The organism is Streptomyces sp. NPDC001604, assembly GCF_042893475.1.
GTDB lineage: Bacteria > Actinomycetota > Actinomycetes > Streptomycetales > Streptomycetaceae > Streptomyces.
In genome coordinates this window covers 1-57,438 of the sequence record NZ_JBIAUY010000031.1, presented here as the reverse complement: position 1 = coordinate 57,438, position 57,438 = coordinate 1, and the positions used below count along the sequence as shown (strand labels likewise).

The 57,438-nt window shown below is 70.8% G+C and carries 43 protein-coding genes, 4 pseudogenes and 1 riboswitch (1 of these 48 only partly in view); of the genes and pseudogenes, 15 read left to right on the top strand and 32 right to left on the bottom strand.

The genetic code is table 11. From position 1 onward, the window contains the following. Nucleotides 1–464 carry the 3' end of a mechanosensitive ion channel family protein gene (locus tag ACFY1E_RS46190; protein ID WP_389088153.1) on the top strand. It extends 643 nt beyond the left edge of the window, so 464 of the gene's 1,107 nt are visible here — the last part of the coding sequence; the start codon falls outside the window, past its left edge; the stop codon is at nt 462–464. 20 nt (nt 465–484) lie between these two features. Here the strand turns inward: ACFY1E_RS46190 and ACFY1E_RS46185 are convergent, their stop codons facing one another. Next, nucleotides 485–2,044 carry a M1 family metallopeptidase gene (locus ACFY1E_RS46185; protein ID WP_389088150.1) on the bottom strand — a complete coding sequence of 520 codons (1,560 nt, stop codon included), beginning with the start codon at nt 2,042–2,044 and terminating at the stop codon, nt 485–487. A gap of 220 nt (nt 2,045–2,264) precedes the next feature. Here ACFY1E_RS46185 and ACFY1E_RS46180 point away from each other — a divergent pair, with 220 nt between their 5' ends. Continuing rightward, complete coding sequence (locus tag ACFY1E_RS46180) at nt 2,265–4,484, top strand: NADP-dependent isocitrate dehydrogenase (protein ID WP_389088147.1); 2,220 nt, start codon at nt 2,265–2,267, stop codon at nt 4,482–4,484. 157 nt (nt 4,485–4,641) lie between these two features. Beyond that, a complete protein-coding gene (locus tag ACFY1E_RS46175) occupies nt 4,642–4,941 on the top strand; it encodes a hypothetical protein (RefSeq protein ID WP_389088145.1) in 300 nt (99 codons plus the stop codon). Between the two features lie 397 nt (nt 4,942–5,338). On the opposite strand, the pseudogene ACFY1E_RS46170 reads toward ACFY1E_RS46175, so the two are convergent. Continuing rightward, nucleotides 5,339–5,515, bottom strand: a pseudogene (locus ACFY1E_RS46170) (DUF5713 family protein); the annotation flags it as partial. Between the two features lie 112 nt (nt 5,516–5,627). On the opposite strand from ACFY1E_RS46170, the gene ACFY1E_RS46165 reads away from it, so the two are divergent. From ACFY1E_RS46165 to ACFY1E_RS46155, 3 genes are all read left to right on the top strand, one after another. Next, nucleotides 5,628–6,176, top strand: a complete 549-nt coding sequence (locus tag ACFY1E_RS46165) for a YciI family protein (RefSeq protein WP_389088142.1) — start codon at nt 5,628–5,630, stop codon at nt 6,174–6,176. Beyond that, nucleotides 6,176–6,979, top strand: coding sequence for an N-formylglutamate amidohydrolase (locus ACFY1E_RS46160; RefSeq protein ID WP_389088140.1), 804 nt, complete (start codon nt 6,176–6,178; stop codon nt 6,977–6,979). Before ACFY1E_RS46165 ends, ACFY1E_RS46160 begins: the two co-directional genes overlap by 1 nt. Before the next feature lie 73 nt (nt 6,980–7,052). Then, nucleotides 7,053–8,273: a cytochrome P450 gene (locus ACFY1E_RS46155; protein WP_389088137.1), complete on the top strand. Its 1,221-nt coding sequence runs from the start codon at nt 7,053–7,055 to the stop codon at nt 8,271–8,273. A 15-nt stretch (nt 8,274–8,288) separates the two neighbouring features. Here the strand turns inward: ACFY1E_RS46155 and ACFY1E_RS46150 are convergent, their stop codons facing one another. The 3 genes from ACFY1E_RS46150 to ACFY1E_RS46140 are packed head-to-tail and all read right to left on the bottom strand — an operon-like array spanning nt 8,289 to nt 10,878. Continuing rightward, entirely contained in the window at nt 8,289–8,801 is a 513-nt protein-coding gene (locus tag ACFY1E_RS46150) for a hypothetical protein (protein ID WP_389088197.1), read from the bottom strand. 5 nt (nt 8,802–8,806) lie between these two features. Beyond that, nucleotides 8,807–9,382: an RNA polymerase sigma factor gene (locus ACFY1E_RS46145; protein WP_389088134.1), complete on the bottom strand. Its 576-nt coding sequence runs from the start codon at nt 9,380–9,382 to the stop codon at nt 8,807–8,809. Between the two features lie 59 nt (nt 9,383–9,441). Further along, nucleotides 9,442–10,878: a S8/S53 family peptidase gene (locus ACFY1E_RS46140; protein WP_389088132.1), complete on the bottom strand. Its 1,437-nt coding sequence runs from the start codon at nt 10,876–10,878 to the stop codon at nt 9,442–9,444. 149 nt (nt 10,879–11,027) lie between these two features. Here ACFY1E_RS46140 and ACFY1E_RS46135 point away from each other — a divergent pair, with 149 nt between their 5' ends. After that, nucleotides 11,028–13,592, top strand: coding sequence for a CHAT domain-containing protein (locus ACFY1E_RS46135; protein ID WP_389088194.1), 2,565 nt, complete (start codon nt 11,028–11,030; stop codon nt 13,590–13,592). Nucleotides 13,593–13,730: 138 nt separating this feature from the next. Further along, nucleotides 13,731–14,122: pseudogene (locus tag ACFY1E_RS46130) on the top strand (hypothetical protein); the annotation flags it as partial. A 72-nt stretch (nt 14,123–14,194) separates the two neighbouring features. Here ACFY1E_RS46130 and ACFY1E_RS46125 read toward each other — a convergent pair. After that, nucleotides 14,195–16,099 carry a LuxR C-terminal-related transcriptional regulator gene (locus tag ACFY1E_RS46125; RefSeq protein WP_389088129.1) on the bottom strand — a complete coding sequence of 635 codons (1,905 nt, stop codon included), beginning with the start codon at nt 16,097–16,099 and terminating at the stop codon, nt 14,195–14,197. A gap of 95 nt (nt 16,100–16,194) precedes the next feature. Here ACFY1E_RS46125 and ACFY1E_RS46120 point away from each other — a divergent pair, with 95 nt between their 5' ends. Continuing rightward, the gene (locus ACFY1E_RS46120; RefSeq protein ID WP_389088127.1) at nt 16,195–17,280 is read left to right on the top strand and encodes a M12 family metallopeptidase; all 1,086 of its coding nucleotides are present in this window, start codon (nt 16,195–16,197) and stop codon (nt 17,278–17,280) included. Between the two features lie 461 nt (nt 17,281–17,741). Here ACFY1E_RS46120 and ACFY1E_RS46115 read toward each other — a convergent pair whose 3' ends face one another. Then, entirely contained in the window at nt 17,742–18,350 is a 609-nt protein-coding gene (locus ACFY1E_RS46115) for a TetR/AcrR family transcriptional regulator (RefSeq protein ID WP_389088124.1), read from the bottom strand. A gap of 154 nt (nt 18,351–18,504) precedes the next feature. On the opposite strand from ACFY1E_RS46115, the gene ACFY1E_RS46110 reads away from it, so the two are divergent. The 3 genes from ACFY1E_RS46110 (at nt 18,505) to ACFY1E_RS46100 (ending at nt 21,690) form a co-directional block, all read left to right on the top strand. After that, nucleotides 18,505–19,440 (top strand): NAD(P)-dependent oxidoreductase, encoded by a 936-nt coding sequence (locus ACFY1E_RS46110; RefSeq protein ID WP_389088122.1) that lies wholly within the window; start codon nt 18,505–18,507, stop codon nt 19,438–19,440. Nucleotides 19,441–19,549: 109 nt separating this feature from the next. Then, on the top strand, nt 19,550–21,067 hold the full coding sequence (locus ACFY1E_RS46105; RefSeq protein ID WP_389088119.1) for an APC family permease: 1,518 nt from the start codon (nt 19,550–19,552) through the stop codon (nt 21,065–21,067). A 122-nt stretch (nt 21,068–21,189) separates the two neighbouring features. Continuing rightward, nucleotides 21,190–21,690 (top strand): AAA family ATPase, encoded by a 501-nt coding sequence (locus tag ACFY1E_RS46100; protein WP_389088117.1) that lies wholly within the window; start codon nt 21,190–21,192, stop codon nt 21,688–21,690. Here ACFY1E_RS46100 and ACFY1E_RS46095 read toward each other — a convergent pair. Together ACFY1E_RS46095 and ACFY1E_RS46090 are read right to left on the bottom strand one after the other, a co-directional pair. Continuing rightward, nucleotides 21,680–22,957, bottom strand: coding sequence for an MFS transporter (locus tag ACFY1E_RS46095; protein WP_389088114.1), 1,278 nt, complete (start codon nt 22,955–22,957; stop codon nt 21,680–21,682). The two genes, ACFY1E_RS46100 and ACFY1E_RS46095, sit on opposite strands and share 11 nt — an antisense overlap. A 75-nt stretch (nt 22,958–23,032) precedes the next feature. Further along, nucleotides 23,033–23,998: a cytochrome c oxidase assembly protein gene (locus tag ACFY1E_RS46090; RefSeq protein WP_389088112.1), complete on the bottom strand. Its 966-nt coding sequence runs from the start codon at nt 23,996–23,998 to the stop codon at nt 23,033–23,035. A 201-nt stretch (nt 23,999–24,199) separates the two neighbouring features. Here ACFY1E_RS46090 and ACFY1E_RS46085 point away from each other — a divergent pair, with 201 nt between their 5' ends. Next, nucleotides 24,200–24,715, top strand: a complete 516-nt coding sequence (locus ACFY1E_RS46085; RefSeq protein ID WP_389088109.1) for a hypothetical protein — start codon at nt 24,200–24,202, stop codon at nt 24,713–24,715. A 3-nt stretch (nt 24,716–24,718) separates the two neighbouring features. Here the strand turns inward: ACFY1E_RS46085 and ACFY1E_RS46080 are convergent, their stop codons facing one another. From ACFY1E_RS46080 to ACFY1E_RS46020, 13 genes are all read right to left on the bottom strand, one after another. Then, nucleotides 24,719–25,843, bottom strand: coding sequence for an LLM class flavin-dependent oxidoreductase (locus ACFY1E_RS46080; protein ID WP_389088107.1), 1,125 nt, complete (start codon nt 25,841–25,843; stop codon nt 24,719–24,721). After that, nucleotides 25,836–26,927 carry an LLM class flavin-dependent oxidoreductase gene (locus tag ACFY1E_RS46075; RefSeq protein ID WP_389088104.1) on the bottom strand — a complete coding sequence of 364 codons (1,092 nt, stop codon included), beginning with the start codon at nt 26,925–26,927 and terminating at the stop codon, nt 25,836–25,838. The genes ACFY1E_RS46080 and ACFY1E_RS46075 overlap by 8 nt, the downstream gene beginning before the upstream one ends. After that, a complete protein-coding gene (locus tag ACFY1E_RS46070) occupies nt 26,924–28,297 on the bottom strand; it encodes an NtaA/DmoA family FMN-dependent monooxygenase (RefSeq protein WP_389088102.1) in 1,374 nt (457 codons plus the stop codon). The genes ACFY1E_RS46075 and ACFY1E_RS46070 overlap by 4 nt, the downstream gene beginning before the upstream one ends. Before the next feature lie 20 nt (nt 28,298–28,317). Further along, entirely contained in the window at nt 28,318–29,532 is a 1,215-nt protein-coding gene (locus ACFY1E_RS46065) for an LLM class flavin-dependent oxidoreductase (RefSeq protein WP_389088099.1), read from the bottom strand. 115 nt (nt 29,533–29,647) lie between these two features. Continuing rightward, a complete protein-coding gene (locus tag ACFY1E_RS46060) occupies nt 29,648–29,758 on the bottom strand; it encodes a putative leader peptide (protein WP_389088097.1) in 111 nt (36 codons plus the stop codon). Between the two features lie 59 nt (nt 29,759–29,817). Continuing rightward, nucleotides 29,818–30,552, bottom strand: a complete 735-nt coding sequence (locus tag ACFY1E_RS46055; RefSeq protein ID WP_389088094.1) for a GNAT family N-acetyltransferase — start codon at nt 30,550–30,552, stop codon at nt 29,818–29,820. Between the two features lie 76 nt (nt 30,553–30,628). After that, nucleotides 30,629–31,651, bottom strand: a complete 1,023-nt coding sequence (locus ACFY1E_RS46050) for an ABC transporter substrate-binding protein (RefSeq protein WP_389088092.1) — start codon at nt 31,649–31,651, stop codon at nt 30,629–30,631. Nucleotides 31,652–31,729: 78 nt separating this feature from the next. Further along, on the bottom strand, nt 31,730–32,527 hold the full coding sequence (locus ACFY1E_RS46045; protein ID WP_389088089.1) for an amino acid ABC transporter ATP-binding protein: 798 nt from the start codon (nt 32,525–32,527) through the stop codon (nt 31,730–31,732). Beyond that, nucleotides 32,524–33,504 carry an amino acid ABC transporter permease gene (locus ACFY1E_RS46040; RefSeq protein ID WP_389088087.1) on the bottom strand — a complete coding sequence of 327 codons (981 nt, stop codon included), beginning with the start codon at nt 33,502–33,504 and terminating at the stop codon, nt 32,524–32,526. Before ACFY1E_RS46040 ends, ACFY1E_RS46045 begins: the two co-directional genes overlap by 4 nt. 350 nt (nt 33,505–33,854) lie before the next feature. Continuing rightward, nucleotides 33,855–33,964, bottom strand: a riboswitch (SAM riboswitch). Between the two features lie 66 nt (nt 33,965–34,030). Beyond that, entirely contained in the window at nt 34,031–34,927 is an 897-nt protein-coding gene (locus tag ACFY1E_RS46035) for a glutathione S-transferase C-terminal domain-containing protein (RefSeq protein WP_389088084.1), read from the bottom strand. Between the two features lie 57 nt (nt 34,928–34,984). Continuing rightward, the gene (locus tag ACFY1E_RS46030; protein ID WP_389088082.1) at nt 34,985–35,095 is read right to left on the bottom strand and encodes a putative leader peptide; all 111 of its coding nucleotides are present in this window, start codon (nt 35,093–35,095) and stop codon (nt 34,985–34,987) included. Nucleotides 35,096–35,223: 128 nt separating this feature from the next. Next, nucleotides 35,224–36,780 (bottom strand): oxidoreductase, encoded by a 1,557-nt coding sequence (locus ACFY1E_RS46025; RefSeq protein WP_389088192.1) that lies wholly within the window; start codon nt 36,778–36,780, stop codon nt 35,224–35,226. A gap of 56 nt (nt 36,781–36,836) precedes the next feature. Further along, entirely contained in the window at nt 36,837–37,808 is a 972-nt protein-coding gene (locus ACFY1E_RS46020) for a TauD/TfdA dioxygenase family protein (protein WP_389088080.1), read from the bottom strand. A gap of 293 nt (nt 37,809–38,101) precedes the next feature. Here ACFY1E_RS46020 and ACFY1E_RS46015 point away from each other — a divergent pair, with 293 nt between their 5' ends. Then, nucleotides 38,102–39,334, top strand: a complete 1,233-nt coding sequence (locus tag ACFY1E_RS46015; protein ID WP_389088077.1) for an ROK family protein — start codon at nt 38,102–38,104, stop codon at nt 39,332–39,334. 171 nt (nt 39,335–39,505) lie between these two features. Here the strand turns inward: ACFY1E_RS46015 and ACFY1E_RS46010 are convergent, their stop codons facing one another. The 9 genes and pseudogenes from ACFY1E_RS46010 to ACFY1E_RS45970 all read right to left on the bottom strand — a co-directional run bounded on the left by ACFY1E_RS46010 (nt 39,506) and on the right by ACFY1E_RS45970 (nt 55,509). Further along, nucleotides 39,506–41,380, bottom strand: a complete 1,875-nt coding sequence (locus tag ACFY1E_RS46010) for an ABC transporter ATP-binding protein (protein WP_389088074.1) — start codon at nt 41,378–41,380, stop codon at nt 39,506–39,508. Between the two features lie 198 nt (nt 41,381–41,578). After that, complete coding sequence (locus ACFY1E_RS46005) at nt 41,579–42,874, bottom strand: RICIN domain-containing protein (protein WP_389088189.1); 1,296 nt, start codon at nt 42,872–42,874, stop codon at nt 41,579–41,581. A gap of 45 nt (nt 42,875–42,919) precedes the next feature. Beyond that, nucleotides 42,920–44,908, bottom strand: coding sequence for an alpha-L-fucosidase (locus tag ACFY1E_RS46000; RefSeq protein WP_389088072.1), 1,989 nt, complete (start codon nt 44,906–44,908; stop codon nt 42,920–42,922). Between the two features lie 96 nt (nt 44,909–45,004). Further along, nucleotides 45,005–46,420 (bottom strand): arabinofuranosidase catalytic domain-containing protein, encoded by a 1,416-nt coding sequence (locus tag ACFY1E_RS45995; RefSeq protein WP_389088187.1) that lies wholly within the window; start codon nt 46,418–46,420, stop codon nt 45,005–45,007. A gap of 136 nt (nt 46,421–46,556) precedes the next feature. Continuing rightward, nucleotides 46,557–48,206, bottom strand: coding sequence for a glycoside hydrolase family 27 protein (locus ACFY1E_RS45990; RefSeq protein WP_389088069.1), 1,650 nt, complete (start codon nt 48,204–48,206; stop codon nt 46,557–46,559). A gap of 43 nt (nt 48,207–48,249) precedes the next feature. Then, nucleotides 48,250–49,677 (bottom strand): arabinofuranosidase catalytic domain-containing protein, encoded by a 1,428-nt coding sequence (locus ACFY1E_RS45985; RefSeq protein WP_389088067.1) that lies wholly within the window; start codon nt 49,675–49,677, stop codon nt 48,250–48,252. 266 nt (nt 49,678–49,943) lie between these two features. After that, a pseudogene (locus ACFY1E_RS45980) lies at nt 49,944–51,395 on the bottom strand (endo-1,4-beta-xylanase); the annotation flags it as partial. A 55-nt stretch (nt 51,396–51,450) separates the two neighbouring features. Then, entirely contained in the window at nt 51,451–53,901 is a 2,451-nt protein-coding gene (locus tag ACFY1E_RS45975; RefSeq protein ID WP_389088064.1) for an RICIN domain-containing protein, read from the bottom strand. Between the two features lie 72 nt (nt 53,902–53,973). Next, on the bottom strand, nt 53,974–55,509 hold the full coding sequence (locus ACFY1E_RS45970) for an arabinofuranosidase catalytic domain-containing protein (RefSeq protein WP_389088062.1): 1,536 nt from the start codon (nt 55,507–55,509) through the stop codon (nt 53,974–53,976). Nucleotides 55,510–55,926: 417 nt separating this feature from the next. On the opposite strand from ACFY1E_RS45970, the pseudogene ACFY1E_RS45965 reads away from it, so the two are divergent. Beyond that, nucleotides 55,927–56,367 (top strand): annotated as a pseudogene (locus ACFY1E_RS45965) (hypothetical protein); the annotation flags it as partial. 87 nt (nt 56,368–56,454) lie between these two features. Here the strand turns inward: ACFY1E_RS45965 and ACFY1E_RS45960 are convergent. Next, nucleotides 56,455–57,288: a helix-turn-helix transcriptional regulator gene (locus tag ACFY1E_RS45960; protein ID WP_389088059.1), complete on the bottom strand. Its 834-nt coding sequence runs from the start codon at nt 57,286–57,288 to the stop codon at nt 56,455–56,457. Nucleotides 57,289–57,438 lie beyond the last annotated feature (150 nt).

The following is a 57,438-nucleotide window of genomic DNA, read 5'->3' as shown; positions in this document are numbered from 1 at the left end:
CCAACAACCTGGTCGTCATCCCCAACGGGGAGCTGGCGAAGGCGAACATGACCAACTTCATGCGCCCCGAGCAGAAGTTGACGATCCTCGTCCAGGTCGGTGTCGCCTACGACAGCGACCTGGAGCATGTGGAGCGCGTGACCATGGACGTCATCGCCGAGGTGATGACCGGGGTCGACGGAGCGGTCCCGGACCACGAGCCGGCGATCCGCTTCCACACCTTCGGTGACTCCCGGATCGGCTTCACCGTCATCCTGGGTGTCGGCGAGTTCAGCGACCAGTTCCGGATCAAGCACGAGTTCATCAAGGCGCTGCACAAGCGCTACCGCGAGGAGGGCATCCGCATCCCGGCGCCCGCGCGGACGGTGGCGCTGCAGCAGGGTTCGGTCAGCATCCCGCAGCAGCGCGGCCCGCAGGGGACGGTCGCCGAGGCGGGCGACGTGTCCGCCGCCCGCCTCGACTGAGACCAGAAGGGGCAACAGCGTCAGAGTGTCGCGGAGTTCTCGTGGTAATGCCCGCCCCGGCGGCTGTGCGGCGAGGCGAGCGCCGAACTCACCGGCTTGACCGTCCAGTCCGGATGGCCGGGCATCCGAGGCGTCTTCGTACCGTAGAGCCAGTCCCTGAGGAAGCCGGACTGGTCCTGGCCGGAGACCTCCGAGGCGACGGCGATGTAGTCGTCCGTCGTCGCCGAGGAGTTGCGGTACCGGTCCAGGAAGCACCGCTCGATGGCGTGGAAGACGTCCTCGCCGACCACCTGGCGCAGCGCGTACAGGACCAGGACGCCGCCGGTGTAGCGCTGGCTGTCGAAGAGGTTCACCGCGTTCGGGGCCGCGACCGGCCCCGAGTCGTGGCGCCACTGGTCGCCGACACCGTAGGTGTACTTCATGCGGTCCTCGAACGTGCTGTAGCCGAGCGAGTCGGTCCAGCCGCGCTCGTAGCGGTACAGCAGTCCGTAGTAGTCCGCGTGGCCCTCGTTCAGCCACAGATCGGCCCAGTTGGCGGGGCTGACGAGATTGCCGAACCAGGAGTGGACCAGCTCGTGCATCATGTGCGAGCCGATCTTCTTCTCCTCCTGGAGCAGGAAGTTCGGCTTGTACAGCGTGAGGGTCTGGGTCTCCAGGCCGGTGAAGTCGAAGGCGTTCGGGTTGTCGGAGTTGCAGGGCAGCAGCCCGTACGTCTCGAAGGGGAACGCCCCGAGCCGCTGCTCCAGCCAGTCGACCAGCCCGGGGGTGAGCGCCAGCGCAGGTTCCAGGGCGGCGGCCCTGGCGGTCGGCACGACGTCCCGCAGGGGCAGCCCGTGCGGGCCCTGCCGGTCCTTGACGACGTAGTCGCCGACGGTGATCTGCACCAGCTCGGTGGCCATGGGCTCGCGGGAGCGGTACGAGTACGCGGTGCGGCCGTCGGCGAGGGTCTCGGTGGCGGTGAGCAGGCCGTTCGCGACGCCGTGCAGACCGGCTGGGACGGTGACGCGGAAGGTGAAGTCCGCCTTGTCCGACGGGTGGTCGTTGCAGGGGAAGACGGTGTGCGCCGAGTTCGGCTGCGGGCAGATCGCGAAGCCGTCCGGCGTGACGACCCAGGCGGTGTGCGCGAGGCTGCGGCTCGGGTCCGCACCGTACTCGATGCACACGGTCGTCCGGGCCTTCTCGGGCAGCGGCCGGGCGGGCGTGATCCGGAGCTTCTCGTCCGCCTGCTCGAAGGCGGCGGTGCGGCCGCCGACGCGGACGGAGCGTATGTCCAGGCCGAGGGCGTCCAGGGAGAAGCGGGTGAGCGCCTGGGTGGTGCTGATCCTCAGGGTGGCGGTGGCGTCGACGAGCTTGGTCGCCGGGTCGTAGGAGAGGTCGAGGTGGTAGGCCCGGACGCGGTAGCCGTCGTTGCCCAGGGTCGGGAAGACGGAGTCGCCGAGGGTCTCGGGGCCGGGCGTGCCGTCGTCCTTCGGCGTGCGCCTGCCCTTCGGTGCGGCGGACGCCGTACCCCCCACGGTCAGTGCCGCGGCCGTGCCGATCAGGGCGGCCGCGGGGGCCGTCACTCTGCTGCGATATCTCATGGTCAGCTTTCGCTCTGGCGGCCGGGAGGTCAGCTCCGGCCGTCGACGAACAGATGCACGATCTCCTTCCAGGACCCAAGATCGGCCGCTTTGGTTGCACTGCGGGAGCGCGGATCGGGTTCCGGAGTGTGGGACGTGTGGCCGGACCCCTGTCGAGCCGACCTCGATCAGGAGATATCTTGATGTCGAGCAATGTTGCAGACGTGGAGCGGAGCACCCGGTGACTGACTCGACCATCATCTATACGCACACTGACGAGGCCCCGGCCCTGGCGACGTATTCCTTCCTGCCGGTGGTCCAGGCGTACGCCTCGCAGGCGGGTGTCGCTGTGGAGACCCGTGACATCTCGCTGGCCGGGCGCATCATCGCCCTGTTCCCGGAGTACCTGACCGAGGACCAGCGGATCCCGGACGCCCTCCACGAGCTGGGCGAGCTGGCCAAGACGCCCGAGGCCAACATCATCAAGCTGCCGAACATCTCGGCCTCGATCCCGCAGCTCAAGGCCGCGATCGCCGAGCTGCAGGGCCAGGGCTACGCGCTGCCGAACTACCCGGACGACCCCAAGACCGACGAGGAGCGGGAGATCCAGGCCCGCTACGACAAGGTCAAGGGTTCCGCCGTGAACCCGGTGCTGCGTGAGGGCAACTCCGACCGCCGCGCCCCCGCCTCGGTCAAGAACTACGCCAAGACCCACCCGCACCGCATGGGCGCCTGGACCCCGGAGTCCAAGACCAACGTCGCGACCATGGGCGAGAACGACTTCCGCTCCACCGAGAAGTCCACGGTGATCTCCGAGGCCGGTGCGCTGCGCATCGAGCTGCTCGGTGAGGACGGCACCACCACGGTGCTGCGCGAGTCCGTACCGGTGCTCGCGGGCGAGGTCGTCGACGCCTCCGTGATGCGCGCCGCCGCGCTCAACGAGTTCCTCGCCGCGCAGGTCGCCCGCGCCAAGGCCGAGGGCGTGCTGTTCTCCGTGCACCTCAAGGCCACGATGATGAAGGTCTCCGACCCGATCGTCTTCGGCCACGTGGTGCGCGCCTTCTTCCCGAAGACGTTCGCCAAGTACGGCGAGACCCTTGCCGCCGCCGGCCTGTCCCCGAACGACGGCCTGGGCGGCATCTACAAGGGCCTGGAGTCCCTGCCGGAGGGCGCCGAGATCAAGGCCTCCTTCGACGCCGAGCTCGCCGACGGCCCGGCCCTCGCGATGGTCGACTCCGACAAGGGCATCACCAACCTGCACGTGCCGTCCGACGTGATCGTCGACGCCTCGATGCCGGCCATGATCCGCACCTCCGGCCACATGTGGGGCCCGGACGGCCAGGAGGCCGACACCCTCGCGGTGCTGCCGGACTCCTCCTACTCCGGCGTCTACCAGGCCGTCATCGACGACTGCCGCGCCAACGGCGCCTACGACCCCGCCACCATGGGCTCGGTGCCGAACGTCGGCCTGATGGCGCAGAAGGCCGAGGAGTACGGCTCCCACGACAAGACCTTCGAGATCAAGAAGGCCGGCACGGTCCGTCTGGTCGACCAGGCCGGCAATGTCGTCCTGGAGCAGCCGGTCGCGGTCGGCGACATCTTCCGCGCCTGCCAGACCAAGGACGCGCCGATCCGCGACTGGGTGAAGCTGGCCGTCACCCGCGCCCGCGCCACCGGCGACCCGGCGGTGTTCTGGCTGGACGAGACCCGCGGCCACGACGCCGTGATCATCGAGAAGGTCAAGCAGTACCTGCCGGAGCACGACACCGAGGGCCTGGACATCAAGATCCTCTCCCCGGTCGAGGCGACCAAGCTGTCCATCGAGCGCATCCGCCGCGGCGAGAACACCATCTCGGTGACCGGCAACGTGCTGCGTGACTACCTCACCGACCTCTTCCCCATCCTGGAGCTGGGCACCAGCGCCAAGATGCTGTCGGTCGTCCCGCTGATGGCGGGCGGCGGCCTGTTCGAGACGGGCGCCGGCGGCTCCGCGCCCAAGCACGTCCAGCAGCTGGTCAAGGAGAACTATCTGCGCTGGGACTCGCTGGGCGAGTTCTTCGCGCTGGTGCCGTCCCTTGAGCAGTACGCCACGACCACCGGCAACACCCGTGCCAAGGTGCTGGCCGACACCCTCGACCGCGCCACGGCGACCTTCCTCAACGAGGACAAGTCCCCGACCCGTCGCGTCGGCGGCATCGACAACCGCGGCAGCCACTTCTACCTGTCCCTGTACTGGGCGCAGGAGCTGGCCGCCCAGACCGAGGACGCGGACCTGGCGAAGGTGTTCGCCCCGCTCGCCGAGACGCTCACCTCCAACGAGCAGAAGATCGTCGACGAGCTGCTCGCCGTCCAGGGGCAGCCGGCCGACATCGGCGGCTACTACCAGCCCGACCCGGCCAAGGCCGCCGCGGTCATGCGCCCCTCGGCCACCTGGAACGAGGCGCTGGCGTCCCTGAGCTGACGCACCGGGCCCTGACGGCCCGTTCCTGACTCCGCCCCGGTCGGCACACTGCCCGGCCGGGGCGGAGCCGTGTCACGAACGGCGTACCACGGCAGGTGACCGGTGGCCCCGCTCGATGTACTGAGCAGGGGGAAACCGGACAGAGGAGGCAAGTCATATGGCTGTTGTGATGTCCTTGACCTGGCCAGGGGTCTCGCCCCAGCAGTACGACACCGTGCGGCAACTGGTCGACTGGGAGCAGGACCAACCGGAGGGCGCCGTCCTGCACGTGGCCTGGTTCGACGGGGACGCCCTGCATGTCACCGACGTGTGGAACGCCCAGTCCGACTTCGAGCGGTTCTTCGCCGACCGGCTGGCACCCGCCGTGAAGGAGGCCGGCATCACCGGCGAGCCGGAGTCCACGTTCTCACCGCTGCACCGGCGTTTCGTGGCGTCGGGGGTCAGCGGCGGCGGCTGACGGCAGGCCGGCCGCCCGGCAGTCACGGGCCGGAACAGCACCAGCTCCAGCTCGAGCCGGCGGGCCAGGTCCTCGATCTCCGCCGCCATGGCCGGGGTGAACGGGACGTCCTCGTGGACGGCGCCGACCCTGTACGGGAAGGCGCTGGCCCTTCGGCGCCGAGCCGGTCGCGGATGTCCCGGCGGCAGGCGTCGTCGGCCGCCACCCACCGCGCAACGACGAGGGCGTGCCCCGCTCCGGCCATGCGGCCGTCTCCGCGCGGTGTTGGGCGCCCCGGCGGCCGCCGGGGCGATCTGCAGCAGGGTCAGCCCGTCCGGTCGTACGGCGTCCAGGAGCCGTGATCCGACGGTAGGCGACGGCACTGACAACGGACCGGAGCTGCGTCACTGCCGACGGCTCACCACTCCCGGGTGGCGATCAGCTTCTCGGCGTCCGCGTCCTCGAAGCCGTAGGCCTGGGCGATGAACCAGAAGTCGCCGCCGATCTCCTCCCGCGCCACGGTCTCGATCTCGCTGCCCGCCGCGTCGAACGCGGCCTCCAGGACGTTGAACTCCTCCGTGGCCGCCTTAGTCAGGGGGCTGCTCCCCCGCCGGTGCTCGTCGAACGAAGGTGAGCCACACCGTAAGCCCTCGGGGGCGTACGGAAATCACGCGGCGACTCCTGGCGGGTGCTGGCAGGCTGTGACCATGGAGTTCTTCTGTTACCACCGTGATCGGTCCGGATCCCTCGGCCTGCGTGGGGAGTTGGGGGAGGAGCACTGGTCCTACATGGACCGGTACGCGGCGGAGCTGATCGCCCGCGGCCCGACCTTCGCCGACGACGGTGGGACACCTTCCGGGAGTGTGCACATCGTCGACCTGCCCGATGCGGCGGCCGCCCGGGCGTTCGCCTTCGACGAGCCCAACTACCAGGCCGGGGTGTATCGAGACGTGCTGCTGCGGCGGTGGAGGAATCTGCTGGGGCGCACCATGTGGGAGTTTCCCGGTGGCGCGAGGGGCGGCAACCGGTACCTCGTGCTCGGCCTCGGTTCCGGCCCGGCGGCCGACCTCGAGGTGCCCGCCGGGCGGGACGAGTTGATCGCCTACGGGCCGCTGTTGTCCGACGACGGAGTCACCTGGCTCGGGACGGCTGCGCTGCTGCGCGCTCCCGACCCGGACAAGGCCCGTGCCGTCCTCACCGCGGAGCGCTACGCGGACGTCGAGGTCCACGCCTGGGAATTCGGCGGGCGACGCTGATGAACTCCTCCGTACCGTCACCGTCGTACGCGCTGCTGCCCGGCGCGGCCGACTCCCCCGTCATCCTGCATGTGCCGCACTCGGCGCGGGAGATACCGACCGAGGTGCGGGCGGGCATCGTGCTGGACGACAGGGCGCTGGAGCGGGAGTTGGACCACATCACCGACTCGCACACCGCGGAGATCGCCGCGGCGGCGGCCGGGCTGGCGGAGGTTGCTCCCTGGCGGTTCGTGAACCGGCTGTCGCGGCTGGTGGTCGATCCGGAGCGGTTTCCCGACGAGCGGGAGGAGATGCTCGCCGTCGGGATGGGCGCCGTGTACACACGGACCACGCACCGGGAGGCCCTGCGGGGCGAGGACACCGACCCGGCGCCGCTGATCGAGCAGTATTACCGGCCGTATGCGCAGGCGATGACGGAGGCGGTGGCCGACCGGCTGACCGCGACCGGGCGGGCCGTGATCGTCGACGTCCACTCCTACCCGAGCGCGCCGCTGCCCTACGAGCTGCACGGCGAGGGCCCGCGGCCGCCCGTCTGTCTGGGCACCGACTCCTTCCACACACCGCCCAAGCTGCCGGCCGCGGCGCGGGAGGCGTTCGCGGTGTGCGGGGAGACGGGGCTGGACAGCCCGTTCAGCGGGACGTATGTGCCGTTGGAGTTCTACGGGAAGGACCCGCGGGTGAGCGCCCTGATGGTGGAGATCCGCCGGGACACGTACATGACCGAGCCGGGCGGGCCCGCCGGATCCGGGCTGACCCGGCTGGCGCAGGCGCTGGCCGCGCTCGTCGACGCCGTGACCGGCTGAGGCGCGGGCTGCCGCCCTCCGGCTGGAGCACTCCCGCGCGACAGGCGCCCGGGCCGCAGTGAGGGTGGAGGGCATGACTGAGGAGACCACCACGCTGACGGAGCAGGTCCCGCCCCCGGTACGGGAGTGGCCCGCGCACGACCTGACCGGGACGGAGTTCGACCCGGTGCTCGCGGACCTCATGCGCGAGGGCCCGCTCACCCGCATCCGGCTGCCGCACGGCGAGGGCTGGGCGTGGCTGGCCACCCGCTACGAGGACGTGAAGCTGATCACCAACGATCCGCGGTTCAGCCGCACGGAGGTCACCCGCCGTCAGGTGACCCGGCTCGCCCCCAACTTCGCCCCCCGGCCGGGCTCGCTCGCCTGGGCCGACCAGCCCGACCACAACCGGCTGCGCAAGCCGGTCGCCGGTGCTTTCACCGTGGGAGCGATGAAGCGGCTGCGGCCCCGCGCGCAGCAGATCCTCGACGAGCTGCTGGACGGGGTCCTGCGCGACGGACCGCCGGCCGATCTCGTCGAGCGGGTCCTCGAACCCTTCCCGATCACCGTGGTCAGCGAGGTGATGGGGGTGCCCGCCGAGGACCGGGAGCAGGTGCACGCCTGGACCCGGCAGATCATCTCCACCTCCGGCGGCTCCGAGGCCGCCGACCGCGCCAAGAACGGCATGTACGGGTGGATCAACGACACCATCCGGGCCCGGGCGCACAGCACGGACGAGGACGTGTACGCGCTGCTCGGCGCCGCCGTCGGCCGCGGCGAGATCAGCGAGGAGGAGGCCGTGGGCCTGGCCGGGCCGCTGCAGATCGGCGGCGAGGCGGTCACCCACAACTGCGGGCAGATGCTGTTCCTGCTGCTCACCCGCCCGGAGTTGAGGGAGCGCATGCGGGAGCCGCAGGCGCGCGGGCGGGTGCTGGACGAGCTGCTGCGCTACATCCCGCACCGCACCTCGGTCGGCCTGGCCCGCATCGCCCTGGAGGACGTCGAACTGCACGGCCACCGCATCAGCGCCGGCGACCCGGTGTACGTCTCCTACCTGGCCGCCAACCGCGACCCGGACGTCTTCCCCGACCCGGACCGGATCGACCCCGACCGCGACCCCAACCCGCATGTGGCGTTCGGCAACGGCCCGCACTACTGCACCGGCGCCGTGCTCGCCCGTCTGCAGACGGAACTGCTCGTCGACTCGGTGCTGGAGCGGCTGCCGGGCCTGCGCCTCGCGGTCCCCGCCGACCAGGTCGTCTGGCGCCGCAAAACGATGATCCGCGGGCCGCAGACCCTGCCCGTCACCTGGTGAGGGCAGGGCCCCGCGTCAGGCCGTCACCCAGTCCGTGACGAGCACTCCCTCGCCGGTCCGCAGCCGTAGCGCGAAGGGGCCGGCGGGGGGCTCGTCGTAGGTGAAGCGCCCCATGTCGTCGGTTGTCAGCGGCGCACCGGCCTGTGGGCCGCTGAGCACCTCGATGCCTGCCGTCTGCGGCGGCAGCACCTGTCCCATCAGGCCCTGTGCGGTCAGTTCTACGTCGACGGTCACCCCGCCCGCGTGGAAGGTGAGCATCCGCGGCACGTCCGTCGCTCCCCTGACGGGGATGGCGTCCACCACCGAGTCGAAGGTCAGCTCGGCGATGCGGGCGTCGAGGTCGTGCAGCGCGAAGGCCTCGACGGCTATCTGCCGCAGCTGGGCCGGTACCGGATCCAGGATGGCCGCGGCCCTGCGGAGTTCCTCCTCCACCAGGTCGTACGCCACCTCGTCGATGCCGGTGACGTCGTCCAGGTCGTTGATGTCGGCGATGTCGTCGTGGTCGGCGTTGCTGTTGCCGTTGTTCATGTCGGTCACACCGCTCCCCGTGCTTCCAGTCGTGCCCGCAGGCGCCGCAGACAGCGCTGGCGGAGCGGCCCGATGCTGCCCACCGCGATGCCCAGCGCCGCGGACACCTCCTGGTAGCTGGGCGGCGGCGAGGCCATCAGGACGCGCAGCAACTGCCTGCAGCGATCGCCGAGTTCCTCGAACTCCTGCCACAGGTGCCGGATGCGCTCGGTCTCGGCGGCCGCCTCCTCCAGGTCGAGGAACGACTGCTCGGGTGTACGGTCCTCACTGACCCGGTCGAGCAGCTGCGGATCGTCCGTCGGGGTCAGCCGCCTTAAGCTCTTGAGGACCTTCAGGGACTCGTGGCGCGCGGTACTGGCCAGCCACGACCCGGCCTTGCCGGGTTCGCGGATGCGCCCCAGGTGCTGGGCGAAGCGGAACCACACCGTCTGGTACACCTCGTGCGCGTCGGCGTCGGAGAGCCGGTGCGCGCGCACCACGGACCACACCAGTGGGCTCAGCCCCTCCACGAGCGCCTTCCAGGCCGCCGCGTCGCCGTCGACGGCAGACTGGACCAACGCGCCGACATCTGCTCGGTCCACGGCCCCACCCCTCGTGTACGGCAAGTCATCGTACGCCGTGGAGGTGACCGTTCCGGACCTCATGCCGGAGGTGCCAGCTGCGTGACGGGCGTGGGGTGCCAAGTCGGCGGACGCAGCGCCGGCACATGCGCCCCGCGCACCTCCGCGTACGCCCCGGTCTCCGCGAGGAGCTTCTTGCGGGCGGCACGCGCATCACCCAGCTTGTTGGCGGTCATGTAGGCGACGACCATGCCCGCGGCGACGGGGGTGGCGAACGAGGTGCCGCTCCAGTGGGCGTAGCCCTCGAACATCACCTGGTCCGCCTTGCCGCCGGTGGGGGTCCCCGCCGTGCTCAGCACGCCGGTGTGCCGCGGGTACTGGCAGGTGCACGCGTAGGTGAAGTGGTACCGGCACTCGTCGTAGGTGGAGTGCTGGTAGACGTAGGGCACGGGTGCGTCGAACCCGGTCAGTGTGCTGGTGAGCCGCTCTCCGGGGGCGTAGGCCTTCACCCAGGAGCCGTAGTTGGAGAAGCAGGCGCCGAACTCGCCGTCGCTGCGCAGCGCTCCGACCGACAGCACGGCGTCCTCGTAGTCGGGCAGATCGGCGTAGGCGGCGGGCCAGAACTTCGACGCGCTGGAGTTGTTGCCTGCCGCCGCGACCAGCAGGGTGCGCTGCCCGCGCAGTTCCTCCATGAAGCTCTGCACGCCGAGCAGGCCGTCGTCGCGGCCGTTGGCGGTGCCGGCGGAAAGGCTGATGACATCCGGCCAGCCGTGCTCGTCGACGGCGTCGAAGAGCCGCTGCCCGAACTGGTCCTCCAGGATGGCGCCGGCGTCGTTGAGGGTGTTGCGCACGGTGATGTTCGTGTTGGGTGCGACGGCCGCGAGGAGGCCCGCGATGAACGTGCCGTGGCCGAGGTACTGCAGCAGGTTGCCCTGGGCGTCGGTCTCCGCGCCGTGCAGGTCGCCCTGGACGTGGGCGAGCAGCGGCACCATGCCGTGGTCGTGGGTGAGGCCGTTGTCGATGACCAGGACGCCGACAGCGGTGTCCGCGTCGTAACCGGCCTCGGCCGCGGCCGGGTTGGTGCCCTGGGTGAGCGGGGCGGGCACGGGCTCGTCGCCGGGACAGGAGTTGACCGCGACGGACACCACGTGGTTGCGGCTGACCAGCCGGCGCCGGGCGCGTGCCTCGTGCTCGCGCATGGCCCGCAGGGCGTGCGCGACCGCACGGTCGCCGCGCCGGTCGCCGTGGCCGGGGTCGCCGACCTGGATACGGGTGGTGCCCGAGCGGTTGGTCTCCGGGCCGACCCGCCGCACATGGTCGGCGGTCAGTCCGGTCGCCTCGGTGAAGTGGCCGCGCACGGTGTCCTCGACGAGCCGCGCCTCCTCGCCGTCGCGGGCCAGGACCACGCCCTTCTCGTAGATGAACTCCGCCGCGTCGTCGGGCCCCATCGCCAGGGAGACGTCCGGCATCGAACGTTGGATCTGGTCGAACTGTTCGTGGAATCGCTGAGGTGCCATGGCGTGTCCTCCCCCTTGAGGCGACTGTCGTCAGACAGAGTCGCGGAGCCGTCGATTGATACAGCGCCAAACCGGTGTGGGGCGCAACCACGGCCACTACCATCCTTTGAGTGACAGCGGGAAGCGACTCGGTTCTCGAACTGCTGCCGATGGTGTTCGCCGACCCGGGTGAGGCCCGGGCGCGGGCGCAGGGCGTGCTGGACTCCGATCCCACGCCCTGGCGCGCCTCCGTCGCGCACCAGGTGATCGGCATCTGGCAGCGGGACTGGGGCGACATGCGGATCGCGCTGCACCATCTGCGCCGCGCCCGCGATCTGGCCGCGCGCGCCCAGGCACCCGACCGGGAGGGCGACATCCTGGCCACCCTCGGCGTGGCGCTGGTGCACTCCGGCCGCACCCGGCAGGGGCTGGAGGCGCTGGAGCGGGGGGTCGCGGTCAGCAGCGGGCACACCCGCGCGCGGGTCCTGTTCCGGCGGGGGTACGCCTCCTGGGTGCTGGGCCGACATCGGGAGGCGCTGGAGGACGTACGCCGGGCGATTCCCGTGCTGCGGCAGGCGGACGACGTCATCTGGACGGCGCGGGCGCTGACCCTGCGGGCCACGGTGCATCTGGCGCTCGGCGCGGTGGACCGGGCGGAGGCGGACTTCACCGCCGCGCACGCGCAGTGGGACACCACGGGCCAGGAGCACGACAAGGCGGACGTGGTGGAGAGCCGGGGGCTGGCCGCGTTCCGTTCCGGTGACATCCCCCTCGCGCTACGGCTGCTGGACGAGGCCGAGGAGCGCTACGCAAAGCTCGGCACGCCGTCGTTCATGCTCTACATCCGGCGCTGCGAGGTGCTGATGGCCGCCGGGCTCGCCCCGGAGGCGCTCGCCGAGGCGGACACGGCCATCGGTGCGCTCGACGGCATCGGCGGGCAGTCCACCCGCAAGGCGGAGCTGCTGCTGGTCGCGGCCCGCGCGGCGCGTCTGGCGGGCGATCCGCACACCGCGATCGCGCGCGCGGCACTTGCTGTGCGGCTGTTCGCCGGGCAGCGGCGCAGCTGGTGGGAGGCGCATGCCCGGCTGGTGCTGATCGAGGCGCGGGTGGCCGCGGGGCGCCGCTCGGGACGACTGGTCGCGGACGCGGCGGCGGTGGCCGAACGGCTCGCCTCGTTCGGTGCGCCGGCCGCCCCGGAGGCCTCGCTGCTGGCGGGCCGGATCGCGCTCTCGCTGGGCTGGACGGCGGACGCGGAGCGGCATCTGGCCGTCGCCGCCCGCAGCCGGCACAGCGGGCCACCGCTGGCGCGGATGACCGGCTGGGCCGCGCAGGCGCTGCGCGCGCGGGCCGCCGGGTCCGGCCGGGGTGTCCTGGAGGCGTGCCGGCGCGGCCTCGACGTACTCGACGACCACCGGATGACGCTGGGCGCCTCCGAGCTGCGGGCCCGCGCCACCGAACAGGGCGCGGAGCTGGCCGCGTTGGCCCAGCAGGTCAGCCTCGACTCGGGCAGCCCGCGCCGGCTGCTGATGTGGAGCGAACGCTGGCGGGCCACCGTCCTGTCCACCCCACCCACCCGGCCGCCCGCGGACCCGGCCCTGCTCGGCAGTCTGACCGCGTTCCGGGAGATCGCCGCCCGCGCGGAGGAGGCCCGCAGCGACGGCCGACCGATCCCCGCCCTGGAGCGTGAACAGCGGCGTCTGGAGCGGGAGATCCGCTCCCGGACCCTGCACATGCGCGGCGACGCGCCCGGCGGCGGGGACCGCTTCGAGCCCGGCCGACTGCTCGAACGGCTGGGCGAGGTGCGGCTGGTGGAGCTCGCCGTGCTCGACGGGCGGGTCCAGGTACTGCTGTGCGGGCAGGGGCGGGTGCGGCGGTTCGAGGCGGGGCTGCTCGCCGACGCCGAGACCGAGGCCGAACATGTGCAGGCCGGGCTGCGCAGGCTGGCCCACCCGGGCGCGGAGGCGCGGCTTCCGGTGGTCGAGGCCATGGGCCGCCGGCTGGAGGAGCTGCTGCTCGGCCCGGCCGCCGCGCAGCTGGGCAGCGGTCCGGTCGTGGTCGTACCGCCCAGCCGGCTGCACCGTGTGCCGTGGGCGCTGCTGCCGTCGCTGCGGGAGCGGGTGCTGAGCGTGTCGCCGTCGGCGAGCAGCTGGCTGCGCGCCCACGAGACCGAGCCGCCTCCCGGCGGCCGCCACGTCCTGGTGCGCGGGCCGGGGCTCGCCACCGGCGGCGCGGAAGTGCCCGAACTCGCCGACCGCTACGGCAGGCCGACCCTCCTGGAACACGAGGACGCGCGCGTGCCGCGCGTCCTGGAGGAACTCGACGGCGCCGCGCTGGCGCACATCGCCGCGCACGGCACCTTCCGGGCCGACAGCCCCCTGTTCTCCGCGCTGCGGATGGCCGACGGCCCGCTCATCGTCCATGACTTCGAACGCCTGGACCGCAGCCCGTACCGGATCATCCTGTCCAGCTGCGACACCGCCCGCCTCGCCTCGGTCGGCGCGGACGAACTCCTCGGCCTGGTCACCGCCCTGCTGCCGCTGGGCACGGCGGGAGTGCTGGCCAGCAGCGCACCCGTCAACGACCACGCCGTGGTGCCCCTGATGCTCGCCCTGCACAAGGGCCTGAGCGCGGGCCTGTCCCTGGCCGAGGCCCTGCGCGACGCACGCGCCTCGCTGCCGGGCGATGCACTCCACCAGGCCACGGGGTGGGCGTTCACGGCGTTCGGAGCGGCCTGAAGTCGCGAGGCGGGCAGCTCGGGCCCGTCACTGGCCGGGGCTCTGCGTGACGCACGCTCCTTGCCGCCGGAGCATGCACTGCACCAGGCCACGGGGTGGGCGTTCACGGCGTTCGGGGCGGCCTGAACTCGCCCGGCGGGCAGCTCAGGCCTGCTCGTCGCGGGCGAGCTCATCGCTTTCCCCGCCAACAGCGGCAAGCAGCCCGTCGAGGCCAAGGTCAAGCCCGCGACGACCGTCACGGCGACGGTGACGGCCACGCCCGAGCCCGGCCCGACGGTCACCGAAACCGTCAAGGCCAAGGCAAAGCCCGGCCCCACGGTCACCGTCACCAGAACCGCCGCCGCCAGGCCGCCGACAGCGGCAGCCAGGACAGCGTGGGCACCTGCTCGATCACGTCCAACTCGGGCAACTGCTACTCGGCGGGGCAGTTCTGCCGCAACAGCGACCACGGGGCCACCACGACCACCGCGGACGGCACGCCGATCAAGTGCACATACAGCTCTGGCCGGTGGCGCTGGGCCCACGCCTGACGGGAGACGCGGGCGGCGGCCTGACCCCTCCCCCGAATACTGGGGGTCAGACCGCCGGTTCTTGGGCGCGGCTCAGGCCGGCTGCGCGTTCGGCAGCTCCACGAGCCACGGCAGGGCACCCCGGTCGCTCGCGCCCAGCCGGGCGTAGGCGCTGTAGAGGTGGTTGCCCACGGTGCGGATGGACAGCGTCAGTTGTTCCGCGATCTGCCGGTTGCTCAGGCCCGCGGCCGCCAGGGTGACGATCTGCCGCTGGCGGGCGGTCAGTTCGCCGAGGACCAGCCCGGACAGGGCCGGGGTGCGGGCGCCCTGACAGCGGCGGGCCAGGGCGACGGCACGCGTGCGTGAGGTGCGTGCGGCGCGCGGGTCGCGGTGCGCGCGTACCGCCTGCGCGTGCGCCTCGGCCGCGAACAGCAGGAACCCGCGCGCCTCCAGCGCCTCCGCGGCCCGGTCCAGCGCGGGGCCGTCCCCACGGGCCAGCGCCTCGGCATGTTCGGCGAACACGCCGTCGGGCGGGAGTCGTTCGGCGACCTTCTCGGGGGCTCCGAGGCGTACCGCGTCGTAGAGGGCGAACGCGCTGTCGGAACCGGCAGCCATACGGTCGCTGCCGTCGCCGTACCTCTGCACCATGCCGTCGGTGGCGTCGCCGATCGCCGCGAGCGCCCCGTCCACGTCCCCGCGGGCCGCGATCAGCCAGGCGGACGGCTCCTCCAGCTCCGGGCAGCCCGCCACGGCCTCCCCGGCGGTCGCCGCATCCCCCGACTGCGCGGCGGCCAGGGCGAGTTCGGTGCGGCAGGACGCATCCCCCGACGCGTCCCGCAGCCCCTCCCGCGCCCAGGCCGCCGCCTCCCGCAGCTCCCCCCGGAGCCGCGAGAACCTCGCCCGTACCGCCGCGTACCCGGCAGGCACCCGTGCGCCCTCCTGCGCGAGCCACTCCCCCACGGGCGTCGGCAGCGGCCGTACGTCCGCCTGCTCGATCCGGCGGGTCAGCGCGGCCGACTCGGCGGCGAGGGCTGCGGCGCACTGGGCCGGTGTACGGGCCAGCCGCCTCGCCCGGAGCCTGCCGGCCGCGGCGCGCAGCACCGGGCCGTGCAGAGGGTGGGCGAGGCGGACGGTGCCCTGGTCGCCCTGGTCGTCAATGCGGATCAGGCCGTCGGCCTCCAGGATTTCCAGGACTCGCAGGTCGAGGTCGTCCATGTGCAGGGGCAGGGGCTCTGCGAAGGCCAGGCGTTCGAGGGTGTCCCGCTCGGCGGGGCCGGGGCGTTCGAGGAGCTGGGCGGTGCGCCCGCGGACGGTCGCCGTCACCGGCACCGGGCCCCGCCACGCCCATTCCCCGATGTCCGGCAGGAGGCGGGTCAGCAGTCCGTGCTCTCGCACCGCGTCCACCAGTTCGCGCAGCAGCCTCAGATCGCCCTGGCACAGGTGGTGGAGGCGGTTCAGGGTGAGCGGTTCCAGGCTGCCGCCGACGCCCGCCGCGAGCAGCTGTTCGGTGTCCTCGCGGGGCAGCGACTCCAGGGCGAGCCGTGGCAGCAGCTCGCCGGTCCACAGCCGGGAGATCGCCCCGGGGCACGGTCCGCCGTCGGCGGCGACGACGATCAGCCGCGTGCGGCCGTGCACGGCCAGCTGGTGCACGAGGGCGGCCGAGGCGTCGTCGAGCAGATGCGCGTCGTCGACCACCAGCAGCCGTACCCCGGACAGGAGTTGGACCGCCCGGTGCAGGGAGACCGACTCGGGCAGCAGATGGGCGAACGCGGCGAAGGGGAGGTGCCGGGTCTCGGGTGTCCCGGCCGCACGGGTGCGGTCGCTGCCCCGTACGGCCTCGGTGACCAGCCGGGTCTTGCCGCTGCCGGCCGGCCCGGTCACCACGATGCCGTGCCGGCCTGCGGTCAGGGAGCGGCGGATCAGCTCGAGCTCGTCCTCACGTCCGGTGAACTGCCAGGGCAGTTCAAGGGCCTTCGCGTCGCGTTCGAAAGTCGTCACGGGAGTATGAGCGCGAGTACTCAACCCTGATACAGGGTGACTTGAGTAGCCCTCGACTCAGGCGCCTGTGACGCTGCCCACGGCAACCTGTGCGCATGACCGGACGCTACTGCTCCCTCGTGCAGCAGTCGGCCCCCGCTTTCACACCGGGGCTGACCGCCGAGCGGCTCAGTGCGCTCATCGGCGGACGGTCGATGTGGGTCAACGGCACCGTGCTGCACTACTGGTTCTTCGACGGCGACACCGACGGGTCGGTGATTCCCGTACCCGGAACCGGGCAGTCCCGCCGGGTGTCGTGGGTCGGTGCCAAGGAGCAGCGGGACGTGGTGCGCGAGTGCTTCCACGAGTGGCAGGGCCTCGGCATCGGCGTGTCCTTCGTCGAGGTCGGCGACCGCTCGGAGGCCGAGCTGCGCATCGGGTTCCAGCTCGGTGACGGCTCCTGGTCGATGGTGGGCAAGGACTGTCTGCAGGCCGGGCAGAACGAACGGACCATGAACTTCGGCTGGGACCTGACCGCGCCCGGGGAGCGCGGGACGGCCCTGCACGAGATCGGGCACGCGCTCGGCATGCTGCACGAGCACCAGAGCCCGTTCGCCGGCATCCACTGGGACGACGAGGCCGTCTACGCCGAGCTGGCGGGCCCGCCGAACTTCTGGAGCCGGGACAGGACGTACTTCAACATCCTGCGCAAGCTCGACCCGGACGAGGTCAACGGCTCCGTCTGGGACCCGCAGTCGATCATGGAGTATCCGTTCTCGGACGGGCTGATCCTGGAGCCGGAGCAGTTCCGCGGCGGCCTGCACCCGCCCGGCACGCTCTCGCCGGCCGACAAGGAGTTCGTGCTGCGCTGGTACCCGCCGGCCGACGTGCCGCGGCCGCCCGCGCTGGTGCCGTTCCGCTCGGCGCCGCTGGGCCTCGGCCCGGGCGAGCAGGCCGACTTCACCGTCGACCCGCCGGAGACCCGCGAGTACACCGTCGGCACCTTCGGCGCGAGCGACTGCGTCCTCGTGGTCTTCGAGGAGCGGGACGGGGAGCCCCGCTACCTCGCCGGCCGGGACGACGGCAGAGCACCGCACAACGCCACCATCAAGGCCCGGCTCGTCAAGGGCCGTCGCTACTTCGTCCGAGTACGTCTGTACTCCGCGTGGGGACCGGGGGAAACAGCGGTCATGTGCTGGTGACAGCACAGATCCGCGCCCACGCGGCCAGCCGGCCCACAGTCCGGCGCCGGGGGAGCGGTCGGGGAACGGTACCTTCGGGGGAGGGAACCGTTCCCCGACCCATGTCCGGGGTCGCCGCCGTGAGCTGCCGTCCGGGGCGATGTCAGCGGCGGCAACGTGACCCGGCTCGACGTCTCGGCAAGCGCGAGCACCGCGCAGCCCGGGCTGTGGACGCTCGTCGAGTGGGAGACCGACAGCGACGACGTGAGCGGCCTCGCGCAGGCACTCGCCGAGGCACTGGAGCCGGAGAACGGCTGGTACGCGGACTTCACCGCGGGGGACGAGCGCGTGGTCGTCTTCGCCCAGAAGGTGTTCCGGTATCGGCGCGGCGATGTGCCGGGCCGCGCCGAAGCGATCGCGTACGGGCGGTCGGTGGGGACCCCGAGCATCAGCTCGACTGGAAGGATTGAGCCGGGCAGGGGTCAGGCGCCGTCCTTGACCACCGCCGCGTCGAGGAGCGGGCCCAGTTCCCGGGCGACGCTCGTCAGGGCGCGGACGTTCTGCTCGGCGCGGGCGATGAGGATCGCCCCCTCCAGAGCGCCGATCATGAGCGTGGCGAGCGCCCCGGACCGGTCTTCGGGTACGCCCATGTCCGTCAGGGCCCGGGCGACCGAGCCGGTCCAGGTGCCGAACGCGGCGGCCGCCGCCTCCCGCGTCGAGGCGGTGGACTCGGCGCAGTCGACCGTTGCGGCGGCCACCGGGCAGCCGCCCGCGAATCCGGCGGTCTCGTACTCGTCGGTCCACTGGCGGACCATCTCGGCGAACAGCCCGCCGGGCGTCGGCGTGGGCAGCGCGGCGAGGAAGCGGTCGATGCGGTTGCCGGCATATCTCCCGGCCCAGCCCACCGCCTCGTTGACCAGCTGCTCCTTGCCGCCGGGGAAGTAGTGCTGGAGCGAACCGCGTGGCGCCTGCGCGTACTCGGCGACCTCCCGCATCCCCGTGGAGGCGACCCCCTCGCGCCGGATGAGCTGGGCCGCACCGAAGACCATCCGCTCCCGCGGACCACGGCGCGGCGCCTGTGCCGCCGTCATCCTCGCTCTCCTCCCACCGCTCGAAGCATCGACGACTCCCTGCACTCTATGACCACCGTCATAGCGGGGGCTACTATGACCGCTGTCATAGTCCGGTGGGCGCAGTCGGCCTCGGCGCCGGCCGGATCGGTATCAGCCAGGACGGTGGTACATCGTGTACGTGGGTTTCGTCGGCCTCGGGGTCATGGGGCAGCCCATGGCGCTCAACCTCGTCCGCGCCGGGACACCTCTGGTCGTCTTCAACCGCACCCCGGCCCGGTGCGAGCCGCTGCGGGCCGCCGGAGCCGAGATCGCGGCCGGTCCCGCCGAGGTCTTCGGCCGGGCCGAGACCGTGATGCTGATGCTGGCCGACGAGAGCGCCGTCGACGCGGTTCTGGGGCGCGGCACGCCGGATTTCGCCGCGCGGGTCGCCGCACACACCGTGGTCCACATGGGCACGACCTCGCCGGAGTACTCGGCCGGCCTGCGGGAGGCCGTCCACGGCGCGGGCGGGCGTTACGTGGAGGCCCCGGTCTCCGGGTCCCGAGTCCCGGCGGAGCAGGGGCAGTTGGTGGCGATGCTGGCGGGGGACGACGACGCCGTTGCGGCCGTTCGGCCCCTGCTCGCCCCCATGTGCCGCGAGACGTTCGGTTGCGGCCCCGTGCCGGGCGCGCTGCTGATGAAGTTCTCGGTCAACCTGTTCCTGATCACCCTGGTCACCGGGCTGGCCGAGGCGTTCCACTTCGCCGACCGGCACGGACTCGACCCGCGGCTGCTGCGGGACGTCCTGGACGCGGGACCGATGGCCAGCGCCGTCTCCCGGATGAAGGCGCCCAAACTGCTGGACCGTGACTTCGCCGTCCAGGCGGCGGCCGCGGACGTCCTCAAGAACAACCGGCTGATCGCGGAGGCCGCCCGCAAGGCGGGCCTGGCCTCCCCGCTGCTCGACGTCTGCCACGCCCTGTTCGGCGAAACGGTGGCGCAGGGCCATGGAGGCGAGGACATGGTGGCCGTACTGCGGGCACTGGAGGCCCGCTCCGACGGCGCTGCCGAATCCACCAGCCCTGCGCCTGCCGGGTCAGATGTTTCGGCTGGGTTTCCGGTGCCGTAAGGCGCCCAGGCGATGGTCAAGACTTGTACAGAAACGCTTGTGCGGTTGTGCGGTGGCGTCGATCATTGGCCGAATCGCACCCATACCCCGCGCGCACGCAGGAGCCCCCGTGACCGTTGGCGAGATCGCGTCCGAGCCGGCAACGGCCCAGACGGAGCGGCAGAAGCTGCGCAAGCACTTCGGCCGCTTCGACATTCTCTTCTTCCTCCTGTGCACCATCGTCGGCGTGGACACCATCGGTACGGTCGCCTCGTCCGGTGCCGAGGCGTTCACCTGGCTGATCGTGCTGGCTCTCGTGTTCTTCGTGCCCTCCGCGCTGCTGACCGCGGAGCTCGGGGCCGCGTTCCCCGACGAGGGCGGTCCCTACATCTGGACCAGCCGGGCGTTCGGGCGCCTCGCGGGCGCCGTCAACAACTTCCTCTACTGGATCACCAACCCGGTGTGGCTGGGCGGCACGCTCTCCGTCTCCGCCGTCACGGCCTTCACCACCTTCTTCAACGACGGCAAGGACCTGAGCACGCCGGCCTTCTACGTCTTCACCCTGCTGTTCGTCTGGGTGGGCGTCCTCGCCGCGATCCTCTCCTTCGACGTCGGCAAGTGGATCCCCACCCTCGGCGCCTGGAGCCGTTTCGTCCTCCTCGGCCTGTTCACCGTCACCGTCGTGATCTACGGGATCAAGCACGGCCTGCACGGCTTCGGGGCCGGTGACTTCTCGCCGACGTACGCGGGCTTCGTCGCTCTGGTGCCGGTCCTGATGTTCAACTACGTCGGCTTCGAACTGCCCAGCACCGCAGGCGACGAGATGACCGACGCCCAGAAGGACGTTCCCTTCGCCATCTTCCGCAGCGCGGCCCTCGCCGTGGCGCTGTACGCACTGCCGATCCTCGGCATCCTGCTGGTCCTGCCGGTCAAGGCCGTCACCGGTCTCGGCGGGTTCCTCGACGCGATCCGGCAGGTCTTCACCGTCTACGGCGGCCACGTCGCCTCCGACGGCACGGCCACCCTCAGCGGTGCCGGCAGCCTGCTCGGCGACTTCGCCGCGATCATGTTCATCCTCACGGTGCTGTCCTCCGGCGTCACCTGGATCATGGGTTCCGACCGTGCCCTCGCCGTCTCCGGCTACGACGGCGCCGCGCCCCGCTTCCTCGGCGTCATCTCCAGCCGCTTCGGCACCCCGGTGCGGGTCAACATCCTCAGCGGTCTGGTCTCCACCGTCGTCCTGGTGCTGGCCCACGAACTGACCCACGGCAGCGCGGCCAAGCTCTTCGGCGCGGTCCTCGGCCTCGCCGTCTCCACCACCCTCGTCAGCTACCTGGGCATCTTCCCGGCGCTCGCGGTACTGCGCCGCAAGGCCCCGGACGTCCCCCGCCCGTACAAGGCGCCCATCCCCGGCGTCATCAGCGTCGTGCTCAGCGCGCTGATCCTGTTCGCCAGTGTGCAGCTGGTCGCTCCCGGGCTCGGCGACCACTGGTTCGGATCCGCCTACGCGCCGGACGGCTGGAGTCACGGCGAGCGCTGGAAGTACCTGCTGACGGAGGCCGTCCCGCTCGTCGGGTTCATGCTCCTGGGCGTGCTGTTCTGGGCACTGGGCAAGCCGACCCGCGCCTCGCTCGCCGACGGGAAATGACCTGCCCCGCTCCCCCACCCTGCTGCGCGGACCCACGGTCTCCGGTGCGGCGGTGGTCGGCTTCGACCCCGCCGCCCAAAGCTGGGCGATGACCGGGTCCGGTCCGGGCGGGCGATGACCGCATGCTCGTCGTGATCGGCGGCCTGCCCGCCACCGGGAAGACCGCCCTTGCCCGGCTGCCGGCCGCGAAGATCGGCGCGGTGCATGTACGGGTGGACACCATCGAGCAGGCACTGGTCCGCTCCGGGCCGGCCCGGCATCCCGTGGGGCCTGCCGGTTACGTCGTCGGGTCGGCCGAGGAGCAGCTGCGGCAGGGCCTGTCCGTGATCGCGGAGCCGGTGAACCCCCCGGCGGTCACACGGGGCGCCCGGCGGGACGCGGCGGTGCGGGCGGGTGTCCCCTGGGTCGAGGTGGAGGTGGTCTGCTCGGATCCGGCGGAGCAACGGCGGCGCGTGGCATCACGGTCGGTGGACATCCCCGGTCTGCCGCTACCGGACTGGGAAGAGGTCGTCGGCAGGCAGTACGAGCCGTGGAACCGTGAACGCATCGTCGTGGACACCGCGGGAACAGCCCCCGAGGAGTCGCCGGCCGCGCTGGTGAGGGCCATCACCGTCAACTCGTGACAACGGGGTCGGACATCGGCGCGGCCTGCGGGACATCGCGCATGCGGCGGAGCGGGGAGAAGAACACGAACCAGCCGGCCGCCCACGAACCGATGAAGGCCAGCCAGAGTGCGGCCCGCACCCCGATCAGGGTGCCCAGCGCCCCGCCGAGGACGCCGCCGAGCGGCAGCGTGCCCCACACCACCCAGCGCACGGCCGCATTCATCCGGCCCATCAGCTCCGGCGGTGTCACCGACTGCCGGTAGCTGACCTGGGCGATGTTGTAGACCATCCCGGAGAAGTACGCGATGCCCCAGCCCAGCGGGAACAGCAGCACTCCCCAGCCCCGCCAGGCCGCCGCCGCAATGACCTGCGGCGCGCTGAAGACCAGCATCGACACCCAGATGATGCGCGCCGAGCCGACCTTCCCGGCGAGCCGCCCGGCCAACGCCCCTCCGGCGATCCCGCCGATGGCCGCGCCCGCCATGATCAGCCCGGTGAGCGCGGGGCGCACGTGCAGCACCCGGATGAGGAAGACCATCGCCAGCGCCGAACTCATGCCGCCGAACAGGTTCGCGGTGGCGGTGCACGCCACGACCCTGCGCAGGATGGCGTGCCCGAAGACGAACTTCAGGCCCTCGGCGATGCGGTGCCGCGGCGTCTCGTCCGCCGGTCGCGCCGGCGGCGGCTCCTCCCGGGTCCTGATCCCGAGGACCGACAGGGCCGAGACCGCGTAGGAGACCGCGTCGGCCGCCATCGCCCCCGCGGCACCGAACACCCCGACGAGGCCGCCGCCCAGACCCGGTCCCGCGAGCTGGGCGAACGCCTGGGTGGTCCCGAGCTTGCCGTTGGCGCTCATCAGGTGTTCGGGGCGGACGAGTGACGGCACATAACTCTGGTACGAGACGTCGAAGAACACCGAGCACACACCGGCCGCCACCGCGACCGCGTACAGCTGCGCCATCGTCAGGACACCGAATGCCGCCGCCACCGGAACCGAACCGATGACCACCATGCGGAGAAGGTTGCAGACGATCATGATGGAGCGCTTGGCGGCGCCGTCCACCATCGCACCCGCCGGGAGCGCGATCACCGCGAAGGCCAGGGTGGTGGCCGCGGTCAGCAGTCCGACCTGGAACGTGCTCGCCTTGAGCGCGACGACCGCGAGCAGCGGCAGAGCGACCTCGGTGACCGCCGATCCCATCTCACTGACCGTCTGGCCGCTCCACAGCAGCATGAAGTCCCGCTGCCGCCACAGGCCCTGCACATCCTCAGCTGCGTCCGTCACAGCACCGCCCCCCCGCTCTGAGATCCACGGCCTGCACTTTGCCATGAGAAGCGGCGGCGGGGGTCAGCCCATGGGTCACTGCTGCCGGATGCGGCGGGCGATCTCGCTGTTCTCGGTCTCCCACCACGGGCGTACCAGGTCGGGCGACTCGGTCTGCCCCTCCGCCGGCGCTGCCGGGACCAGTTCCGTCGCCAGGCGGCGGTCCAGGGCCGCGGTCGTCGCGCGTTCGGTGCGGGCCCACTGGACCAGGATGGCGAGCAGGAACGGCAGGGCCACCAGTTCGGCGATGCCGACCATGGCGCCGCCGCCGAGCTGCTGGTCGTGCTGGACGTCCCGGGACCAGGGCGGGGCGTGGTGCAGATACCAGGCGCCGGCGATCAGCGTGCCGTGGGTCATGACCACGATGCCGGGGACGGCGTCGACGATGCCGTCGAGGAAGACCAGCGCGGCCCGCACCGGGTGGGTGCACCAGGCGGGGAGCGTCTCCTCGCGGGTGAGCACCGGCACCACGAACAGACAGCCGGCGAGCAGCAGGTGCAGATACATCAGCTGGTGCAGCCAGCCGTGGCGCAGGGCGGTCTCGAAGTAAGGGGTGAAGTAGACGGTCAGTTCGGTCGCCAGCACCAGGGCCGTGCTGACCAGCGGGAAGGTGAGCAGGCGTACCAGGCGTCCGGTCATCGCCCGTCGGGTGCGCCCGGCGGCCCGTTCGGGAAGGGCGCGGACGGCCAGTCGCAGGGGGTCGCCCAGCGCCAGGCCGAGCGGTGCGACGAGGTCGAGCAGGATGTTCTGCACCGCGGCCGGCCAGAACAGCACACGGTCGTAGACGGCGAGGGCCGACATGGTCGCCACGACGAGGGTGCCGAGGCCGAGGACCGCGAAGGCGGCGATGCGGGACACGGGCCAGCGTTCGCCCCGGCGCCGCAGCCGCAGGACGCCCCAGCCGTAGAGGGCGCCCAGCAGCAGGACGAGCAGCAGTGCGGGCAGGTCCGGTTGCCATGAGGACAGCAGTCGCCCCACGGTGAGTTCCGGCGGACCTGCCATCGCGCGCTCCCTCCACGGCATGTCGGGCCACCCGACCGGACCCGGCCAGGCACTTTACGCGCCCGCCATCAGCCGGACCGCGCTGTGCCCGGCGATCGCCCTCCGTCATACCGAGCTCATGTCGAGCTCTTACCGAGACCTCCGGAGCGATCGTTTTCGGCCAGGGATCGACTACGCTGGCCGCCGACCTCAGGGAGAGACATGTTCATGGCACGTCGGCTGCTGGCTGCCGGAGTGACGGCCGTCCTCGTGGCCGCGCTCGGCGCATGCGGGAGCGGCGGGACCGGCGACGGCACGCAGGACGGCGTCGGAGGGCACGTCCGGCCGAGCCCGGAAACCGTGTCCGGGCTCCGGGACACCGTCCGCCACCTCTCCCGGAAGACGGTCACGGACACACGCCCGCATCTGGTCAGCAAGTGCACGTCCGCCACCAAGCAGGTCCGCCACACCTCGCGTTCGGGCTCCGGCACCCACCGGACGACCCGCGTCTGGTACACCACCGAGCGCTACCGGAGCTGCCGGAAGGTCCGTCAGGGTACGGAGACCTACCGGCGGGTGGTGCGGCCGGAGCGGTGGTGCGTGAGCCTCGACGACGTGAACGGCGTCAAGGCCCAGGACGACGTCTGGTACCGGGTCACCCGCGAGATCTACGACCGGGCACAGGCGGCGGGCCGGCACACCCGTATGCAGTTCGCCCCGACCGGTTCGGGCTGCTGAGCCTCACCGCCGCTTCCACTCCTCGGCCAGCAGCTCGTACGACCGCACCCGGTCCGCATGGTCGTGAGTGATCGTCGTGATGAGCAACTCGTCGGCGTCCGTGGCCTGTTGGAGCTGTTCCAGCTGGTCCGCCACCCTCGCCGGGGAGCCGACGAACTGTGTGTCGAGGCGGTCCTGGACGAGCGCGCGGTCCTCGTCGGTCCAGGGGTGGGCGCGCGCCTCCGCGGGCGTCGGGAACTCGATCGCGCCCTCGGCGGTGCGGATGCTGCGCACCCACGGGCCGTAACCGGTGGCGAGTTCGCGGGCCGTCTCGTCGTCCTCGGCGACCACGACGTCGGCGGACACGCTGACGTACGGCTTGTCGAGGACGTCGGAGGGCTGGAAGAAGGACCGGTAACCGTCCACCGCCTCCAGGACGGTGGCCGGGCTGACGTGGTAGTTGGCTGCGAACCGCAGGCCGCGCGCGCCGGCGACCTCGGCGCTCTGGCCGCCGCTGCTGCCGAGGATCCACAGCTCGACCTCGGCGCCCTCGCCCGGCACGACGTGCGCCTCGACGCCCTCCGGAGAGCGGTAGGTACCGGCCAGCAGGGCGAGGATGTCGTCGATCTGCTCGGCGTAGTCCTGCGATTCCGCGTTCGGGAGCAGGAGCAGCCTGCGTTGCAGGGCGATCCGGGGTGAGCCGAGGAGACGTTCGAAGGAGAAGCGGGGCGGGATGAGCAGGCCGTTGGGGGCGCGCCCGTCGACGACCGGGGTGGTCGTCGGCCCTGTCGCCTTCTCGCCCGGTGGGCGGCCGCCCGAGCGGCCCAGGCCCAGGTCGAGGCGGCCGGGGTGCAGGGCGTCGATCAGGCCGAACTCCTCCACCGTGGACAGGGCGGTGCGGTGGCCGAGTTGTACGGCTCCCGAACCGAGGCGGATGGTGGAGGTGGCGGAGGCCGCCAGGGCCAGGACGACCGCGGGGGACGTGCCCGCGACGCCCGGGTTGAGATGGTGTTCGGCGAACCAGTAGCGGGCGTAACCGAGGCGTTCGGCCTGCCGGGCCAGGTCGATGGAGTTGCGCAGGGCCTCGGCGGCCGTCGAACCGGAGGAGATCGGCACCAGGTCCAGGACGCCGAGGGGGATGTCAGACATGTGCCGGCTCCTCACTGGCTGCCGCTCCCGGCAGCACCGGGCCCCAGTCGAAGGGCGGGTCCGGGATGGCCTTGCGCAGGGTCGGAGCCACCGCCGACTGGAACAGCTCCAGCGAGTCGCGGTGCTGGGTGTCGGTGAGTCCGCTCGCGTCCGCGTGCACGTGCACCACCGTGTGTCCGAACTGCTCGTGGTAGCGGTGCACCTTGTCGATGACCTGCTGCGGGCTGCCGATCAGGGCGGAACTGCGCTCGACGAAGTCCTCCAGGGTCTCGAAGACGACCGGCAGGCCGGCCTTCTTGAAGAACGCCAGGTTGGACTCGAAGACCGGCCGGTACGCGGCCAGCGCCTCCTGGGTCGTGGGGGCGACGAGGATGCCCGCCGTGCCCGCCCCGACGGCGATCCGTGCCGGGTCGTGGCCGTAGTGCTCCCAGCGCTCGCGGTAGTGCCGGATCAGCTCGGCGTACGGCTCGATGGGGTTGGTGACGTTGGCCGAGAACAGCGGGTCGCCGTAGCGTGCGGCGAGGTCGACCGACTCCTTGCTGGTCGCGCTGCCGTGCCAGACCCGGACGGGCTGCTGGTAGGGGCGCGGCCACACCTCCGCCTCCGCCAACTCGGGGCGGAAGCGGGTCGCCGCGGTGACCTTGTCCTGCCGCCAGATCTGCCGGAACACCTCGTAGCTCTCGGCGTTGCGGTCCCACTGGTCCTCGGGCGTGACGTGGAACAGGTCGCGCTGGGCGGCGCCGTTGCCCTTGCCGATGATCAGGTCGAGGCGGCCGTTCGAGAGGTGGTCGAGGGTTGCGTAGTCCTCGTAGGCGCGGACCGGATCCAGGAGGCTGAGCGTGGTCACCGCGGTGAACAGCCGGATGCGCTTCGTCAGCGCGGCGACATGGCTCAGCACGACCGGCGGCGAGGAGGAGATGAACGGCCGCTCGTGCCGCTCCCCCACACCGAAGCCGTCGAAGCCCAGCTCCTCGGCGAGCAGGGCGTTGTCGAGCACCTCACGGAACCGGTCGTGGGTGGACTTCTGCACCCCGGTGACCGGGTCCGGGCGGTGCACGATCAGGGTGATCGCGAGGAACTTCACGAGGCCACCCGCTCGTCCGACGCCTCGTCCGGGTGTGCGAGGCCCAGGTGGTGGCGGAGGGTCGGGCCCTCGTACTCCGTGCGGAACACGCCCTGTTCCTGGAGCAGCGGGACGACCTTGTCGGCGAAGACGTCGAGGCCGCTGGGGGTGATGTGCGGGACGAGGATGAAGCCGTCGCTGGCGTCGGCCTGGACGAAGTCGTTGATGGTCCTGGCGACGGTGGCCGGGGAGCCGATGAAGTTCTGGCGGTTGCCGGTCTCGATGACGAGGTCACGGATGGACCAGTTGTTGGCGGCGGCCAGCTCGCGCCACTCGCGGGCGGTGGCCAGCGGGTCGCGGTACATGCGCACCTGGGCGCGGCCCTTGGAGATGTGGTTGTCGCTGATGTCCGGGTCGATGTCGGGCAGCGGGCCCTCCGGGTCGTAGGAGGACAGGTCCCGGTTCCAGACGAACTCCAGGTGCTTGATGGCTGTGGCCCCGCTGACCTGCTGGCGGCGCACCTCCTTGGCCAGTTCCTCGGCTTCCGCGTCGGTGTCGCCGAGGATGAAGCTCGCGGCGGGCAGGATGAGCAACTGGTCCGCGCGGCGGCCGTACTTGGCGAGGCGGTTCTTGACGTCCTGGTAGAAGCTCTGGCCCGCCTCCAGGGTGGCGTAGCGGCTGAAGATGGCGTCGGCGGAGGAGGCGGCGAACTCGCGGCCCTCGTCGGAGTCGCCGGCCTGGAAGATGACCGGGCGGCCCTGCGGGGAGCGCGGCACGTTGAACTGGCCGTGGATGTCGAAGTGCTGGCCGGAGTGGACGAAGGAGCCGGCCTTGGCGTCGCTCAGGAAGACGCCCGTGGCCTGGTCGGCGATGATCTCGTCGCCGTGCCACGAGTCGAAGAGTTCGTGCGCGGTGGTCAGGAACTCCTTGGCGCGGGAGTAGCGCTCCTCCTGCGGGAGGAAGCCACCGCGGCGGAAGTTCTCGCCGGTGAAGGCGTCCCAGGAGGTGACGACGTTCCAGGCGGAGCGGCCGCCGGAGAGGTGGTCGAGGCTGGCGAACTGGCGGGCCACCTCGTAGGGCTCGTTGAAGGTGGAGTTGATGGTGCCGGTCAGGCCGAGGTGTTCGGTGACGGCGGCGAGCGCGGCCAGGACGGTGAAGGTGTCGGGCCGGCCGACGACGTCCAGGTCGTAGATCTTCCCGCCCTGTTCGCGGAGCCTGAGCCCCTCGGCGAGAAAGAGGAAGTCGAACTTGGCGCGTTCGGCGGTCTGCGCGAAGTGGACGAAGGAGCTGAACTCGATGTGGCTGCCGGCCTTCGGGTCGCTCCACACCGTGGTGTTGTTGACGCCCGGGAAGTGTGCGGCCAGATGGATCTGCTTCAGCGGCTTGCTCATGTCGGTGCGGTCCTTCCGGCTCAGGCGGTGGCGGCGGCGTAGCGGTTGGCGGGGCGCGCGAGGCCCAGCAGGCCGCGCAGCGTGTCGGCCTCGTAGGCGGTACGGAAGGCGCCACGGCGCTGGAGTTCGGGGACCAGGCCCCGGCTGACGGCGGGCAGGTCGTGTCCGGTGACGGCGGGCCGCAGCCGGAACCCGGTCAGTCCCGCCTCGGCGAACTCCTGCAGCAGGTCGGCGAGTTGGGCGGGCGTACCGGCGAAGATGCGTGCGTCGCTGGTGTAGGGCTCTGCCGCGAGGCCGTCGAGACGGGCACGGCGGTCCTCCGCGGCGGCCTGGTCGTCGTCGAGGAAGATCACCAGGTCGCCGAAGACGTGCAGGAGTTCACCGGCGCGCCCGGCGGCCTCCTGCTCGGCGCGGATCTCGGCGACGATCGCGCGGGCCTGGTCGGTGTCGTGCGGGGTGACGTAGCCGACGTCGGTCTGGCGGGCGATCAGCCGGTACGGGACGGTCTGGTGTCCGAGGGAGGTGACGAGCGGCTGGCCCTGCGGCGGGCGCGGGGTGATGGAGGGGCCCTTGACGCTGAAGTACCTGCCCTCGAAGTCGATGTAGTGCAGCTTGTCGCGGTCGATGAAGCGGCCGGTGGCGACGTCCCGGATCTCCGCGTCGTCCTCCCAGCTGTCCCAGAGCCGGCGCACGACCTCGACGTAGTCGGCGGCCTCGTCGAAGAGCTCGGTGAGCCGTTCCTGTCCGGCCGGGCTCTGGAGTTCCGCCAGGTCGATCGGCGGGAAGGTGCGGCGGCCGAAGTGGTCGGCCTCGTGCGGGCGGGCGGTGATCTGCACCCGCAGGCCTGCGCGGCCGGTGCTGACGTAGTCGAGGGTGGCGATCGCCTTGGAGATGTGGAACGGCTCGGTGTGGGTGGCGATCACGGTCGGCACCAGGCCTATGTGCCGCGTGAGAGGTGCGATGCGGGATGCGATCAGTACGGCGTCGAGGCGGCCGCGCACCTCGTCGGTACGGCCGTCCAGCTCGCCGTACCGGGAGGACTGCAGGCCCAGGCCGTCCTCGAAGGTGACGAAGTCGAGCAGTCCGCGCTCGGCCTCGGCGACCTGGTCGGCCCAGTAGCCGGCGGTGAACAGGTCCCGGGGGCGAGCCACTTGCTCGCGCCAGGAGGCCGGGTGCCAGCCGGTGCCCTCGAGGGCCACGGCAAGGTGCAGACGGGAAGCGGGAGTTGGGGACACGAGGTGCCTTCCTGGAGGTCCGTACGAGATCGCCGGCCCCGCGGGATCGGGGCACACGGCGGCAGGGCGACCGAGGGGAGATGGGAGTCCCCCCGAGCCGACGGCTGGGGGACGGTCAGGAGCAACAGAGGGCGCTGGCCACGCGCTGGAGGTCGATATGGGGCCGGGAGTGCAGGCGGACGCGGTGGCGCGGGTTGTCGGCACGGGCGCGGAGTACACGTGTCACGTCCCACACCTCCGCCCGAACACGCGAACAGTCAGCCTCCGACAAGGACAACGCCACGGCTATGCCGTTTCTTCCAGAACGGCGGCTCCGGTCGGCCGTACCAGCGAGAAGACCGTGCGACGGCGCAGGGTGAAGCCGATCGACTCGTAGAGCCGGACGGCGTCGGCGTTGCCGGCTCGGGCGTGCAGGAAGGGGCGTTCGCCGCGCTCCTTGATGCCGGCTGCGACCGCGCGGACCAGGCGGGTGGCCAGGCCCCGGCCGCGGTGGGCGGGGTCGGTGCACACGGCGCTGATCTCGGTCCAGCCGGGCGGGTGGAGGCGCTCGCCGGCCAGGGCGATCAACCGGCCGCGGTGGCGGATGCCGAGGTAGGTGCCCATCTCGACGGTGCGGGGCAGATAGGGCCCCGGTTGGGTGCGGGCGACCAGGTCGAGGATCTCGGGCACGTCGTCGGCGCCGAGCCGTTCGGCTTCGGGGTCGGGCTCGGCGCGCAGACCGGTGTCCACGAGCTGGACACCCTGTCCGGTGCGCAGGATCTCCCATCCGGGCGGCGCCTCGGTCACTCCGCGCACCGAGGCGGTGCCGTCGGGGCCGACGAGGGTGGCCAGGTCGGCCCAGGCCTGTGGGTCGTCGGTGTCGGCGAGGGCATGGAAGGGGGCCACGTCCTGCCGGTAGCGGGCGGCGCGGCCGACGCGTTCGGCGAAGTGGGCGTGCGGGCCGGTCAGGGCCGCCCAGGCGGGGTTGTCCAGGAGGTGCGAGGAGGGGGCTTCGATGCTTTCGATGCTGGTGGCGGACATCGTGGGGTGGTCTCCGAGGGCCTGGGAGCGGGGACCCCGCCGCTGGGCGGCGACGGGATCCCCTGTCGGTGGCGGGTCAGGAGTTGTCGAGCGGCAGGCCGGGCGGGTTGACCTCGGACTTGGCGACGGCCTCGTTGGATAGGTTCCAGGCGGCCAGCCACTTGGCGTACTGGCCGTTCTTGATCAGGTAGTTGATGGCGTCGGCGAGCGGCTTGGCGAGGCCGCTGTCCTTCTTGGCGGTGGCGGCGATCAGGCCCTGCAACGAGGCGCCGGCGCCGGAGTAGGTGCCCGCGTTGCGCGTCGGATTGGGCGTGCCCGCGGACTGGGTGATGTGGTAGGCGATGCCGGGGTTGGGCCCGAAGAAGGAGTCGATCTTGCCGCTGTTGAGGGCCAGGTAGGTGCCGTTGCGGTCCGGGTAGTACTTGACGGTGAGCTTCTTGCCCTCGCTCTCCAGCTTCTTCTTCCACTCCAGGAGGATCTTCTCCTGGTTGGTGCCGGCGCCGACGGAGACGGTCTTTCCGGCGAGGTTCTCGTAGTTGCCGTCGAAGTTCCACTTGCCGGCCTTGAGCACCTCGAAGCCGAGGTTGTCCTTGCGGTAGGAGGCGAACTCGTACTTCTTCTTGCGCTCCTCGGTGTCGGTGACGTTCGAGAAGGCCACGTTCACCTTGCCGCTGTCGATGCCGACGAAGAGGTTCTCCCAGGTGAAGTTCTTCAGCTCGGGCTTCAGGCCGAGGACCGCGGCGACCAGGCGGCCGAAGTCGGGCTCGGCGCCGGTGAGGGTCTTCTGGTCGCTGCCGACGTAGGCCAACGGCGCGAAACCGGCGGGCAGGGCGCCGATGCCGATCTCCAGCTTGCCGCTGCTCTTGACGGACTTGGGCAGCTCCGCGCTGATCGACTTCACCTCGGAGACCTTGAGGCCGGTCTGCTTGGCGGCGCCGTTGGAGAGCTGTCCGACGGTCACGGTCCCGTCGGCCGCAGCGGTCGTGGTGGCCGCGTCGCTGTTCCCACCGCAGGCGGCGAGCCCGGTGGCGAGGGTGGCGACCGCGGTCGCCGCGGTGATGCCGCGTATCAGGCTGCGTCGGGTGAAGTGGACAGACATGGCCGTTCCTTGTCGCTGAGAGGGTGAGGAGGTGGTGGCGTGGGGGGAAGTCGTGGGGCGCGGCAGGTGCCTCAGGGGTCAGAGGACCTTGCTGAGGAAGTCCCTGGTGCGCTCGTGCTGCGGCTTGTCGAGGACCTCGGAGGGCGGGCCCTGTTCGACGATCCTTCCGCCGTCGATGAAGACGACCCGGTCGGCGATCTCGCGGGCGAAGCCGATCTCGTGGGTGACGATGACGAGCGTGGTGCCGCTGGTCGCCAGGTCCTTGATGACGGCGAGGACCTCGCCGACCAGTTCGGGATCGAGGGCGGAGGTGGGCTCGTCGAAGAGGATGACGCCGGGGCGCAGGGCGAGGGCGCGGGCGATGGCGACGCGCTGCTGCTGGCCGCCGGAGAGCTGGCGCGGGTAGGCGCCGGTCTTGTCGGCGAGACCGACCCGGCCGAGCAACTCGCGGGCCAGTTCCTGTGCTTCGGACTTGGTGAGCCTGCCGGTGGCGACCGGGGCGGCGGCCACGTTGTCCAGGACCGTCAGATGCGGGAAGAGGTTGAAGTTCTGGAAGACGAAGCCGATGCGGCCGCGCTGGGTGAGGATGGCCCGCTCACTCAGTTCCTTCAGCCGCTCGCCCTCCCGCTTCACTCCGACCAGTTCGCCGTTGATGCTGACGTGGCCGATCTCCGGCTTCTCCAGGTGGTTGATGACCCGCAGCAGGGTGGACTTGCCGGAGCCGGACGGGCCGAGGATCACGGTCACCTCGCCCGGCCGCACCGTCAGGTCGATGCCGTTGAGGACGCGGTGGGCGCCGTACCACTTGTGCACGTCGTGCACCTCGACGGTGGCGGCCTCGACGCCGGCCAGCGGCTCGAGGGTCTTCGCGCTCATACGGCGACCTCCCTGCGGATACGGGCTCGCAGGTCGGTGAGACCGGTGCGGAGCTTCTGCAACGGTGTCGGCGGCAGGCTGCGGGTGGCACCCCGGGCGTAGTACCGCTCGACGTAGAACTGGATGACGGAGACGACGCTGGTCAGGATCAGGTACCAGACGGTGGCGACCAGCAGCAGCGGCACGATGTCGCCGGGGTAGGTGGCGCCCATGGACTGCGCGGTGCCGAACAGGTCGAGCAGGGAGACGTAGAAGACCAGCGAGGTGCTCTTGATCAGGCCGATGAGCTGGTTGACGTAGTTCGGGGTGATGGAGCGCAGCGCCTGCGGGAAGACGATCTTCGTGAACTGGTAGCTCTTCGGCAGGCCCAGGGCCGCCGCCGCCTCGTGCTGGCCCTGGTCGACGGAGAGGATGCCGCCGCGGACGACCTCGGCCGCGTAGGCCGCCTCGTTGAGGCTGAGGCCGATGACGGCGACGACCATGTCGGTGGCCAGTTTGGACTCGTCGAAGGAGAGGAAGGCCGGTCCGAAGGGGACGCCGACGCTCAATGTCTTGTACAGGGCGCTGAAGTTGTAGAGGAAGAGCAGCACCACGATGAGCGGGATGGAGCGCAGCGCCCAGATGTAGGTCCAGCTGACGGCCCGCAGCACCGGGCTCTTCGAGAGCCGGGCCAGGGCGAGAACGATACCGCCGGCCAGGCCCAACACCGCGCTGTAGGCGGCGACTTCGAGGGTGATGACCAGGCCGTCGAGGATGTTCGGCCGCAGGAACCAGTAGCCGAAGCGGTCCCACTGGTAGAACGGGTTGGTCGTCAGGCCGTGCACGAACTGGGCCGCGAGGACCAGGACGACGGCGGTGGCGATCCAGCGTCCCGGCCTGCGCAGCGGCAGGACGCGCTGTGCGGCGAGGGGATTTGACGGTTCGTCGGCGGGCGGCGCATCGGCGAGGGCGACGGCGGCGCCAGGGGGTTCACTCATGGTGGGCTCCGGCGGAGTCGGACACCCCACAGGCCGCGGCAGCCGTGCGCTGCAGCGACTTGCTCAGCGCACGGGTGGACGGGGGCACCGGGGGCGGGGAGGACAACGGCACACCGCGCGGGCGGTGTTCGTCAGGGAGTGCGGGGGCTGTGGGGAGGTGTCAGCCCCGACAGCGGGCACGGCCCGGTGCGGTACACAGTGCGCTGTTCACACGGAGCAGATCGACGGCACGGTCGGCGGCGAACAGGTTCAGCAGGTTCGCGTACGGCTGTACGCAGCCCTGAGGGCGGCGTGCGGCCGTCCTGGGAGCTGCGTACATGGCGTCACCGTCACTGTTCCGGCCCCTGAGGGCCTCGCGCTTACCGAAACGTCATCCGGTCCGGTCGTCACCTGGGGCACCCCACCGCGGAGCGAGGGTTGCCGGTCAGCCAGCCAGGGCTTGTCGCTGACACTCATGACCGTTCTGGTTGGTAGTTAAAACAATTGCCCGACGGAATGTCAACGCCGGTCCACTGTGTGGAACGGCTCAATCCCTGTTGACCTGCGGGTCTGTCCCGTTTCCTTCGGATGCATGGGCCGCCCAGTCCAGGATCTGGACAGCGGCTCCGGCGGCCTCCAGACCCTGGCAACGGGCGTGGTGGCGCCGGGCGATGCCGTCCAGGTCGAGATGGGCACCGAAGGCCGGATGGGCGGCCAGCCGGCGGGCGTAGGCCCACAGGGTGGGATGGGCGGCGATCCGCTGGACGGCACCTGCGTCCAGATGATTGCGGTGCACGGTGTCGAGTTGGACCAGCGCGACCCACAACTCGACGTCCGCGGCGGTGATTTCGTCGCGGATCATGTACGTCCGCCCGACCAGCCACCGCTCCAGTGCACCGAGCGTTTCGAGCAGCGTCTCGAGCGCCGCCGCGCGCTCCGACTCCTCACCGCCGGCCGATCCGGCGCACTGCGCGGCGTCCTCGATGCCCTGCGCGCACATCCGCTCGACGGCCTCGATCTCCGACTCCGCGCCGCACGGGTAGGGCGAGGGGCGATCGCTGCCGAAGCGGCGGGCGAGGTCGCGCATGATGTCCGGGGCGTGCGTGCTGACGATCCGTCCGGACCAGTCGTCGCTGAGCACGGGCGCGACGGCCGGGCCGGTGTAGTGGTGCGCGCTCGCCTCGTACAGCGGGCGCAGGGCGCGGTGGCCGCCTTCCGGGGTGTCGGGGACGGCGGGCAGGAAGGTCGCCGGACAGACGGTGTCCAGACCGAGCAGGCTGTGGGTGACGGCGATGCGCAGGCCGTCGGGACACGCGGTCGACAGATGGAGGCGGTAGCGGCCCGGTACGGCGTAGTGGCCGCTGCGGGCGTCGCTGCCGATCCGGCCGCGGAAGGCGGGCGCGGGCCGGGCGGAGGTGTGGGCGGCCAGAGGTGTGATGGACATGGAACTCCCCGGGAGAGGGCGCGGACGTACGCGCGGCGGATGCGACGTCGGGCGGACTCAGCCCTGGGGGCTGATCGCACTGCAGACACGCTGCAGATCGATGTGACGGCGGGAGGTGAGGAGAGGCGGACGGATCACTCGGACAGTGACCGGCTCAAGGCGCCCCATGCGTTTCCCTACCTATTCACTAGGATTCTCCTCTGGAGTGTCGGTCCCGCTCGGAGCCACGTCAAGAGGGCCGTCCCGCAATGCGGACAGCGCAGTGGACACACTCCTGGCCCTGACGGCGTCGCCGTCTAGTTCTTCTGCAGGGAGCGGGTCACGCCCGCGATGACGGCCGTCGTCAGCACCCAGCCGAAGGCGATCAGCAGATAGGCCAGCCACTGGAGGGTGCCGCTCGTCCAGTACCAGGTGGTGCGCTGGCCCAGACCGCCGATCGGGATCAACAGGTCGAGGGTGTAGACGAGGGGCTGGAACCGTGGCCCCTCGCCCGCCTGCACCCGTGTGGGGCTGTGAGCTCTGAACGTCATGGTCCCCAGCAGGGTCAGCACGAGCAGCCAGACACCCGCCAGCCAGGGCCGGTAGCCGTAGCCCACGGTCGCGTCCAGCAACTGGCCCCACGCACGGGCCGCCGGCCGCAGCGTGCGCCGCCGGTGCCGCTGCTTGGCCAGCAGCACCCGGCGGGCGTCGCCGTCATGGCCGGCCTTGCGGTACCAGCTCGCCAACTGCTCGTACGGCTGGGGGCTGTAGCCGGGGCTGCACCGTACCCACCGCAGGCGGTGCGCCACGGAGTCCGGCCACCCCACCGCCTCCCGCCGATCGCCCGCCACGGTCACCTTGATGGAGCCGTAGACGAAGCCGTCCAGCTCCACCGTCCGCGGCCAGCTGTGCTCGTTGTCGTGGAGATACGACACCTGCGCGCCCCGCAGGTCCACCGCCTGGGACGGCGGGCGGGCCAGGTTGAGGTCGAAGTCGACGGCCTGCATGAGCGCACACAGCAGGGCCGGGCCGTCACCCTCGGGAGGCCCGTTCAGGACGGCTCCCTGGAAGGTCACGTTGTCCGAGACCCGGGTACCGCGCAGACGCACGGTGCCGTTCGCGGTGAAGCCCCGGGAGAACTCGAGCGTCGAAGCCACGGCGTTGTCCAGGGCGAGGGCCACCCCGCGCGGACCGGGGCGCTCCAGCTGCGCGCCCTGCATGAACAGCCCGCCCGGCAACTGTGCGCCCAGCAGCCGCACTTCACCGTGCGCGACGAAGCCGCCCCCGCAGAAGAGGCCTCCGTCCGTGACCAGGCCACCAGCGGACAGGGCCCACCCCTCGGGGGCGAGCAGTCGGGCCTTGTTGAGGTTCACTCCGCCGGTCACGTGCGCGTGGGTTTGGGAGAGGGCGCTGAGCTCCCGGTGGAAGGCGGAGACCGGACCGGCCTCCACGGTCGACCCCAGCAGGTCGAGACGTCCCTCGATGCGGGCCGACCCGGCTTCGAGGCCGGGTATCCGGCTGCGGGTGATCGCGACGGTGCGGGTCTCGGCCCCGAAGAGGCTGACGTCCTGCTCGAACCAGCAGTCCTCGATCCAGAGAGGGTGATCGATCCGCGCACCGGCCAGGTTGACCCGGCCGGTTATCCGCGCGCCCGCAAGCGCCAGGGCTCCCACCGCGCCGGGCTGCACCGAGTGCACACCGAGCAGCAGCGCGACGATCACTTCGGCCCGGACGGTACGCCCGGCCCCCCACTGCCCACCGTCGGCCACCCGGTCGTCCTCGCCCACACCGGACCGCAGATCCACGCGGCGCCCTTCGGGAAACGCATCCCACAACTCACGTTCCGGAGAGGTCAGTTCGTCGTATGACAGCACACCGACAGAGTAGTGAGCCGACTGCTTGACGCCGCCGAACGGGGCCGGGTCGGGCGTCATGCGGGCACGTTGATGCCCTCCTCGGCGACCTTGCCGTCCGTGGAGGCGCCGGAGGCGATCCCGTACGTCGGCTGCGGCACCGACGTCGGCTCCAGGAGTACCGAGCGGCGGCCGTCCACGCCCACCGGCACGTCGCCGTCGATGGTGACGCGGCGCAGGGTGCGCGGGTGGTCACCGGAGTCGTCGACGCCGTAGTGCTGGGTGGCCCGGTTGTCCCAGACGGCGACGTCGCCGGAGCGCCACTGCCAGCGGACGGTGTTCTCCGGGCGCTCGACGTGCGACTGGAGGACACCGATGATCGCCCGCGAGTCGGGGCCGCGCAGGCCGACCAGGCGCTTGACGAAGCCGCCCAGCACCAGGGCGCGTTCCCCGGTCTCCGGGTGCACGCGCACCACCGGGTGGTCGGTGCGGAACTTCGTGGAGGTGAACACCTTGCGGTGCTGCTCCAGTTCGCCGGCGCGGGCCTCGGGGCGCGCCTCCGCGTAGTCGTAGTCGTTGGTGTGCTCGGCCCGCAGGTTGTCCGCCAACAGCTTGAGGGCGTCGGGGAGTTCGGCGTAGGCGGCGGCCGTGTTGCCCCACAGGGTGTTGCCGCCGTACGGCGGGACGACCTCGGCGCGCAGGATCGAGAAGGCGGGGTAGGCGGGCACGAACGTCACGTCGGAGTGCCACTGGTTGGCGCGGCCGCCGTGGTCGTTGTCGACGCCGAAGGCGTACTTGCCGTCGACGGAGGGGACGGTAGGGTGGGCGACGGGCTCGCCGAGCAGCCGGCCGAACGCCTCGTGGCTGTCGCCGTCGAGATGGTGCTGGTCGCGGAAGAAGACGACCTTGTGCTCCAGGATCGCGGCACGGATCGCCGCGACGACGGGCTCCGGGAGGTCGCCGCCGAGGCGGACACCGGAGACGACGGCGCCGATGCGGCCGCCGACCTTCTCGACCGTGAGGGTCGCGGCGGGTGCGGTGGAAGTCATGGGAGGGGCCCTTCGCGAGGTGACGACGGTTAGTTGCTTTCTGAGCGGAAGGAAATCCGGGCAGGTGGGGGCCTGGCCGGTGAGGAATGACGGGGGTGGGTGTTCCTCAACGAGCTTGGGTGGGCCGCCGCACGCCGGTCAACACTCCCCCGGTCCGTTTCACGACCCTGCAACACGCCCGCCATGCCGGCCGTGGTCCCGGCCGCTCCCGGTCGCCAAACCGGCCGGGGACACGGCATGTTGGACCCTGTCACCTCCTCAGACCGGAGACCGCGAGACCGAGAAGGCCTGCCATGTCGACGACCGTTCCCCCCGCCGCGCGCACCTCGGGCGACGGCCGCCGGGAGGCCAACGCGGCGTCGGTGCTGCGGGCCGTGCTCGACCACGGCCCGGTGGCCCGCAGCGGCATAGCCCGGCTGTCCGGGCTGAGTCCGGCGGCCGTCTCCCGCCAGTGCACCGACCTGGCCCGGCTCGGCCTGGTGTGCGAAGTGCCTGAGCTGGTCGCGGCGAGCGGGGTGGGCAGGCCGCAGATCCCGGTGGACCTGCGGACCGGCGGCGCGGGCGGGCCGCTGGTCGCGGGCGTGCACATCGGGGTGCCCGGCGCGGACTTCGGGCTGACCGATCTGCGCGGCACGGTCGTGGCCCGGCAGCAAATCCAGCACGACGGGATTCCGGCCGCCGACCTCCCGGACCACCTGGGCCGTGCGCTGGCCCGTTTCATCACCGAGCGGACCCCGACCGGCGCGAGGGTCCTCGGGGCGGGCGCGGCGATCGGCGGCTGGGTGGCCCCGGAGACCGGCACGGTCGTACGGCATGACGCGCTCGGCTGGCACCAGCGCCCACTGGCGGCCGAGCTGCGGCGGCACACCGGGCTGCCCGTGCGGGTGGACAACCATGCCCGTGCCGTCGCGCAGTCGGAGCTGCTGTTCGGCCGGCCCGAGGCACGGCGATCCCTGCTGCACCTGTTCGTGGGCAACGTGGTCGACGCGGCCCTGTCGATCGCCGGCGTGGTGCACAGCGGGCCGCGATCGGGCGCGGGGGATGTGGCGCATCTGCCGGTGCCGGACAGCCCGGTGGCTTGTCCGTGCGGCCGCAGTGGCTGTCTGGAGGCGACCGTCTCCGACACCCGGCTCACCCGGCGCGCGGTGGAGCAGGGCATCGTCCCCGAGCCGCACATCGGTCTGCTGGTGGACGCGGCGGCGGCCGGCGACCGGCGGGCCGACGCGCTGCTGCGGGAGCGCGCGGGGGCGGTGGGCCGGGCGACGGGGCTGCTGCTCGACGTGCTCAACCCGGACCTGGTGGTGATCACCGAGACGTCGAGCACGCTCCAGACCGAGTACCTCGACGAGATCCGGACGGCCGCGATCACCCACGCACACGTCTGCGACGACCCCGACCGGATCCAGACCCCGCACGCCGGGCCGGCGATCCTGGTCGTGGCGGCCGCCACGATCGTCCTGGACCCGCTGTTCAAGAGCCCTCTGCAGGCCTTCGGCGACACGGCCGCCGCGCTGCCGTCGGCCTGACAACCCCGCGTCAGCGTCGGCGGGTGCGGACCACGCCCGCGCTCGCCGACGACCGGTGCCGTCCCGGCGCACGGGCCGGCCACCGGAGACCTCCGCCCCACGCCTCCCCACCGGCAGAGCGAGAGGGAAGTGCAGGGCGGAAAGGCCCCCGGGACGGGCATGACCCGCCGGTCAGTGCAGGTCGGCGCGGGCGGGACTGTCATCCAGGGCCGTGTCTTGCATCGCACTCTCTACGACGGCGCCGTCGTCCACGGCACTGTCGTCGAGGAACCCGCCCGACTGGTGCTGCCACAGCTTCGCGTAGGCGCCCTGGGCCGCGAGCAGTTCCTGGTGCGTGCCCTGCTCGACGATCCGTCCGCGGTCGAGGACGACGAGCCGGTCCATGCCGGCGACGGTGCTCAGCCGGTGGGCCACCACGAGCGCCGTCCGCCCCTCCATCAGCCGCCACAGCGCCTCCTGCACCAGGACCTCGCTCTCGGAGTCCAGGGCGCTGGTCGCCTCGTCGAGGAGCAGGATCGGCGCGTCCCGCAGGATCGCCCGGGCCAGGGCGACCCGCTGGCGCTGGCCGCCGGACAGCTTGACCCCGCGCTCGCCGACCATGGTGTCGAAGCCGTCCGGCAGCGCGTCGGCGAACTCCGTGACGTGCGCCGCCTCGGCCGCGCGGCGGATCTCGGCGTCGGTGGCGTCCGGCCGGGCGAAGGCGATGTTCTCCTTCAGCGTGCGGTGGAACATCGCCGGGTCCTGCGGCACATAGGCGATCAGACCGCGCAGGTCGGCCTGGCGCATCCGGCTGATGTCCTGACCGCCGACCAGGATCCGGCCGCCGTCGATGTCCATCATCCGCAGGAGGAGCCGTGACAGCGTGGTCTTGCCGCCGCCCGAGCGGCCGACGAGACCGATCTTCGTGCCGCTGGGCACGGCCAGGTCGAGGCCCCGGAAGAGCGGGGCCCCGCCTCCGTGGGCGAAGGTCACCTGTTCGAAGCGGACGTCGGCGGGCCCCGGCAGCAGCGGCTCCGGCGACGCCGGGTCGAGCACGGTCGGCGGAACCAGCAGCAGTTCGGTGAACTGTGCGGCCTCCGTCATCGAACTCTCCAGACGGCGGTAGATCTGGTTGAACTCGAACATGATCTTCGTGGCGTTGCTGTAGTAGGTGAAGGCGACCACGACCGCCTCCACCCCGTGCTCGCCCCCGCCGAGCGCGACCGCGAGCAGCAGGCCCAGCACATTGGTCAGTACGGACATCGGCGCGACCAGCGTGTCGATGCGCAGGTTGCCGTAGTCCCACGACCTCAGTGTGAGCCGCCGCGAGTGGGCGACACGGGTGCGGTGCTCGGCGGCCTCGCGGCGCTCGGCGGCGAACGCCCGGACCGTGTCCATGTTCATCAGGCTGTCGGCGACATGCCCCGACACCCGGGCGATCGCCTCCTCCCGCTGGTCGACGAGCCGCTGGCGGCGCCGGATGAGCGGCGCCACGCACAGCGCCGTCACTCCGATCATCACCAACAGCCCGACGACGAGCAGCGGGTCGTAGCGCCACAGCACCACCGACCCGAACAGCAGTGGCACGAGGCTGCCCAGGACGCTGAACGTCAGTGTGTCGGCGAACTCCTCGAAGCGGGACGCGAAACTCAGCACCCGCTTGGTGAGGGCCCCGGCGAAGTTGTCGTGGAAGAAGGCCGCGTCCTTGGCGAACAGTTCGTCCATGCCGAGCACGTACAGGTGCTCGATGCCGAGGGCGTCGAGGCGGTTCAGGCAGTGCAGACCGATCCGCCACAGCGCCTCCGCCAGCAGCAGGACGCCTGCGAAGGCGAGGACGTACGGCAGTGTCGAACCGATGCCCATACCGGCGTTCCCGGCGATACGGCCGACGAGCTTTGCGACGACCAGTGGCGCGATGTAGTTGATCCCGATGTTGCCGAGTGCCGGGAGCAGCATGCCGGGCACGGTCCACACCCGTAGCCGGCCCAACTCCCGTCCGTAGTAGCGAAGTGCGAGGAGCACGGAGCCCCTGCGTGGGGGAACCTTGCTTGCTTGAGGTGATCCCATCCCGATCCCGTGTGGTTGTTCGGCGGGATGGGAGTGTCCCGCGACCGCACCCACGGCGTCCAAGCGTTTTTTGGGCTGATGGGGCCTTCGCCCCATCTGTCACTCGGGATCCGTACGGCGGCAGCCCGTCGGCCCATCGTCCTGTGCATCGAGGTGCCGGGGCCAGGGAGGCTGCGTGCCGTCCCTGGCCCCGGTGTTTCAGTTCTCCAGGCGCCAGTGCTGGTTCGCGCCGCCCGTGCAGCTCCACAGCTGGATCTTCGTCCCGTTGGCGGTTCCCTGACCGGCGGCGTCCAGACAGAGCCCCGACTGCACTGCTGTGATCGTGCCGTCGGGGTTCATGTTCCATTGCTGGTCCGCCTGCCCGCTGCAGTCCCAGATCGCCGCCGCGGTGCCGTTGCCCGCTGACTGGCCGACGCCCAGGCATTTGTTGCCGTAGACGACCAGCTGCTTTCCGGCGCTGTAGGTCCACCGTTGGTTGGAGCCGCCGTTGCAGTCCCACAGCTGTGCCTGGGTGCCGTTGGCCGTGGTGGAGTTGTTGATGTCGAGGCAGCGCCCTGACTGCTGGCCGACGATCTTCTGGTTGCCGGAGGGCGGTGGCGGGGGCGTGCTCGAACCGAACTGGGTGAAGAACTGCCACACCGCCGCGGAGGTCCAGGTGCGCCAGCCGTCACCGGTGGAACCGTCGATGGGACCGGGGTCGTGGCCCGCCCCGTCGAACGCGGCCCAGACGACGGGGTATCCGGACCTGCATCCGGAGTAGGTGGTGATGATGTGCGTCAGGCTGCCGTTGGCCGGCTCGGGCGGGTTCTGCGGGGTGCAGCCGTTGGCCCGGACGAAGGTGTCGCGCAGCTCCCGTCCCAGTGAGATGGGCAGCACGTTGTCCCTGAGGCCGTGCAGACCCATGTAGGCGATGGGCTGGGTGCCGCCGTTGCACCCGCTGAGGTTCGCGCCGGAGTAGACGGCCACGGCGCGGAAGACCGTCGCCCGGGAGCAGGCGAGGGCGTACGACATCGCACCGCCGTAGCTGAAACCGGCGGAGAACAACTGGGTGGTGTCGACGCACAGGGCCGATTCGATCTGGTTGACCAGGGCGTCGACGAAGGCCACGTCCTGGCCGCCGGGGTTGGCCCAGCCGTTGCCGTTGCCCTGCGGGGCGACGAAGATCGTGCCGTTGTTCGCGCTGTCCGCCAGGCGCCTGAGGCCGTAGTAGGACCAGTTGTACCCGTCCGTTCCGCCCGAGTCGACGTCGTTGGCTGTGCCGCCCCGCCAGTGGAAGCCGAAGATCAGCCGATAGGGGTGGTTGTTGTCGTAGCCCGCGGGGACCCGCAGGATGTAGCTGCGGGTCTGGCCGCCGCTCTGAATCGTGTGGTTACCACTCGTCAGCGCCGGGGCCTTGCCGCAGCCGGTGCTCGCCGCCGCGGGTGCCCTGAGGCCGCTGCTGAACGAGGTGCCCGCAGTGGTCAGGACGAGAAGCAGCGCGGCCACGAGGGACATTAAGAGCGGTTTGCGTTTCATGCACACCTTCTTCCGTAGTCGTCGTCAGACGGCGGTGATGGTCCATTCGTTGTTGGTGCTGGAGTTCGGCGTCCACAGCACCGTGGTGGAGCCGGTCGTGGTGGAGCCGCTGCCGTCGAGGGCGGTGCCGGTGCCGCGGTTGACGATCTGGTAGCGGTTGTTGCCGAGGCTGTTCAGCGACCACTGCTGGTTGTTGCCGCCGTTCCAGGTCTGCTGGCGGGCGGGGGCGCCGTTGGCGGAGTTGCCGTAACTGTCGGCGACCATGCCGTTGGTGCGGTTCACGATGCGGTAGTAGCCGTTGCCGAGGTCGATCAGCTGCCACTGCAGGTTGGTGCTGCCGTCGTAGTTCCACTGCTTGAGGTTGGATCCCGCGGCGACGTTGCCTCCGCTGTCCAGCACCAGCCCGCTGGTGACGTTGGCGATCTTCACCCAGGCCGTGGAGCCGCCCGGCGCGCCCAGGACGGGGATCTCACCGGAGAAGGTGAACTTGACCGTGTACGCAAGGGCGTTGAACGGCGGATTGGCCGAGGGCATGGCGAGGTGCAGGCCGGAGGCGTCCTGGGTCGGTGCGGGCAGGTCGATGTAGGTACCGGCGGTATTGCCCAGCAGTTTGGCGCCGGTCAGGGTGCTGAGGTTGATCTGGTTCGAGTTCAGCGTGGTGATGGTCATCGTGCCGCCCTGCCAGCCCAGGGCGGTGGCGTACAGCACCTTGTTGTCCTTGCTGCGGGTGAACCGGATGTCCTGCGGTTTGCCGGCCACCGGTCCGCTGAACGAGCCGCCGCCCATCTTGGTGGGGCCCTCGCCATAACTGGTCCAGGAGCGGGTGCCGTAGACCGCCTCTCCGAAGCGGCTGAGCCAGTCGCCCATGGCGAGCAGGATGGACTGCTGCCCGGAGGGGATGGTGCCGTCCGCCATCGGGGCGATGTTCAGCAGCATGGTGCCGCCCTTGCTGACCCGGTCGATCAGCGAGTGCAGCAGGGCCTGCGTCGAGTAGTAGCCGATGCCGACCGTGTAGCACCAACTGGAGGAGGAGATGCTGTCGTCGGTCAGCCAGTAGGGGGTGAGCAGTCCTGCCGGGCCGCCGCGCTCGAAGTCGAAGACCTCACCCTTGCTGTCGAGGCCGTCCTTGTAGGTCGCGACCACGTCCTTGTTCCACGCGACGGCCTGGTTGTAGTAGTGCGCGAGGAACTGCAGCCGGTAGGACTCCTGCACCAGGTTCAGGTCGAAGTCCTGCCAGACCAGGTCCGGCTGGTAGCCGTCGATGACCTCGACCAGCTTGTCGTACCAGAGCTTGTTCTCCGCGGCCGAGCCCTGCTGGCCGTAGAGGATCCGCAGCGTCGGGTCGGACTGGGAGGGCACATGGTCGTAGAAGCCGTTGAAATGGTAGGCGTGGTGCAGCGAGGCCATGAACTTCAGCCCCTGCCCGCGGATGGCCTGGGCGTGCAGTCCCACGAGGTCGAGTTTCGGGCCGTGCTGGACCGAGTTCCACGGGTTGGAGCGGCTGTTCCACATGGAGAAGCCGTCGTGGTGCTCGGCGACCGGGCCGGCGAATCTGGCGCCCGCGGCCTTGAACAGCCGTGCCCAGGCGTCCGGATCGAACTTGCCGCCCTGGGAGGCGAGTTTCGGGGCGAACTGCACGTAGTTGCCGGCCTTGTCGCGGGCGCCGTCGATGAAGTTGTGGTACGGCCACGCCGAGGGGTCGCCGTAGGTGGCGATGTGGTGCTGGTTCTCGGCCGAGCCGCCGATGTACATGTTGCGCGGATACCACTCGTTCCCGAAGGCGGGGACGCTGAAGACGCCCCAGTGGTAGTAGATGCCGAACTTGGCGTCCTGGAACCAGGTCGCGGCCGGGGGGTGCTGGTCCACGGAGGACCAGCTCGGGGTGTAGCTGGTGGGGCCGTCGGTCGCGGCAGCCTCGGGAGCGAACCGCAGCAGCCCGAGGGCCGTGGCCGCGCCGGCTGCCGCCAGTAGTCGGCGCCGGCTCAGCGGCAGGGAGGAGGGAGACGAAGACATGGGAGTCCTCTCGGTTGACGGTGCGCGGGTGCGGGGCTCGGTGCTCGTCAGCCGGTTCCGGCACGCGTAGGAGCCGTCGGCCCCGGAGTCATCAGGTCAGTTCAGTGACCATTGCTGGTTGGACTGGCCGTTGCAGGTCCACAGTTCTACGGGGGTGCCGTTGGCCGTGGCGGCGCCCGTGACGTCCAGGCACAGGCCCGAGGGCACGCTGGTGACGGTGCCGTTGGCGTTCAGCGTCCACTGCTGGTTGCTCTGGCCGTTGCAGGTCCAGGTGATGACCTTGGTGCCGGGGCTGGTGCCCTGCCCGGAGGCGTCCAGGCACAGACGGCTGCCGCCGGAGTCGACGGTCAGCTCGTGGGAGGCGGTCTGGGACCAGGTCTGGTTCGCGGCGCCGGTGCAGTCCCGGATCTGGGTCTGCGTACCCGCCGTCGGGGACCCGCCCGGCGCTTCCAGGCACCTTCCCGCGCCCACCGCGTGCAACGCACCCGTGGTGCCACCGCCGCCTCCCACCCCGTAGCCGGCAGCGGTGATGCTGGCCTGGACGGCGTTCTCGGTGGCGTCGGAGGGGTAGCCCGCCGTCATCGCGCCTTCGAAGAACTCGCCCACGCCGTTGGGACTGTTGTCGCCCCCGGTTCCGAGCAGGACCGAGCTGTCGACCTTCATCGGCGAGTAGCCGTTCGGCAGAGGGCCGGAGAAGGTGGTGGTCAGGCCGCCGCTGGTGCCGTTGCCGTACTTGAGGGTGAAGTTGCTGGTGCCGTTGTTCTTCAGCCACGCGCTGACGAACGGGTAGTGCACACCAGGGTTGTTCGGGTCCTTGTTGGAGCCGGTGTTGGTGTGGAACATGCCGTTCTCAAGGTCGGCCTCGACCCATGGGCCGCTTCCGGTGCAGCCGCCGAACCAGCAGGCGTTGCCCCAGTAGATGGCGTTCATGGTGGCGTTTCCGGTGTCGGTGTGGGAGTTCTCGCCGCTGCCGTAGTCGAAGCAGCACCACTGGTTGGTGTAGTTCGACGACGTCACCATGTAGATGCCCTCGGGCTGGGACCCGGTGGGCACGCCGTTCGCGTGGTCGATCCGGTAACCGACGCCGGGGGTGACCTTGACCCCGAAGACCTGGTGGCCGGCCGCGGTCACCGGCAGGGCCATGGCGTCCGCGCCGACGTCGGATCCGTTCGGGCCCGGGCCCTTCCAGTAGCCGCCCCAGGAGATCGGCAGGTCGTTGTGTCTGGCGGTCTGGTCGTAGATCTTGGTGATCGTGCACGAGGTGCCCCGGCAGTACGACACCTGGGACGCGGCGTCCGCGTATCCGCCCGCGCCGAGCACCCCGATGTCGCGGTAGCCGTGATCGGAGGACCGCTGGATCTGGTACAGCGGCCCGTTGTACGAGGCGAACAGCGCCCTGGTCGTGGAGTGCGCCGTCACGCAGGGCGTACCGCCCGCCGCGTAGATGTCGCACGGGAGCGACACGTCCGCGGCGGACACGGGCGCCGGTGCGCCGAACACGGCCAGGGCCATCGCCAGGGCGACCAGGAGCAGGACGGGAAACCGCCTGTCCCGGCGGTGCGTTGCTGATCGGAGCACGGGAACCTCCTCTGTCGCGGTGCCGTCGCACTACGGCACCGAAGCTGCCGATGGCCGTGGGGAGGGGGAGTCAGCCCAGCGTCCACCGCTGACTGCTGCTGCCGTTGCACGTCTCCAGCTCGGCCAGGGCTCCGTCAGCCGTGGACCCTCCGGTGACGCCCAGGCACAGGCCGGACTGGACGCCCGTGATCGTGCCGTCGGCGTTGAGCGTCCACTGCTGGTTGGTCTGGCCGTTGCAGTTCCAGATCTCCACCTTCGTCCCGGGCGTGGTCTGGTTGTTGTAGGCGTCCAGGCACATCTGGGAGCTGCCGGAGTAGACGGTGAGCTGGTTGGAGGTGGTGTGCGTCCAGGTCTGGTTGGCGCCGCCGTTGCAGCTCCAGATCAGCACCTGGGTGCCGGCTGTCGTGGTGGAGTTCGGCACGTCCAGGCACTTGCCGGCGCCCACTGCGTGCACCGGACCGGTCACGCTGGTCCCGCCGCCGCTGGTGCCGCCGGCGACCCGGTACATCACGGTGCCGTGGGCCGGCACCTGGGCGCTGATCGTGCCCGAGGTGGTCGAGGACGCACCCGACCACAGGTCGGTGAGGTTGTATGTGGACGCCCCGGTCTTGCCGATCGCGGCCGCGGTGGTGGAGATGGTCGCGGTCGAGCCGGTCTCGTTGAACAGCGCCACCGACACGTCCCCGTTCGCCAGCGGCTTCGCGAGCACGTCCAGGCCGCCCGAGGACGACACCATGGTGCCCTGTTTGCCGAGGGGGTCCTGGTCGACCGCGATCACCCGGGAGTTGGTCAGCGTGGCGAGGGTGTCCGAACTGGCCTGGGAGATGTTGGTGCCCGCGATCAGCGGCGCGGCCATCTCCGCCCACAGACTGAACTCACTGCGGCTCTCTGTCGTCGTCAGTGAGCCGTTGCCGACCTCCAGCATGTCCGGGTCGTTCCAGTGACCGGGCCCGGCATAGGAGGCCAGACCGACGTTGCTGTGGAAGATCGACAGCATGCTGGAGTAGTCGGCCGTGATGTCCCCGGTGGTGCGCCAGCTGTTGCCCACGTCCGCGCCCCAGGTCCACACGTTCTCCTGGCCCCAGTTGCACAGGCTGAACAGGATCGGCCGGCCGGTGGCCGCCAGGGCGTCCCGCATCGCGGTGTACCGGGTCCGTGCCGACACCCCGGTGTTGTTGCAGTTGTCGTACTTCAGATAGTCCACGCCCCAGGCCGCGAAGGACTGCGCGTCCGTGGTCTCGTGTCCAAGGCTGCCGGGGTATCCCGCACAGGTCGCGGTGCCCGCGTCCTCGTAGATTCCCAGCTTCAGTCCCAGCGAGTGCACGTAGTCCGCGGTGCCCTTGATGCCGTCGGGGAACTTGGCCGGGTCCGGCACCAGGTGGCCACCGGAGTCGCGGTTGTGGGTCATCCAGCAGTCGTCGATGTTGACGTACGAATAGCCCGCCGCCTGCATGCCGTTGGTGTGCATCGCCTGCGCGGTGGACTTGATCAGCGACTCGGAGACGTTGCAGCCGTACGCGTTCCAGTCGTTGAAGCCCATCTGCGGGGTGAGCGCCAGTCCGTTGCCCAGCGCGGCGGCGGGCTGCGCGGTGCCGAGGGAGACGAGGGGGGCGGCCACGGCGAGCAGCACGGCCGAGAAGGTGAGCGCCAGGGTTCTCCGCAGGGACAGCAGCGGTGGGAGCAGCCGAAGGCGCCTGGCTCGCGCTGTGGTCTTGGGCATAAGTCATCGACTCCTGAGGCGAGTTGGGAGAAGCGGGAGGAGTTCAGCGGTAGCCGGCGGCGGTGACGTTGGCCTGCACCGCGTTGTCGGTGGCGTCGGAGGGGTAGCCGGCGACGATCGCTCCTTCGTAGAAGGTGCCGGCGCTCAGGTTGGCGCCGCCGCCGGGCTTGCAGCAGTCGCCGCCGCTGCCCAGGACGATGGCCCCCTGTTTCTTCATGGGGCTGTATCCGCCGGGGAGTGAGCCGTCCCAGAGGGTGGTGAGGCCGCCGGACTGGGCGTTGCCGCCCTTGAGAGCGAACCTCGACGTGCCGTTGTTCTTCAGCATCGCGGTGACGAACTTGCTCGTGAACGCCCGCTGGTTGGGGTTCCAGGACTGGCTGCCGCCGGGGTACAGGCCCCATTCGAGGTCGGCCTGCACCCAGGGACCGCTTCCCTGGCAGCCGCCGAACCAGCACTGGGTGCCGAAGTTGATCGCGTCCATGGCGCCGGCGGCGTCGGCCTTCCGGGTGGTCTCGCTGTTGCCGTAGTCGAAGCAGCAGCCGTTGTTGACGTGGGTGCCGCTGGTCACCATGTACGCCCCTTCGGGTGCGGCACCGGTCGGCACGCCCGTGAGATGGCCGTCCCGCCAGTAGCTGTTGCCGGGGTTGATGTACAGCGAGTACGCCTTGGTGCCGCCGGCGGTCAGCGACTCGGAGGTCGCCTTCGCGGGGCTGCTCTGGCTCGAACCCGGGACCTGTGCCGAGCCCTGGTACCAGAGGTCGTTGCCGTGTCCGGACTGGTCGCGGACGACCGTGATCACGCACGAGGTGCCCGCGCAGAAGGAGTCCTGCGCCGTCGCGTCGGCGAAGCCCCCTCGCGTCAGCACGCCGATGTCCCTGGTCGCGTTGTCCGAGGCGCGCCGGACCTGGTAGAGGGAGCCGTTGTACGAACCGTAGAGCGCCCGCACGGTGCTGTGCGCGGCCACGCACGGAGTGCCGCCCGCGGCGTAGATGTCACACGGACCGGAACCGCCGGCCGGGGGCGGGGGTGCAGAGACGCTCCACTTCTGGTTGCTCTGGCCGTTGCAGGTCCACAGGATGACCGCGGTGCCGTTGGCCGTCCCTGCCCCGTTGACGTCCAGGCAGAAGCCGGACCGGACACCGGTGACGGACCCGTCGGTGTTCTGTCGCCACACCTGGGTCGCCCGCCCGTCGCACTCCCGGACGACCACCGGGCTTCCCGGAGCTGTCCGGTCGTCGTAGGCGTCCACGCACCGGGTGCCGTTCATCGTCCTCAGCTCACCAGCCGAGGTGAACTCGAACGCCTGATTGGCCTGTTCGTTGCAGTCCCAGATCTCCAGCGCGGTTCCGGGCGTGTCGGTATTGCCCTTCACGTCCAGACACCGCCCCGACGCCGAGCTCACCAGGGGTGCCGCCGAGGCCGACGCCGACCATGTCGGCGCGGTCGTCAGCGACAGGGTGAGCAGTGCCATGACGCATGCAGCGGCGGCCGATAAGCGTGGCCGACGACTCATGGCGTATCCACAGAGAACCCTCAGACATCCCATGTCGCATAGGTCTCCCACAGGGCCATGCCCCTGTCAATAGAGTCAACAGGCCGACTCGATGGCCGATACATCCCATGTTTTTCGCTGGTCAGACCGCTTTGAGGGCATGCCGGAACCCGCGTCCGGCGGCGGTCGACGTGCCGGACGCGGGAATCCGTTCCGGGGGCCCTGACCGGGCGCCGATCACCTCACCTGAAGCTCCAGTGCTGGTTGGCTCCGCCGTTGGAGTCCCAGATCTGGACGGGGCTCCCGTTGGCGCTCTGCCCCCCGGGGACCTCCAGCGCCCGGCCGGAGGCCACGTTGATCAGGGTGTAGGACCCGTCGCCGTTCTGGGTGGCCCGCCAGTGCTGGTTCGCACCGCCGTTGCTGTCCCAGATCGTCAACCGCGTGCCGTTGCCGGTCTGGCCACCGGGCTCGTCCAGCACCCGCCCACTGGCGATGTTGGTCAGTGTGTACGTGCCGTCGCTGTTCTGGCTGGCCCGCCACTGCTGGTTCGCGGCGCTCCCGTTGGCGTCCCAGATCTGCACCGGCGTGCCGTTCCCGGTCTGCCCGCTCGGCACGTCCAGCACCCGCCCCGCGGAGGCCACGCTCACCTGGTACACCTGGCCCGAGACGATGCCGCCGCCGGGGTTCCCGGTGTCGCCGCCCAGCGCGGTCAGGGTCGCGTCGTAGGCGGGCTTCTTGTTGCCGTTGTTGTCGAACAGCAGCGGGTTCTCACCGGTGCGCCAGGAGTCGCTGTCGCGGATGCCCCACACGGTGATGCCGGTGCACCGCGCGACGTTCATGCACGCCTTGACGGTGTTCGCGTAGGCGCTTGCCGGCGCCTGCGCGATGTCCAGCTCGGTTATCTGTACGTCGACGCCCAGCGCGGCGAAGTTCGACAGCGTGGTCTGGAAGCTCGACGGCGGGCCGCCGGTGCCGAAGTGGGACTGGAAGCCGACGCAGTCGATGGGCACACCGCGGGACTTGAAGTCGCGCACCATGTTGTAGACGCCCTGGGTCTTGGCGTCCGACCAGTTCTCGATGTTGTAGTCGTTGTAGCAGAGCTTGGCCGCCGGGTCGACGTTCCGGGCGGTGCGGAACGCCTCCTCGATGAAGCCGTTGCCCAGCACGTCGTGGAACACCGAACTGCGCTGCTGGCCGCTGCCGTTGTCGGCGAACGCCTCGTTGACCACGTCCCAGGCGTAGATCTTGCCCTTGAAGTGGGTCATCTCCTGGGTGATGTGGTTGTTCATCACGCTGCGCAGGGTGTTCGCATCCCTGATGGAGCTGACCCAGCCGGGCAGTTGCGAGTGCCAGACCAGGGTGTGGCCGCGCATCCGCTGACCGTGCGCGGAGGCGTGATTGACGATCTGGTCGCCGGGGCCGAAGTTGAAGTTGCCGCGGGACGGCTCGGTCGTGTCCCACTTCATCTCGTTCTCCGGGGTGATCATGTTGAATTCCCGGTCGAGGATCGTGGAGTACGTCGAGTCGCCGAGCCGCCCGGCTGCCACGGCTGTGCCGAAATAGCGTCCGCTGTCGGCCGCGGCTGCGCCCAGTGTGCCGGATGCGGCATGCGCGGCCGAGCTCGCCGGGCCGACCAGGGCCAGTGCCGTGCCGACTGCCAGCGCGAGGGCAGGCAGGGGTAGCGAGTACTTCTTCATCAGGGTTCCTCACTGGTGCGGGACAGTGGGTGGAGTGAACGAGGACGAGAGCCGGTCAGCGGGGGGTGAAGTCCTGGTTGCTGCCGGGGGTGTTCTTGCAGGGCCATTGGTCGAGCTGCTGGCCGGGGTTGCTGCCGCCGCCGTAGGCGTCGAGGCACAGGCCGCTGTTCTTGTTCTGGAAGGAGTACGAGCCGTCGGACTGCCGTACCGGCAGCCACAGGCTCGCGGCCGCCTGGTCCGGGGCCTGCTGCACGATGTCGGGCGTGCCGGCGGTCGTGGAGCCGCCCGACACCGCGACGACCTGTCCGGAGTGCTGCGCCCGCAGCTGCCCGTAGCCGTCCGAGGCCGGCACGAACTCGAACTGCTGGTTGCTCTGCCCGTTGCAGGTCCACTGGTCGATCGCGGCACCCGCGCCGGTGGAGTTGCCGTACACGTCCAGGCACAGGCCGTTGTTGCCGATCACCAACTGGTGGGAGCCCGTGGGGAAGCCGCCACCGCCGCCCGACGACTGCACGCCCGCCTGCTGGATGACCTGCCTCGCGCCCTGCGGCCAGTCGGTGCCGCTGACCAGGACGTTGCCGGTGAGGACGTTGTTGTGCGGCGGGCCGGTGGCCACATAGGTGTTGCCGCCGTTGTACCAGTTGCCGGAGAAGGTGCTGTCGTCGGTGTGGTTGTTCGCGTTGGCGTTGGTGAGCGCCCAGTTGCCGGCGTCCTGCACCACGTTGTTGGACACCTTGAGGTACCGGGAGCCCTCGTCGAGGTACAGCGCGGTGGTGCGGTTGTTGTCGTACATGTAGTTCTCGGAGATCACCGAGCCGGGCATGGCGGACAGGCTGTAGATGCTGCCGCCGTCGAACATCGCGTTCTTGGTGTCGAAGACCAGGTTGTGGGAGACGGTGTTGTTCTTCAGGGTCGTGGGAGTGCTGTACACGGGCTGGTAGTTGTACGTGCCCCGGTTGGCGTAGTCCTGGCTGCCGCCGGGGTCGTTCATCCCCCAGCCCCAGCCGATGTCGATCCCGTCGTAGGGCAGGTGGTCGCACTGGTTGTGGGTGATCGTCGCGTTGGTGACGTAGGTGGACAGGATGCCCGCGGTCTCCTTGTAGTCGGTGCCCACGCCGCTGACCTTGTTGTTGCTGATGGTGATGTCCCGGTTGGTCATCTGCGGGTTGGCGGGGTGGTGCGCGTCCGGCTGGATGCCGCCGACCTGGATGCCGCTGCCGGCGAGGTCGGTGAAGGTGTTGCCGGTGACGGTGACGCCGCTCGCGCCGAGTCCGGTGCCGGAGGCGGTGGCGACACCGTCGTTGCCCACACCCAGTCCGGCCTGGCCGAGTTCGGAGAACGTGTTGCCGGAGAAGGTGATACCGCCGGCCGCGGAGACCTGGACCGCGGCAGGCATCTGCACCCAGTGGTTACGGGTGGCCTCGAACTGAGTGCACCCCGACTTGCAGGTGCTCAGCCAGTTGGCGGGCATCGCGTAGGCACCGGTGATGTGCGCGCCGCTCTGCTGGTCCGCGTAGCCGTCGGGTCCGCTCGGGCCGAGCCAGGAGGTTCCCGTGAACCGGATGCCGCTGAAGGTGAGGCCCCTGGCCGGTGAGTCGTAGCTGCCGCTGATGCCGAGCAGGCTCTGCAGCCGGGGCAGTTCGACGTCGAGGCTGTTCGGGTTCTGCCCGGCCTGGGCCCGGTAGTAGAGGTCGCCGGTGGACGAGTCGAGGTACCACTGTCCGGCCTGCTTGAGGAACGCGTAGTTGTTCTCCAGGTATATCGTCCCGCCGGCGAACGGCGCGTTGATGGTGTCGTAGCCCCAGGAGTTGTTGTTCCACGCGGGCTGCTGCATGGTGATCGTTCTGCCGCTGATCGACTGGACCGGCGCGTAGCGGTCGGTGAAGGAGTTGAGGCTCTCGACTTCCATGTGCTTCTGGTCCGAGAGGCCGGCCAGGTAGTCGAGGGAGGAGTCGGTGATGGTCAGGCCGGTCTGCGTGAAGGTGAAGGCGGAGCGGGGAACCTGGATCGCCGCCCGCGGTGCCTGCTTGCCGTTCACGTACAACTGCCGTGTGTTCACTCCGGTGCCGACGTGGACCGACCAGATGTTGCTGTTCTGATCATGCACCTGCCAACCCGAGAGCTGCTGGGCTCCGCTCACGACCGGCTGCTGCCCGGCCACGGCCTGGTAGGTGATGGTGTGGCCGTTCTGGCCGCCGTCTCCGGAGCCGAAGGTCAGCGGCTTGGACAGCCGGTAGGTGCCACCGGCCAGGTACACCACGACGTCCCCGTCGGCCGAGAGCCGGTGCGCGGGCTGCTGCGCCTGCTCGATGGTGGCGAACGGCTGCTCGGCGGTGCCGTTCCCGCCGGGAGCCGCACCCGGCGCCACGTACAGCGCGGCGGCCTGCACTTGGCGCTCGGCGGGTACGGCGTGGGCGGCCCCGGTCACGGCCAGGCCCTGGGCCAGTAGGGCGAGCAGGGCCAAGGGGGCGGCCCAGAGGCCGTGGAGCGCTCTGGCTCCGGACATCGTCATCCTCCAGTGGGGGGCGCATGGGCCCGTGGCCGGGCATGAGCCGGCCACGGGACGGAGCCGTTCAGGTCAGTTGAGACTCCACTGCTGGTTGGACTGACCGTTGCACGTCCAGAGTTCGGCCAGGGCGCCGTTGGCCGTGGAGGCACCGGTGACGTCGAGGCAGAGTCCCGACTGGGTGCCTTTGACGGTGCCGTCGGAGTTCACCTGCCACTGCTGGTTTGCGCCCCCGTTGCACGGCCAGGTCACCACCTTGGTACCGGCGGAGGTCTGGTTGTTGTAGGCGTCCAGGCACATCTGGCTGCTGCCGCTGTAGACCGTCAGCTGGCCGGAGGACGTGCGGGTCCAGGTCTGGTTGGCGGCGCCGTTGCAGTCCCAGATCTGCAGCTGGGTACCGGCCGTGGTGGACGAGTTCGGCACGTCCAGGCACTTGCCCGCGCCCACCGCGTGCAGCGCACCGGTGCCCGTCCCGCCGGAGGAGGCGTTGCTGTATCCGGCCGCGGTGATGTTGGCCTGGACCGCGTTCTCGGTGGCGTCCGACGGGTAGCCGGAGGTCATCACGCCCTCGTAGAAGGTGCCTTGGGCGCCCTTGCTGTTGTCGCCGCCGATGCCCAGGATGATGGCGCCCTGTTTGCGCATCGGGTTGTAGCCCGCGACGTTGGGACGCACTCCGTCGTAGAAGGTGGACAGCGAGCCGGACTGGGCGTTGCCGCCGCGGATGGCCCAGTGGTTCGGACCGCCCTTGACGATGGCGGTCGTATAGCGGTAGTTGATCGTCGGGTCGCCCGCGTTGTAGTGCTGGTTCACCCCGGAGAACAGGCCGTTCTCCAGGTCGGCCATGATCCAGGGGCCGTTGCCGCTGCCGTACCCCCAGACCTTGATGTTGCCGAAGTAGATGGCCTCCATGGTGCCGTTGCCGTCGTCGTTGCTGTCCGTCTCGGCGTTGCCGTAGTCGAAGCAGCAGCCGCCGTTGTAGTGCGTGCCGTCGAAGATGGCGTACATGCCCTCGGGGCTGTCCCCGGTCGCGATGCCGTTGGTGCGGTTGTTGCGGTAGCCCGTGCCGGGCGCCACGAAGACGCCGTAGGCCTTGTGACCTCCCACCATGGTGGGCGCGGCGGTCGCGTTCGCGAGGTTGTCGGGGCCGCCCGCCGCTCCGCCGCCGGGTGCCTGGGTGAGGTTGTTGCCGCGGCCGGACTGGTCGTAGATGACGGTGATGAGGCAGGTCGTTCCCGAGCAGAACGAGTCCTGGGCCGCGGCGTCGGCATAGCCGCCCGCGCTCAGGACGCCGATGTCCCTCGTGGTGTTGTCCGAGGCACGGCGTACCTGGTAGAGCGGGCCGTTGTACGAGGCGTACAGCGCTCGTGTCGTGCTGTGCGCCGCCACACAGGGCGTTCCGCCCGACGCGTAGATGTCGCAGGGCCCGGACGTGGCGGCCCGGGCCGTGCCGGCTGTGGCCGTCGCCAGAGCACCGGCGACCAGCGCGGCCGCGGCTCCCGCCCGCGCGAGGGTCTTCCACCGGGCGCGGGCCGACTGTGCCGGCGCGAGTAACCGCTGGAGTCCAGCTCGGCCGAACAGTGTTCGATATCTCGTACGTGTGGTTCCCATCTGATCTCCCTACCGTGCCGGCGCAACCCGGTCGGGTCGTTGGGGGCGCAGGCGAATGCCGACGCAGTTGAACGTGCCGTTGTTGCAGTGGGATTGCAGAGAGGTTTCGGGGGGAGACGGTGCTCCCGGTTCCGCGGGTCTGTCAAGGGTGGGGAGCAACCTGCCGTTAACCTTGTCGCGAATCGATTCGACAGCGGATTCCTGCGGTGCGCAAGCCGTCGGCAGCCTCGAAAAGTTGCGGTGTGAGGGTGGGCGGACGGCCCGCTGTGCGGGCGCTGCGGGCCACGCGCGCGTGCCCGACGGCCGGTCCCCGACCGTCCGCATGACCGCCGTCATGCCGGTGAACAGGGGAAACAGCGGCCATGTCGGGGCGCTGAAGCGTGGGTTGGGGACAGGCGCCGGCCAAGGCGGCAAGACGTGCACCCGCGTGCCGGAGCCGCCTCCGTCTCACGGCACGCCGGTGTCCTCGGCCACCGCCGGTCCGACATTCGTCGAAGCGCTTGCGCGGAACCGATTCGCTCCACGCCCGGGGATCCAGGACGTGATCGACGCGTTGGGACATCGCCCCAACGCGACCGCGAGGGCCCTCAAGGAGGGCCGGACCCGGACGATCGGTCTCGTCGTCCCGCCGGCCCGCAACAGGCTCACACAGATGCAACTGGCCTTCGGTGCGAGCGTGGTCGACGCCGCCGCACGGGTCGACCTGGATGCAGGGCCAGGGACGGCTTCGAGGCCGCCGTGGGGGAACGCGGACTCGACGGCGTCGAAGTGCCGTGCGGGGACGATGCCCGCTCGGGTCAGGAATGTCTCGAGGCGCTCCTGCGCAGCCATCCGGACCTCACCGCTGCCACCACCGTCAACGAGGCCGCCCTGCCCGGTGTCCGGCGCGCGCTTGCGGACACCGGCCTCCGGGGCCGTACGACTTCTCCCTCACCCGCGTTTCGGCTACCCGGCCGTCCGGTTCGAGGTGGCGTGGAGGGAACCGAGCAGGTTGAGGGCCTGGGCGCTGGGGCTGCCGGGTTCGGCCTGGTAGACGACGAGTTGCTGGCCCGGAGCATCGCGTACGTCGAAGGCCTGGTAGGTGAGGGCCAGGGCGCCGACGTCGGGGTGGAGGAGGTGCTTGGCGTCCTGGGCCTTGCCGCGCACGGCGTGGGTGGTCCACAGCCGGGTGAAGTCCCTGCTGTGCTCGGTGAGGACGCGGACGAGTTCCCGCAGACGCGGGTTGTCCGGGTCGAGGCCGGCCGCCTGGCGAAGGTGGCTCACGGTGGCCTGTGCCGTGTGGCCCCACCGGGTGTAGAACTGCCGGCCTGCCGGGTCGAGGAAGGTCATGCGGGCCAGGTTGTCCGCCGGCTCGAAGGGTGAGTGCAGGGCCTCGGCCAGGGCGTTGGTCGCCAGGATGTCCAAGGTCCGGTTGATGACGAACGCCGGGGCGCCGGGGTAGCCGTCCAGCAGTTGGCGAAGGGCGGGAGTGACCCGGTCCGTGGTGTGAATGAACCGGTGGCTCGGCGTTGTTCCGGCCAGCCGGTGCAGATGCTCGTGGGCGTCGGGGTCCAGCCGCAGGGCTCGTCCGAGCGCGTCGAGTACCTGGGCCGAGGGGTGGCGTTCGCGTCCCTGCTCCAGGCGGGTGTAGTAATCCGCGTTCACCCCTGCCAGGACGGCGACCTCCTCACGGCGCAGCCCGGCGACTCTGCGCACGCCGTGGCTCGGCATGCCGACGTCCTGCGGCCGCAGTGCCGCTCTGCGTGCGCATAGGAACTCCCCCAGATGGTTGTCGGTCATGTCCCCAGGCTAGGCCGCAGGGGCGGTGTGTTTGGGGGGGGGGGGGGGGCCCCCCCCCCCCCGCCCCCCGGGGGGGGGGGGCCCCCCCGCCCACGCCCGGGGGGCGGGCACTCAACCACCCCACCCCGCGGGGGGGTGGGGAGGTAAGAT

Bases quoted from the DNA above. Each gene is read 5' to 3' on its own strand.
- ACFY1E_RS46090 (WP_389088112.1), bottom strand. From the start codon at position 23,998: ATGGCAGGTCCGCCGGAACTCACCGTGGGGCGACTGCTGTCCTCATGG.
- ACFY1E_RS46080 (WP_389088107.1), bottom strand. From the start codon at position 25,843: ATGTCTGACATCCCCCTCGGCGTCCTGGACCTGGTGCCGATCTCCTCC.
- ACFY1E_RS46185 (WP_389088150.1), bottom strand. From the start codon at position 2,044: ATGAGATATCGCAGCAGAGTGACGGCCCCCGCGGCCGCCCTGATCGGC.
- ACFY1E_RS46070 (WP_389088102.1), bottom strand. From the start codon at position 28,297: ATGAGCAAGCCGCTGAAGCAGATCCATCTGGCCGCACACTTCCCGGGC.
- ACFY1E_RS46005 (WP_389088189.1), bottom strand. From the start codon at position 42,874: ATGTCCCTCGTGGCCGCGCTGCTTCTCGTCCTGACCACTGCGGGCACC.
- ACFY1E_RS46000 (WP_389088072.1), bottom strand. From the start codon at position 44,908: ATGTCTTCGTCTCCCTCCTCCCTGCCGCTGAGCCGGCGCCGACTACTG.
- ACFY1E_RS46155 (WP_389088137.1), top strand. From the start codon at position 7,053: ATGACTGAGGAGACCACCACGCTGACGGAGCAGGTCCCGCCCCCGGTA.
- ACFY1E_RS45970 (WP_389088062.1), bottom strand. From the start codon at position 55,509: ATGGGAACCACACGTACGAGATATCGAACACTGTTCGGCCGAGCTGGA.
- ACFY1E_RS46150 (WP_389088197.1), bottom strand. From the start codon at position 8,801: ATGAACAACGGCAACAGCAACGCCGACCACGACGACATCGCCGACATC.
- ACFY1E_RS46165 (WP_389088142.1), top strand. From the start codon at position 5,628: ATGGAGTTCTTCTGTTACCACCGTGATCGGTCCGGATCCCTCGGCCTG.
- ACFY1E_RS46015 (WP_389088077.1), top strand. From the start codon at position 38,102: ATGTCGACGACCGTTCCCCCCGCCGCGCGCACCTCGGGCGACGGCCGC.
- ACFY1E_RS46140 (WP_389088132.1), bottom strand. From the start codon at position 10,878: ATGGCACCTCAGCGATTCCACGAACAGTTCGACCAGATCCAACGTTCG.
- ACFY1E_RS46055 (WP_389088094.1), bottom strand. From the start codon at position 30,552: ATGTCCGCCACCAGCATCGAAAGCATCGAAGCCCCCTCCTCGCACCTC.
- ACFY1E_RS46085 (WP_389088109.1), top strand. From the start codon at position 24,200: ATGTTCATGGCACGTCGGCTGCTGGCTGCCGGAGTGACGGCCGTCCTC.
- ACFY1E_RS46135 (WP_389088194.1), top strand. From the start codon at position 11,028: ATGGTGTTCGCCGACCCGGGTGAGGCCCGGGCGCGGGCGCAGGGCGTG.
- ACFY1E_RS45975 (WP_389088064.1), bottom strand. From the start codon at position 53,901: ATGTCCGGAGCCAGAGCGCTCCACGGCCTCTGGGCCGCCCCCTTGGCC.
- ACFY1E_RS45985 (WP_389088067.1), bottom strand. From the start codon at position 49,677: ATGGCACTGCTCACCCTGTCGCTGACGACCGCGCCGACATGGTCGGCG.
- ACFY1E_RS45960 (WP_389088059.1), bottom strand. From the start codon at position 57,288: ATGACCGACAACCATCTGGGGGAGTTCCTATGCGCACGCAGAGCGGCA.
- ACFY1E_RS46040 (WP_389088087.1), bottom strand. From the start codon at position 33,504: ATGAGTGAACCCCCTGGCGCCGCCGTCGCCCTCGCCGATGCGCCGCCC.
- ACFY1E_RS46160 (WP_389088140.1), top strand. From the start codon at position 6,176: ATGAACTCCTCCGTACCGTCACCGTCGTACGCGCTGCTGCCCGGCGCG.
- ACFY1E_RS46010 (WP_389088074.1), bottom strand. From the start codon at position 41,380: ATGGGATCACCTCAAGCAAGCAAGGTTCCCCCACGCAGGGGCTCCGTG.
- ACFY1E_RS46030 (WP_389088082.1), bottom strand. From the start codon at position 35,095: ATGGGGCGCCTTGAGCCGGTCACTGTCCGAGTGATCCGTCCGCCTCTC.
- ACFY1E_RS46045 (WP_389088089.1), bottom strand. From the start codon at position 32,527: ATGAGCGCGAAGACCCTCGAGCCGCTGGCCGGCGTCGAGGCCGCCACC.
- ACFY1E_RS46020 (WP_389088080.1), bottom strand. From the start codon at position 37,808: ATGACTTCCACCGCACCCGCCGCGACCCTCACGGTCGAGAAGGTCGGC.
- ACFY1E_RS46035 (WP_389088084.1), bottom strand. From the start codon at position 34,927: ATGTCCATCACACCTCTGGCCGCCCACACCTCCGCCCGGCCCGCGCCC.
- ACFY1E_RS46050 (WP_389088092.1), bottom strand. From the start codon at position 31,651: ATGTCTGTCCACTTCACCCGACGCAGCCTGATACGCGGCATCACCGCG.
- ACFY1E_RS45990 (WP_389088069.1), bottom strand. From the start codon at position 48,206: ATGCCCAAGACCACAGCGCGAGCCAGGCGCCTTCGGCTGCTCCCACCG.
- ACFY1E_RS46115 (WP_389088124.1), bottom strand. From the start codon at position 18,350: ATGACGGCGGCACAGGCGCCGCGCCGTGGTCCGCGGGAGCGGATGGTC.
- ACFY1E_RS45995 (WP_389088187.1), bottom strand. From the start codon at position 46,420: ATGGCCCTGGCCGTGTTCGGCGCACCGGCGCCCGTGTCCGCCGCGGAC.
- ACFY1E_RS46100 (WP_389088117.1), top strand. From the start codon at position 21,190: ATGCTCGTCGTGATCGGCGGCCTGCCCGCCACCGGGAAGACCGCCCTT.
- ACFY1E_RS46175 (WP_389088145.1), top strand. From the start codon at position 4,642: ATGGCTGTTGTGATGTCCTTGACCTGGCCAGGGGTCTCGCCCCAGCAG.
- ACFY1E_RS46120 (WP_389088127.1), top strand. From the start codon at position 16,195: ATGACCGGACGCTACTGCTCCCTCGTGCAGCAGTCGGCCCCCGCTTTC.